Annotated in this window: 59 protein-coding genes and 3 pseudogenes; 35 read left to right on the top strand and 27 right to left on the bottom strand. The window is 70.1% G+C overall.

Annotation, left to right across the window (positions count from 1 at the left end):
- Together ACFQ87_RS24750 and ACFQ87_RS24755 are read left to right on the top strand one after the other, a co-directional pair.
- On the top strand, positions 1–318 hold a 318-nt coding region (locus ACFQ87_RS24750; protein WP_380612983.1), incomplete at its 5' end, for a transposase.
- Positions 311–859: a DUF4389 domain-containing protein gene (locus tag ACFQ87_RS24755; protein ID WP_380612984.1), complete on the top strand. Its 549-nt coding sequence runs from the start codon at positions 311–313 to the stop codon at positions 857–859. The genes ACFQ87_RS24750 and ACFQ87_RS24755, both read left to right, overlap by 8 nt.
- Positions 860–1077: 218 nt before the next feature.
- Here ACFQ87_RS24755 and ACFQ87_RS24760 read toward each other — a convergent pair whose 3' ends face one another.
- Together ACFQ87_RS24760 and ACFQ87_RS24765 are read right to left on the bottom strand one after the other, a co-directional pair.
- Positions 1078–1269, bottom strand: coding sequence for a hypothetical protein (locus ACFQ87_RS24760; RefSeq protein WP_380612985.1), 192 nt, complete (start codon positions 1267–1269; stop codon positions 1078–1080).
- A 523-nt stretch (positions 1270–1792) separates the two neighbouring features.
- A complete protein-coding gene (locus tag ACFQ87_RS24765; protein WP_380612986.1) occupies positions 1793–2863 on the bottom strand; it encodes an IS110 family transposase in 1071 nt (356 codons plus the stop codon).
- 388 nt (positions 2864–3251) lie between these two features.
- Here ACFQ87_RS24765 and ACFQ87_RS24770 point away from each other — a divergent pair, with 388 nt between their 5' ends.
- The 6 genes from ACFQ87_RS24770 to ACFQ87_RS24795 all read left to right on the top strand — a co-directional run bounded on the left by ACFQ87_RS24770 (position 3252) and on the right by ACFQ87_RS24795 (position 8696).
- Positions 3252–4040: a GntR family transcriptional regulator gene (locus tag ACFQ87_RS24770; RefSeq protein ID WP_380612987.1), complete on the top strand. Its 789-nt coding sequence runs from the start codon at positions 3252–3254 to the stop codon at positions 4038–4040.
- A 924-nt stretch (positions 4041–4964) separates the two neighbouring features.
- Positions 4965–5300 carry a hypothetical protein gene (locus ACFQ87_RS24775; protein WP_380612988.1) on the top strand — a complete coding sequence of 112 codons (336 nt, stop codon included), beginning with the start codon at positions 4965–4967 and terminating at the stop codon, positions 5298–5300.
- A gap of 317 nt (positions 5301–5617) precedes the next feature.
- Positions 5618–5956, top strand: coding sequence for a hypothetical protein (locus ACFQ87_RS24780; protein WP_380612989.1), 339 nt, complete (start codon positions 5618–5620; stop codon positions 5954–5956).
- Between the two features lie 88 nt (positions 5957–6044).
- Positions 6045–6788, top strand: a complete 744-nt coding sequence (locus ACFQ87_RS24785) for an ATP-binding cassette domain-containing protein (RefSeq protein ID WP_380612990.1) — start codon at positions 6045–6047, stop codon at positions 6786–6788.
- Entirely contained in the window at positions 6785–8053 is a 1269-nt protein-coding gene (locus tag ACFQ87_RS24790; RefSeq protein ID WP_380612991.1) for a hypothetical protein, read from the top strand. The genes ACFQ87_RS24785 and ACFQ87_RS24790 overlap by 4 nt, the downstream gene beginning before the upstream one ends.
- A 193-nt stretch (positions 8054–8246) precedes the next feature.
- Positions 8247–8696, top strand: coding sequence for a hypothetical protein (locus ACFQ87_RS24795; RefSeq protein WP_380612992.1), 450 nt, complete (start codon positions 8247–8249; stop codon positions 8694–8696).
- A gap of 815 nt (positions 8697–9511) precedes the next feature.
- Here ACFQ87_RS24795 and ACFQ87_RS24800 read toward each other — a convergent pair.
- Positions 9512–10042 carry a group II intron maturase-specific domain-containing protein gene (locus ACFQ87_RS24800; RefSeq protein ID WP_380612993.1) on the bottom strand — a complete coding sequence of 177 codons (531 nt, stop codon included), beginning with the start codon at positions 10040–10042 and terminating at the stop codon, positions 9512–9514.
- A gap of 159 nt (positions 10043–10201) precedes the next feature.
- On the opposite strand from ACFQ87_RS24800, the gene ACFQ87_RS24805 reads away from it, so the two are divergent.
- A complete protein-coding gene (locus ACFQ87_RS24805; RefSeq protein WP_380612994.1) occupies positions 10202–10639 on the top strand; it encodes an ATP-binding protein in 438 nt (145 codons plus the stop codon).
- Here ACFQ87_RS24805 and ACFQ87_RS24810 read toward each other — a convergent pair.
- From ACFQ87_RS24810 to ACFQ87_RS24840, 7 genes are all read right to left on the bottom strand, one after another.
- Entirely contained in the window at positions 10599–11027 is a 429-nt protein-coding gene (locus tag ACFQ87_RS24810; RefSeq protein WP_380612995.1) for an HAAS signaling domain-containing protein, read from the bottom strand. The two genes, ACFQ87_RS24805 and ACFQ87_RS24810, sit on opposite strands and share 41 nt — an antisense overlap.
- Entirely contained in the window at positions 11024–11377 is a 354-nt protein-coding gene (locus ACFQ87_RS24815; protein ID WP_380612996.1) for a PadR family transcriptional regulator, read from the bottom strand. Before ACFQ87_RS24815 ends, ACFQ87_RS24810 begins: the two co-directional genes overlap by 4 nt.
- Positions 11378–11845: 468 nt before the next feature.
- Positions 11846–12163, bottom strand: a complete 318-nt coding sequence (locus ACFQ87_RS24820; protein ID WP_380612997.1) for a hypothetical protein — start codon at positions 12161–12163, stop codon at positions 11846–11848.
- A gap of 137 nt (positions 12164–12300) precedes the next feature.
- Positions 12301–12588, bottom strand: coding sequence for a hypothetical protein (locus tag ACFQ87_RS24825; protein ID WP_380612998.1), 288 nt, complete (start codon positions 12586–12588; stop codon positions 12301–12303).
- Entirely contained in the window at positions 12585–12899 is a 315-nt protein-coding gene (locus ACFQ87_RS24830) for a hypothetical protein (RefSeq protein WP_380612999.1), read from the bottom strand. The genes ACFQ87_RS24825 and ACFQ87_RS24830 overlap by 4 nt, the downstream gene beginning before the upstream one ends.
- A complete protein-coding gene (locus ACFQ87_RS24835; protein ID WP_380613000.1) occupies positions 12896–13351 on the bottom strand; it encodes a hypothetical protein in 456 nt (151 codons plus the stop codon). Before ACFQ87_RS24835 ends, ACFQ87_RS24830 begins: the two co-directional genes overlap by 4 nt.
- Before the next feature lie 160 nt (positions 13352–13511).
- On the bottom strand, positions 13512–13976 hold the full coding sequence (locus tag ACFQ87_RS24840) for an ATP-binding protein (protein WP_380613001.1): 465 nt from the start codon (positions 13974–13976) through the stop codon (positions 13512–13514).
- Between the two features lie 173 nt (positions 13977–14149).
- Here ACFQ87_RS24840 and ACFQ87_RS24845 point away from each other — a divergent pair, with 173 nt between their 5' ends.
- Both ACFQ87_RS24845 and ACFQ87_RS24850 read left to right on the top strand, forming a co-directional pair.
- Positions 14150–15433, top strand: coding sequence for a hypothetical protein (locus ACFQ87_RS24845; RefSeq protein WP_380613002.1), 1284 nt, complete (start codon positions 14150–14152; stop codon positions 15431–15433).
- A 14-nt stretch (positions 15434–15447) separates the two neighbouring features.
- Positions 15448–16161 (top strand): creatininase family protein, encoded by a 714-nt coding sequence (locus ACFQ87_RS24850; protein WP_380613003.1) that lies wholly within the window; start codon positions 15448–15450, stop codon positions 16159–16161.
- Between the two features lie 70 nt (positions 16162–16231).
- On the opposite strand, the gene ACFQ87_RS24855 is transcribed toward ACFQ87_RS24850, so the two are convergent.
- Positions 16232–16546, bottom strand: coding sequence for an antibiotic biosynthesis monooxygenase family protein (locus ACFQ87_RS24855; RefSeq protein ID WP_380613004.1), 315 nt, complete (start codon positions 16544–16546; stop codon positions 16232–16234).
- 211 nt (positions 16547–16757) lie between these two features.
- Here ACFQ87_RS24855 and ACFQ87_RS24860 point away from each other — a divergent pair, with 211 nt between their 5' ends.
- Positions 16758–16994 carry a hypothetical protein gene (locus ACFQ87_RS24860; protein WP_380613005.1) on the top strand — a complete coding sequence of 79 codons (237 nt, stop codon included), beginning with the start codon at positions 16758–16760 and terminating at the stop codon, positions 16992–16994.
- A gap of 106 nt (positions 16995–17100) precedes the next feature.
- Here ACFQ87_RS24860 and ACFQ87_RS24865 read toward each other — a convergent pair whose 3' ends face one another.
- The 5 genes from ACFQ87_RS24865 to ACFQ87_RS24885 form a co-directional block, all read right to left on the bottom strand.
- Complete coding sequence (locus ACFQ87_RS24865; protein WP_380613006.1) at positions 17101–18129, bottom strand: S66 peptidase family protein; 1029 nt, start codon at positions 18127–18129, stop codon at positions 17101–17103.
- Positions 18130–18419: 290 nt separating this feature from the next.
- Complete coding sequence (locus tag ACFQ87_RS24870) at positions 18420–18881, bottom strand: hypothetical protein (RefSeq protein ID WP_380613007.1); 462 nt, start codon at positions 18879–18881, stop codon at positions 18420–18422.
- A gap of 533 nt (positions 18882–19414) precedes the next feature.
- Positions 19415–21046 (bottom strand): serine/threonine-protein kinase, encoded by a 1632-nt coding sequence (locus tag ACFQ87_RS24875; protein WP_380613008.1) that lies wholly within the window; start codon positions 21044–21046, stop codon positions 19415–19417.
- A gap of 257 nt (positions 21047–21303) precedes the next feature.
- On the bottom strand, positions 21304–21663 hold the full coding sequence (locus tag ACFQ87_RS24880) for an alpha/beta hydrolase (protein ID WP_380613009.1): 360 nt from the start codon (positions 21661–21663) through the stop codon (positions 21304–21306).
- Between the two features lie 37 nt (positions 21664–21700).
- Positions 21701–21946: a hypothetical protein gene (locus ACFQ87_RS24885; protein ID WP_380613010.1), complete on the bottom strand. Its 246-nt coding sequence runs from the start codon at positions 21944–21946 to the stop codon at positions 21701–21703.
- Positions 21947–21977: 31 nt separating this feature from the next.
- On the opposite strand from ACFQ87_RS24885, the gene ACFQ87_RS24890 reads away from it, so the two are divergent.
- Complete coding sequence (locus ACFQ87_RS24890) at positions 21978–22355, top strand: hypothetical protein (protein WP_380613011.1); 378 nt, start codon at positions 21978–21980, stop codon at positions 22353–22355.
- Positions 22356–23189: 834 nt separating this feature from the next.
- Here the strand turns inward: ACFQ87_RS24890 and ACFQ87_RS24895 are convergent.
- On the bottom strand, positions 23190–24314 hold the full coding sequence (locus ACFQ87_RS24895; RefSeq protein ID WP_380613012.1) for an FAD-dependent oxidoreductase: 1125 nt from the start codon (positions 24312–24314) through the stop codon (positions 23190–23192).
- 95 nt (positions 24315–24409) lie between these two features.
- Between ACFQ87_RS24895 and ACFQ87_RS24900 the strand changes: the two genes are divergently transcribed.
- The 4 genes and pseudogenes from ACFQ87_RS24900 to ACFQ87_RS24915 form a co-directional block, all read left to right on the top strand.
- A complete protein-coding gene (locus ACFQ87_RS24900; RefSeq protein ID WP_380613013.1) occupies positions 24410–25135 on the top strand; it encodes a TetR/AcrR family transcriptional regulator in 726 nt (241 codons plus the stop codon).
- Between the two features lie 104 nt (positions 25136–25239).
- Positions 25240–27351: a HEAT repeat domain-containing protein gene (locus tag ACFQ87_RS24905; RefSeq protein WP_380613014.1), complete on the top strand. Its 2112-nt coding sequence runs from the start codon at positions 25240–25242 to the stop codon at positions 27349–27351.
- Between the two features lie 645 nt (positions 27352–27996).
- On the top strand, positions 27997–28515 hold the full coding sequence (locus ACFQ87_RS24910) for a hypothetical protein (RefSeq protein WP_380613015.1): 519 nt from the start codon (positions 27997–27999) through the stop codon (positions 28513–28515).
- Between the two features lie 150 nt (positions 28516–28665).
- Positions 28666–28881, top strand: a pseudogene (locus tag ACFQ87_RS24915) (undecaprenyl diphosphate synthase family protein); the annotation flags it as partial.
- Here ACFQ87_RS24915 and ACFQ87_RS24920 read toward each other — a convergent pair.
- A complete protein-coding gene (locus tag ACFQ87_RS24920) occupies positions 28847–28969 on the bottom strand; it encodes a hypothetical protein (protein WP_380613065.1) in 123 nt (40 codons plus the stop codon). The pseudogene ACFQ87_RS24915 and the gene ACFQ87_RS24920 overlap by 35 nt on opposite strands.
- A gap of 486 nt (positions 28970–29455) precedes the next feature.
- Here ACFQ87_RS24920 and ACFQ87_RS24925 point away from each other — a divergent pair, with 486 nt between their 5' ends.
- Entirely contained in the window at positions 29456–32128 is a 2673-nt protein-coding gene (locus ACFQ87_RS24925; protein ID WP_380613016.1) for a hypothetical protein, read from the top strand.
- Between the two features lie 114 nt (positions 32129–32242).
- Here the strand turns inward: ACFQ87_RS24925 and ACFQ87_RS24930 are convergent, their stop codons facing one another.
- A complete protein-coding gene (locus tag ACFQ87_RS24930) occupies positions 32243–32425 on the bottom strand; it encodes a hypothetical protein (RefSeq protein WP_380613017.1) in 183 nt (60 codons plus the stop codon).
- A gap of 203 nt (positions 32426–32628) precedes the next feature.
- Here ACFQ87_RS24930 and ACFQ87_RS24935 point away from each other — a divergent pair, with 203 nt between their 5' ends.
- The 4 genes and pseudogenes from ACFQ87_RS24935 (at position 32629) to ACFQ87_RS24950 (ending at position 35932) form a co-directional block, all read left to right on the top strand.
- On the top strand, positions 32629–33543 hold the full coding sequence (locus tag ACFQ87_RS24935; RefSeq protein ID WP_380613018.1) for a hypothetical protein: 915 nt from the start codon (positions 32629–32631) through the stop codon (positions 33541–33543).
- Between the two features lie 668 nt (positions 33544–34211).
- Positions 34212–34367 (top strand): annotated as a pseudogene (locus ACFQ87_RS24940) (Tn3 family transposase); the annotation flags it as partial.
- Positions 34368–34488: 121 nt separating this feature from the next.
- Positions 34489–35610 (top strand): serine hydrolase domain-containing protein, encoded by a 1122-nt coding sequence (locus ACFQ87_RS24945; RefSeq protein WP_380613019.1) that lies wholly within the window; start codon positions 34489–34491, stop codon positions 35608–35610.
- 118 nt (positions 35611–35728) lie between these two features.
- Entirely contained in the window at positions 35729–35932 is a 204-nt protein-coding gene (locus tag ACFQ87_RS24950) for a hypothetical protein (RefSeq protein WP_380613059.1), read from the top strand.
- A gap of 84 nt (positions 35933–36016) precedes the next feature.
- Here the strand turns inward: ACFQ87_RS24950 and ACFQ87_RS24955 are convergent, their stop codons facing one another.
- Together ACFQ87_RS24955 and ACFQ87_RS24960 are read right to left on the bottom strand one after the other, a co-directional pair.
- Complete coding sequence (locus ACFQ87_RS24955) at positions 36017–37318, bottom strand: MFS transporter (RefSeq protein WP_380613020.1); 1302 nt, start codon at positions 37316–37318, stop codon at positions 36017–36019.
- Positions 37315–37854 (bottom strand): ArsR/SmtB family transcription factor, encoded by a 540-nt coding sequence (locus ACFQ87_RS24960; RefSeq protein ID WP_380613021.1) that lies wholly within the window; start codon positions 37852–37854, stop codon positions 37315–37317. The genes ACFQ87_RS24955 and ACFQ87_RS24960 overlap by 4 nt, the downstream gene beginning before the upstream one ends.
- Before the next feature lie 475 nt (positions 37855–38329).
- Here ACFQ87_RS24960 and ACFQ87_RS24965 point away from each other — a divergent pair, with 475 nt between their 5' ends.
- The 9 genes and pseudogenes from ACFQ87_RS24965 (at position 38330) to ACFQ87_RS25005 (ending at position 45681) form a co-directional block, all read left to right on the top strand.
- Positions 38330–39292 carry an IPT/TIG domain-containing protein gene (locus ACFQ87_RS24965; protein ID WP_380613022.1) on the top strand — a complete coding sequence of 321 codons (963 nt, stop codon included), beginning with the start codon at positions 38330–38332 and terminating at the stop codon, positions 39290–39292.
- Positions 39293–40187: 895 nt separating this feature from the next.
- Entirely contained in the window at positions 40188–40700 is a 513-nt protein-coding gene (locus tag ACFQ87_RS24970) for a SigE family RNA polymerase sigma factor (protein ID WP_380613060.1), read from the top strand.
- 55 nt (positions 40701–40755) lie between these two features.
- Complete coding sequence (locus tag ACFQ87_RS24975) at positions 40756–41928, top strand: LCP family protein (protein ID WP_380613023.1); 1173 nt, start codon at positions 40756–40758, stop codon at positions 41926–41928.
- Positions 41929–41940: 12 nt separating this feature from the next.
- Positions 41941–42354 carry a MarR family winged helix-turn-helix transcriptional regulator gene (locus tag ACFQ87_RS24980; protein ID WP_380613024.1) on the top strand — a complete coding sequence of 138 codons (414 nt, stop codon included), beginning with the start codon at positions 41941–41943 and terminating at the stop codon, positions 42352–42354.
- A gap of 232 nt (positions 42355–42586) precedes the next feature.
- Positions 42587–42745 carry a hypothetical protein gene (locus ACFQ87_RS24985; RefSeq protein WP_380613025.1) on the top strand — a complete coding sequence of 53 codons (159 nt, stop codon included), beginning with the start codon at positions 42587–42589 and terminating at the stop codon, positions 42743–42745.
- A 426-nt stretch (positions 42746–43171) separates the two neighbouring features.
- Positions 43172–43534: a hypothetical protein gene (locus ACFQ87_RS24990; protein ID WP_380613026.1), complete on the top strand. Its 363-nt coding sequence runs from the start codon at positions 43172–43174 to the stop codon at positions 43532–43534.
- Between the two features lie 53 nt (positions 43535–43587).
- Positions 43588–43698: pseudogene (locus tag ACFQ87_RS24995) on the top strand (hypothetical protein); the annotation flags it as partial.
- 335 nt (positions 43699–44033) lie between these two features.
- Positions 44034–44906: a hypothetical protein gene (locus ACFQ87_RS25000; protein ID WP_380613066.1), complete on the top strand. Its 873-nt coding sequence runs from the start codon at positions 44034–44036 to the stop codon at positions 44904–44906.
- Positions 44907–45012: 106 nt separating this feature from the next.
- A complete protein-coding gene (locus ACFQ87_RS25005; RefSeq protein ID WP_380613027.1) occupies positions 45013–45681 on the top strand; it encodes a hypothetical protein in 669 nt (222 codons plus the stop codon).
- A 302-nt stretch (positions 45682–45983) separates the two neighbouring features.
- Here ACFQ87_RS25005 and ACFQ87_RS25010 read toward each other — a convergent pair whose 3' ends face one another.
- Entirely contained in the window at positions 45984–46574 is a 591-nt protein-coding gene (locus tag ACFQ87_RS25010) for a DUF6939 family protein (RefSeq protein ID WP_380613028.1), read from the bottom strand.
- Between the two features lie 299 nt (positions 46575–46873).
- On the opposite strand from ACFQ87_RS25010, the gene ACFQ87_RS25015 reads away from it, so the two are divergent.
- Positions 46874–47488, top strand: a complete 615-nt coding sequence (locus ACFQ87_RS25015) for a hypothetical protein (RefSeq protein ID WP_380613029.1) — start codon at positions 46874–46876, stop codon at positions 47486–47488.
- 526 nt (positions 47489–48014) lie between these two features.
- On the opposite strand, the gene ACFQ87_RS25020 is transcribed toward ACFQ87_RS25015, so the two are convergent.
- Positions 48015–48641 carry a hypothetical protein gene (locus ACFQ87_RS25020; RefSeq protein ID WP_380613030.1) on the bottom strand — a complete coding sequence of 209 codons (627 nt, stop codon included), beginning with the start codon at positions 48639–48641 and terminating at the stop codon, positions 48015–48017.
- A 207-nt stretch (positions 48642–48848) separates the two neighbouring features.
- Complete coding sequence (locus ACFQ87_RS25025) at positions 48849–49223, bottom strand: DUF6210 family protein (protein WP_380613031.1); 375 nt, start codon at positions 49221–49223, stop codon at positions 48849–48851.
- 313 nt (positions 49224–49536) lie between these two features.
- Between ACFQ87_RS25025 and ACFQ87_RS25030 the strand changes: the two genes are divergently transcribed.
- Complete coding sequence (locus tag ACFQ87_RS25030; RefSeq protein WP_380613032.1) at positions 49537–51039, top strand: hypothetical protein; 1503 nt, start codon at positions 49537–49539, stop codon at positions 51037–51039.
- A gap of 1 nt (position 51040) precedes the next feature.
- Positions 51041–51298, top strand: a complete 258-nt coding sequence (locus tag ACFQ87_RS25035) for an Imm7 family immunity protein (RefSeq protein ID WP_380613033.1) — start codon at positions 51041–51043, stop codon at positions 51296–51298.
- Between the two features lie 41 nt (positions 51299–51339).
- Here ACFQ87_RS25035 and ACFQ87_RS25040 read toward each other — a convergent pair whose 3' ends face one another.
- The 3 genes from ACFQ87_RS25040 to ACFQ87_RS25050 all read right to left on the bottom strand — a co-directional run bounded on the left by ACFQ87_RS25040 (position 51340) and on the right by ACFQ87_RS25050 (position 53666).
- Positions 51340–51519, bottom strand: a complete 180-nt coding sequence (locus ACFQ87_RS25040) for a hypothetical protein (protein ID WP_380613034.1) — start codon at positions 51517–51519, stop codon at positions 51340–51342.
- Positions 51520–51625: 106 nt separating this feature from the next.
- Positions 51626–52366 carry an alpha/beta hydrolase gene (locus ACFQ87_RS25045; protein WP_380613035.1) on the bottom strand — a complete coding sequence of 247 codons (741 nt, stop codon included), beginning with the start codon at positions 52364–52366 and terminating at the stop codon, positions 51626–51628.
- Between the two features lie 349 nt (positions 52367–52715).
- Positions 52716–53666 carry an SDR family NAD(P)-dependent oxidoreductase gene (locus ACFQ87_RS25050; protein ID WP_380613036.1) on the bottom strand — a complete coding sequence of 317 codons (951 nt, stop codon included), beginning with the start codon at positions 53664–53666 and terminating at the stop codon, positions 52716–52718.
- A 118-nt stretch (positions 53667–53784) separates the two neighbouring features.
- Here ACFQ87_RS25050 and ACFQ87_RS25055 point away from each other — a divergent pair, with 118 nt between their 5' ends.
- A complete protein-coding gene (locus ACFQ87_RS25055) occupies positions 53785–54000 on the top strand; it encodes a hypothetical protein (RefSeq protein ID WP_380613037.1) in 216 nt (71 codons plus the stop codon).
- The last annotated feature ends 119 nt before the right edge of the window (positions 54001–54119 follow it).

Genomic DNA, 54119 nt, shown 5'->3' on the forward strand with positions numbered 1-54119 from the left:
GTCCGGGCCCGCATCCAGCTCGGCGGCCCGGTCGTGCTCGTCTGGGACAATCTCTCGGTGCACCTCGTGCCGCAGATGAAGGACTTCATCGCTGCAAACGAGGACTGGCTGACGGTCTTCCAACTGCCCTCGTACGCGCCGGACCTCAACCCGCAGGAAGGCATCTGGTCGCTGGTCAAGCGGACCATCGGCAACCTTGCCGTGGCCAATCTCGACCACCTGACCAAAACCGTCAAGCGGAGCCTGAAGAAAATCCAGTACCGCCCGGATCTGATCGACGGATGCCTCACCCAAGCCGGACTGATCATGGATGGCTGACCCCGGCCAGCCCCCGACACCACTCATTCAATTTCAGTATCCGCGCAGGCTGTTCCACTTCGCCACCGGCGTGCTGCGCTGGACCTGGCGGGTCGCCTACTACTCCTACGGGGCGCTCGCCACCGACCGCTATCCGCCGTTCAGCCTGGGCGCCGAGTCCGGTTACCCGGCCCGGCTGTACATCCGCTACCCGGGACGCCTGCCGCGCGGGGCGGCGCTGCTGAAGTGGTGGCTGCGCGCGACCCCGCAGTACCTCCTCATCGTGCTCTCACTGGGCAGCTTCCAGGTGCTGTGGTGGATCGGCGGCTTCCTCCCCGTCCTCGCCCTGGCCGCCCTCGTGGCCATGGTGTTCACCAGCCCCGGGGTGGTCCTGCTGTGCACCGGCCGCTATCCGAAGCGCCAGTTCGACACGCTCGTCGGGTTCGACCGCTGGCTGATCAGGGTCCTCGCCTACGCCTTCCTGCTGACGGACGAGTATCCGCCGCTCAGGATGGACCGGGGCGGCACAGAGCCGGATCCACCCGCGCCCGCCGGGGCCTGACATCGCCGCACCGTCACCCGGCAGGGGTGGCCGCGGCCGTGCACAGCGACGGGACCGGCGAGGCGGCGGGCGGGACGGCGACCGCGACGTCATAGGTCAAGGATGAACAACGCGATGGGACGACGACCGCCGCGCGCGGCACGGCGGGACGGCGGGACGGCGGGACGACGAAGCCGCCGACCACCCAGCGGTGGCCGGCGCCTCATCGGGCAGCGACGTCAGGCCGGCAGGTGGCGGCGGCCGGGCAGGTCGCGGAAGAGGAGGTGCTCGGCGGTCGCCAGGGCCTTGAGGACGGCCGCGAGCTGTTCCCCGGTGTGCTCGCCGGCCCGCGCGCTCTGCCACCGAGAGGGCGAGGTCGACGTGCTCGGCGACCTCGGGCCGGCCCCCGCATTCGAGGAGGGCGTTCTCATTGGCCTTGGAACGGAATTGCAGCTCTTGAAACACTCCAGGTCAGATGCCACACGTGAGGCACCCACCGACATGCCGTCCCTCAAATAGCCAGGTCAGCGCCCTCTTGCAGTACGCCAGCCTGCTCTCTCATTTCGTGAAACAGAGCACCCATGAGGGTCGGGCCTGTCAATGGCAGGCTGAGATGCCCGGGGCTTGATTCCGGGGTCTCTTTCTTCGGGGGTGTCCTCGCGGTTGTCCGGTGTGGCCTGGCGCGTGGGAGGAGTCCAGTTGGAGCGCCCGGAGCCTGTGAGGGATCGAGCGGGCGAGGACGAACGAGCTGGACGCCGACGAGCGGCGGCCGATTATGGTTCGGCGAGGATGCTCCGGAGTGCTTGTGGGGATGGCGTGTTGGTGTTCCCTGGGCGTTCGGTCGGGCGTGTGGTGTCACATGCACCCATCCGGCGTCCGGCCGTGGCTGGCGCCATGACCGTGGTGCGGGGAACCGGGCTGCTCAGTCAGGTCATCGAGCGCGGCGGTGCCGTCTCATGCAATGTTGCGAGCTCGCCCGGAGTGTGTGACTGCTCTTGTCGGCCGGCGGGTGGAAGGGCCGCGAGGGGCGGCCGGCCGCTGGTCGCGGAGTTCGCGCAGGACGTGGTAGGCGCGGGCGAGGAGCTTGCGGGCCACCGCGGTGGTCGCGATCTTCTTGCCCCGGCGGCGGGCCATCTCCTGGTAGCCGGGGGCGAAGGCCGGATGGCGTTTGGCGGTCTGGGCGGCCTCGCACATGATCCAGCGCAGCCATGGCGAGCCCTGCTTGGAGATGTGCCCATGGCGGACGGTTCGGTCGGAGTTGTGAACGGTGGGGGTGAGTCCGGCCCAGGAGGCGAGCTTGCGCGCGGAGGGGAAGCGGTCGATGTCGCCTGTCTCGGCCACGATCGCCAGCGTGGTGAGGGTGCCGACGCCGGGCAGTTCCATCAGTGCGGCGGCGCGGGGGTCGCCGCGAGCGAGTGCGGCAAGCTCCTTGTCGAGGACGTTGATGGGAGGCTGCAGGGCGTCCATGACCGCGAGGAGGTCGTCGACGACGTGGCGGGAGGCGTCCGGCAGGGACAGTTCGGCCAGCCAGGCGCGGCCCGGTCCGGTGAAGCACCCGCCAGCCGGACGGGTGTGGCCGAGATCGGCGAGGACGGCGTGGATCCGGTTCCTGAGCAGGGCGCGCAGGCGTACCAGCTGGAAGCGATGGCGGAGCAGGGCGCGCTGCTGGCGCACGTCCAGCGGGGCGATCCACGCCTCGGGCAGGAGATCGGCTCGTAGGAGTTGTCCGAGGGTGGCGGCGTCGACCTTGTCGTTCTTCAGCCTGGCGGAGGCGATTGCCTTGCACTGCAGCGGGTGGACGAGGTGGGGCTCGTAGCCGTAGTCCTCCAGGAGTTCGACCAGCCAGCCCCAGCCGTAGGCGGCCTCGAACGCGACCGGGGTGCCGATCGGCAGGTCCCCGATCACCCCGAGCACCGTCTCGACGCCGTTGGGGACGTTGCGGTTGACCTCGACCTCGCCGTCCTGGCCGATCAGCGCGATCTGGGACCGCTTGCGATGCACGTCGATTCCGACGTAGACAGACATTGCCGGGCCTCCTTCCCGAGATCGTGTGTACCCGGACGATAGGCATCGCCGGGCTGAGTACGGAAGGGGGCCCGGCCCTCATAGGGTCAGGTCATCGTGCCCAGCCGGGTTCCGTCAACGGGAATGGACTGCATGAGCGCACACTCCTTTGGCATCAAAGGCCGCATGACGTCAGTCGTCAAACGTCCTTACCTTTGATGGCGAGATGATGCCCTTCCTTGACGCCCCGACGCAAGCGATTCATGCTTACGTTTAACGGCTAGCAACTGACGACAAACCTAGACACGTGGCCCGACCAGGGCAAACGACCACACACGAATCCTCGAAAACGACACGGCACACGCGAAGCGGGCCTCTCCCCCGGCGCCCGCACCAAGGGGTCAACACCATGGCGATCATCCGGAACGAGGCACTGCACAAGCAGGTGGCGGCAGCGATGCGACAGGCGATCGCCACCGGCGAGTGGCCCCCCGGCACGCAGCTGCCCACGGAGACCGATCTCGCCCAGGCATACGGCGTCTCACGACCGACCGTCAGGCTGGCCGTCGCCGCTCTGCGCAGTGAAGGTCAGTTGGACGTGAAGCAGGGTCGCGGCACCTTCGTGCGCACTACCGTCCACGGCCCCACCAACGCCATGGAGCGCACCGTCACCCTCCGGGGCAGCCAGTACGAGACGCCCACCGATACGTGGTTCGGTCACGGCGAGGAGCCGACCGTCTACCGCACCCGCACGGACGCCATCACCGCGCCACTGCTGGACCTGGACGAAGGCGAGGCGATGTTCGCCTGTGACCGCCTGATCACCGACACGTCCGGCGACGGTCGCGCCCTGCACCGCCTGTTGCTCCCCATGGAGCGCATCGTGGACACCCCTCTGGCGAAGGAGCCGGGTGTGACGCCGGCCGAGGTCTACACGACACTGGCAGCTGCCGGGCACGATGTGGCCTGGCGCGAGCGAGTCAACGCCCGCGTCCCCCAGCCCGACGAACGGGAGGCCCTTCGCCTGTCCGAGGCCGCCGCCCTGTTGGTCGTCCACCGCGTCACATACGACCGGCCCTCAGGCCTGCCCCTGATCCTCGAAGAGACCAGGCTCGGCGCCGAGACCACCGCCGTGACCTACAACATCGAGGCCACCAAGCCCCGGCGCGCCAACCGAGCGGCCAAGTCGGCCCGCTGACTGGCCTGTTCAGCAATGAAGTCTCGCCATCCTCGAACATACTGGTCAGCCCAGCTGGCGTGACGGTCCTTGACCGTGCTCGTGCTTGTGGTGGGCGGGACTGCGGCCTCGATCGCCTGACGGGGCGGTCTCCCCAATTCCCCCGCTTGTGCCGCTTAGCATCCGGTTCATGGGGGAGTCCGACATTGCAGAGCGGATCGTCGCGCGGCGCGCGGAACTGGACGAACTTGGGGAGCAGCCGGCCAAGCAGCTCGGGAGGTGCGGGCCGAGCGTGACGAGCTCGCCGCCGCCGAGCCGTTCTGGCAGCGGCGGATGGCCGCACAGCTCGTAGCCGAAGCGGCGGCGGCCGAGTCGGTGACCGAGCAGGGCGCGGGTTAACTTCGTGGTCTTGAAACTACTCGGGCAAGCACCACCGCCACGGCCTGCACTTCCTCACCCTGACCGACGAGGACGACAACCTGATCCTGGATCTCCGCCGCCCGGCTTGAACGCACCCACGACGCACCGTCGCCCGCCACGACGACATCGCGAGCACCTGAAGACAGCTGCCCTGGCACGCTCGCCGATTCAGACCGGGCGCATCGCCAGAAGGACGTCGCTCCGGGATCTCCTCGACTCGATGGCATGGGCGAAGTGGGACCTGCTCCCGGGGCCGGCCATGCTGCTGCGACGCCAGGGCGAAACGACCAGACCTACAGGACAGCAGTGCCCCGAAAGCCCTTTGCGCAACTGACTCTATGCCAGATCACGTCTACTCAACTTGCTTTAAAATTAGGGTGGTTCACAAAACTCGGACAAATGCCGCAGAAATTTGGACTTCCACACAGGCCCTCGATCCACTAGGTTCAACGACGCGAAGGATGGCTCCGCACTGCACCACGGAGGCCTCTCTCGCTACCTCAACCAAACATCAGGGGGGATCTAGTGACGAAGTCACGCGCGCGCGCACGCATAGCCAAGGTGTCCGCGGTCGGAGTCCTTGCGGCTGCGGCAACTGTCGGCCTTGCGCCGCTGGCCTTCGCGGGCGCGAGTTCGACCACCAATGGCTGCTACTCGACCTGGGGCAACACCGGCTCGGACGCGCACTGTAACAACCCGAACGCGACCCAAGACGGGAACTACGGGAACTACGAGAGCTGCAGCGCCGAGTCGGACAATCAGACCTGGGTTTGGTTCGGAGCCGGATCGGTATCGAACGACTGGGGCCAGGAGGACTGCACCTGGTCCGCCAACTGGTCCGCCGTTCGTTTCACCAGCTGATCAGCAGGGATACTTAAGCCTGCACGCCGGGGACGACTTTCGCGGGTGCGCGACCTGCCCCGCATGAAAGGTAAACCGGAGTAGCTGTTCCGATCTGCTCCGGACAGAAGGGCACGTTGCAGGCAGACCGTAGCCCGCATCTCAACAACCCGCGATCACGTAAAGATTACGGCGGATATGGGTAAGCCGGTATTTCACCGAGAGGCCCATCTTCTACGTCAACCACGTGATCGACTGGATTCCGGCTTCCAGGGAGCGCCCACTCTGTGCAGTTGGGCCCCCTTCGACGCCTCAACCATAAGATCAGGGAGCATCTAGTGACGAAGTCGCGAGTGCGCGCAAGCATAACCAAGGTATCCGCTATCGGCATCCTTGCGGCAGCCGCAACAATAAGCCTTTCACCGGTGGCCTTCGCGGGTCAGAGTTCGACCACCAACGGCTGCTACTCGACCTGGGGCAACACCGGCTCGAACGCCCACTGCGTCGACCCGCACGTGACCGTAACCGGGAACTACGAGAACTACGAGAACTGCTCCGCCGAATCAGACAATTACTCCGGCTGGAATAGTTTCGACAGCGGCGCGTATGTCAACGGCTGGGGCCAGGTGGACTGCACTTGGTCGGCGAATTACTCTCAGGTCTGGTTCAGTTCCTGACCTTTAGGTTCGCCTAAGCTGTGTGCCGTGGATAGCTTTTCACGGCACACAGCTTGTTCTGCATGAAAGGCATATTGTGAGTGCGGTAGTGCACGTCTCTGGGCTCACTCAGGGATACGGCAAGAAGACGATCATCTCGGACCTGGATCTCGACATCGATACGGGTGTCTTGGGGCTCGTCGGCCCCAATGGTGCCGGAAAGACGACTCTGCTGCGGACCCTTGCGACCATCACCCCGCCGCGTGTTGGGACTATCGATATCCTCGGCCGGCGGGTGGAATCGGCGAAATCCGCGCGTTTGGCTCGTCGTCAGATCGGCTTCCTGCCCCAGGACTTCGGTTACCCTCCGTCTTTCACGGTGTACGATTTCGTCCGCTACTGCGCCTGGTTGCGCGAGGTCCCCTCGGGACCGGCTCACAATGAAACACTTCGGATCATTGACCGGGTCGGTCTCGGAGACCGGATGAAGTCTCAGATGAAGTCACTTTCGGGTGGCATGCTGCGCCGCGCCGGGATCGCCGCTGCGCTCGTCGGCTCGCCTCCGCTGGTGTTGCTCGACGAGCCGACCGTAGGCCTCGACCCGGCACAGCGCCTTGAGTTCCGGGAACTGCTCCGATCACTGGACAACACAGCGGTCGTGCTCAGCACCCACCTCGTGGAGGATGTCGCAGCGATCTGTAATGAGGTGGCGGTGATGACAGCGGGCGACTTTACGTTTCGTGGAAGCCCCGATCAGTTGAGCGCGCTGGCAGCACCTGATGCTGTCGGGGATTCGCCCCTTGAACGCGGCTACATGACGGCGCTGAGTCGGCGAGCGGCAGGCATGCGATGAAGCTGTACTGGATGGAACTGCGGCGTTCCCCGCTGCGATGGTGGTTTCCGCTGTTCGTCGCGCTCGATCTCGCCGCACTCTTCGGCCGATCCCGATGGTGGATCGGCGATTGGCCGCAGACCAGCGTGCAAACGCAGATTCCGGCGTTCTACTTCGCGCCGCTACTCGCCGCGGGAGCGGCATGGGCCGCGGGGCGCACCAGCCGCAACAATCTCGACGCTCAGCTTGGCGTCGCAGCACGCCCCGCATGGCGCATCGAGCTGACCCAGCTCTTCGCCACACTCACCTACGGCGTGGCTGCCTACGGCGTAGGCGTCGTCGCTGCAGCAGTCGTCAGCGCCCCGACAGCAGGCCCTGGTTTCCTGTGGCCCAGCTATGTTCTGCTCGGTGTGGCACTGGTGGTGGCATTCGCCAGTGCGGGACATCTCGTCGGCCACTGGTCGAGGTCGCAGTTCGTCGGACCGGTGATCTGCGGTCTCGGATCTTTCGTGGTCATCGGCTGGGCCGGTGCTCCAAAGGCGCTCGGTCTCTTCGTGCTATCCGGAGACCCGTTCAAGCAGGTCGCACTGCCAGCATTGATCGCCCGCTGCCTTCTCGCCGTGCTGCTGGTGGCCGCCGCGGGGTTCGTCAGGCGGTCCCTACTCCCGGCCCATCGCGCGTGGAACGGCACCGCAAGCCGCGTCGGCGCCGTCACGATATGCGTCTCGTTGTGCGTCGCTGTCGTCGGACTGCTTGCGACGGCGCCGGTACAGGTGGAACGCTCCGCACCACGCCAACCGTTGTGCACGACCGGCAGCCCTGCGGTGTGCCTGTGGCCGGATGATCGCAAGTACCTACCGCAGGCTCAGGGGATGACGGAGCGCCTCCGACAGCTGCCGAGCGGAATGTTCTCTGTTCCACCGGTGTTCTATGAGCGCGGCGTGCGCGGACCGCAGCACGCATTCGAGGATTTCTACATCCTTGAGGGCTCCATGTGGGACGCATCCGAGACAGTGGCGGGCTCGATCTTGCATGCCTCCCGGCCCCAAGGTTGTCCGCTCCCTCTCGGTGACAAAATTACCCCGCAATTCGTGTTGGCCACTGGAGAGCTGAATATGTGGCTGGCGATGCGGATCTACGGTGGCGGTCGGCCGGCTGACATGCACGGTGGGCCGCCCGGCGTAGATATGGACGCAATCGCTCGGGTGATTACGCAGCCCGAGGGCGAACAACTCGCCTGGGTGACGCAACGAACTGAGACGATCCACCATGCCTACTGCGGATGATGCCCCATCACCTATGCGATATGACACCGTCCTGCGCTACGCACGGGCACATCACGTACTCGGCCTGACTGTGGGACTTCTGATCCTCACTGGTTGCGACGCAGTGTTTGGATCGGTATCCCTGGCGTTCCCGGGTCAGCAAGGCGGACGTGCGAGTGGGATCCCGCTGTACCGGGAGCTGCCGATTGGGTTCGTGGCACTCGCTGCAGGCAGCCTGCACAGCCGGGCGCAGCAGATGGAAGACGCCGCCAGCAGTGCACTGCGGAAGTATGAGACACGGCACCTCCTTGCTGTCTCGGTCGTCACTGTGCTGCTTGTCGGCGGTACGCAACTGGCCGTGAAGGGTACGGATCTGGCGATCGTGGCCAGCCGTGCTGTGTTGGTCTGGCTTGGTCTCGCCCTGCTGTCTGGCCGGATTTTCGGGCGATGGCTGTCCTGGATTCTGCCGGTCGCCACGATCTTCCCGCTGACCTACCTCGGCCAGGATCACACGGGCCAGGATTACTGGTGGGACTGGACTGGGCAACAACCATCGAGCATTGCCTGCTGGGTGATTGCTGCCCTGAGCATGGCTGCTGGCCTCGCGGCGTTCTACCTGACTTCTTGGCATGTCCACGGATGGCGATCGCGCGCACGGAGATAGCACAGCCGTGAGACAGGCAGCATGAGCTCTGCTCCGGATCGGCTGCACCGGTCGGAGCTTCCCCGAGTGCGAGGGAAGCTTCGACCCGTGCAGAGGGTGGTCGCGGCGTCTGCACACTGAGCCTTAGCTGTCTTCGAACGTGCGCGTCGGGGGCGCTGGCGTGATGCTCGGTCGGAGTGCTCGTGCTGGTTGTGGGTGGGTGTCGGCGGTCTTGATCGTCTGACGGGTAGGTCGGAGTGGATGTGCGGGTTCCTCCGCGCCGCTACCCCCGGCGCCGCCTATGATCCGCTTCATGGTGGAGTCCGAGATCGCGAAACGGGTCGCCGCGCGGCGTGCGGAGTTGGTCGGACTCGAAGAACAGCTGGCCGGGTAGCTGGATCAGGTGCGGGCCGAGCGTGACGAGCTTGCCGTCGCCGAGCGGGTCTGGCGCCGGATAGCCGAGCAGCTCGCCACCGAACAGGTGATGGTCGAATCGCCAACCCCGCCGACCCGCACGTTCGAAGATGGCGGATCTTCAGTCATCCCCACATCCGAGTCAGGGCACGGGGCTGTCGCAACTTGCCTTTACTTACTCAAGCGGCGGCGCATCCGCGCCGCCGGCGGCCCCAGCCGCCCCGGCCGGGCATGCGGCCTTTCGGCCGTTCCGGGCCGGGCGGCTGGCCCGCCCACGAAGACGCGGCCACCATGAGCGAAGGCGTTCGCGCCTGTTCGCTGCCGCGCGGCGTCTGGGGTGTGTCGGTCGGGTCGCCCGGGGGAATCGCACCCCCGGGCTCCCACAGATCGGAGCGTGACAGTCTCCCGTCACTCCGCTCTTGTCATCCTGATCGCCAGGCTCGGGGCGTCCATGCCCAGTGGGCGAAGAGCCTTGGGTACTGGTGCGTCGCCCGCAGCCAGCATGCGTGGGCCTTCTTGAACGTCCGCAGCCGCTTGTACTTTTGGCGGATCCACCGCATTAGGTAGGCGTTGATGCGGCGGAGAAGGGGATGCAGTGCGGAGCGGTAGAACGCGCCGTAGTACTGCATCCAGCCGCGCACCATCGGGTTGATCCGACGGGCGAGGTCGAAGAAGGTGAGGCGGATCTGCTGGTGGAGCCGCCATGAGCGGACCTCCGCGCTGATCTTCTTCAGGGCGTCCTTGCTGATCGCCGGCAAGAAGGCGGTGAAGTTCTTCCCCTTCCTGCTGCTGCTGTGCACCCGGGTCGAGACAGCTCCACACGACGGACAACCCGCCTCGTCGCCGGTCGTGGCGGCGTGGACGGTGACGCGGTCGGCGCGGATGGTCAGGGTGTTGACCGCGATGTCAGCGGCCTGGTGGAGCCAGAGGTCTTGGAGGAGATCGTCAGCCACGGCCGTTCATGATCGCGGTTCCGGTGACGCTCTGTGGCTCTGGCACGGAAAGTGATCCAGAACCTGAAAACTTGACCGCTGATCGGCGGATCAAAGGGGACCCACTTCCAGCAGCTCGCCCATCTGGGCACACTGGATTTCATAGCGGCCAAGGAGAACGTGGTCTTCGTCGGCCCGCCGGGCACCGGCAAGACCCACATCGCCACCGGCCTCGCGATCCGGGCCTGCCAGGCCGGGCACCGGGTCGCGTTCGCCACCGCCGCCCAGTGGGTCGACCGCCTCGCCGCCGCCCACCAGGCCGGCCGACTCCAGGACGAACTGATCAGACTCGGCCGCTACCCGCTGATCGTGATCGACGAGGTCGGCTACATCCCCTTCGAATCGGAGGCCGCGAACCTGTTCGTCCAACTCGTCTCGAACAGATACGAAAGAGCCAGCGTGATCGTCACCTCGAACAAGCCCTTTGGAAAACGCACATGTTCCGGCGAACTTGTGCCAGGCAGCGCCGAAACATCACGGGTTCCGGGAGGACTGGGTCGGACTCATAGCGGCGCCCTCATTGAGGAGTCGCCACGCTGGTGGTCGAGGACCAGGTAGGTGACGGCCACGGACGCGTGCCCGGCGAATCACCCTGCGATGAGTTGAAGGCCAGGAGGGCGAGCGCGGCGAGGAGGAGCAGTCCCAGCCCGGCGATCTTCCATCTGTCTATACGCGGACGGGGACGGTCGGGCACGGGTGAGGCGGGTTGCGGAGCGGCACTGCCCAGCGGGGCCTCCGCGGCGATGATGTCGGCTGGTGATCCAAGCTTCTCGAGAACGTTGCGGACCACGCTCTCGTACTGAGCGTTGGCGTCGCTCAAGGCGTCACCGATGTGCTGGCGGATCTCCTCCAGTAGCTCCGTTCGGCGATCCGCTGGAAGTGCTGTGGCAGCTGCCTCGAGGCGAGCCAGGTAGTCGTCGACGATACCGTTCTGCGGGGTAATCATCCGTTGTTCTCCTCGTGCGTCAGAAGGCGGTCGACAGCATCCCGAAACAGCGTCCATTCGGCGGTGAACTCCTTCAGCGCGCGATGTCCGGCCGGGGTCAAGGTGTAATACCGTCGCGGCGGTCCTGAGGTTGATTCCCGCCATGAGGGAGTGACCAGTTCCTCACGTCGCAGCCGGGAGAGCAGCGGGTAGATCGTTCCTTCACTGGTCACCATCGCCTGCGCGGCACCCAGGTCACGCACCAGCTCGAACCCGTACCTCTCACCGTCCCGCAGCAAAGCGAGGACACAGAATTCGAGGACACCCCGCCGCAGTTGGCTGACTCCCGATCGGCCTCCGTCAGTTACCATGCGCTGCAAGGTACCATGCCTAACCACTCACCAGGAAGGCCAGGTGAACTCGCTCCTCGCACCGCCCGGAAGTCTCCCCGCATCTACGGTGTGAGCTACTGCTGCGGCTGTGTGATGGTGAGGGTGAGTCGGCTCGATGTCATGCCGGACGGCTTCGAGCCGCTGCCAGCGGTGCGTTCCGCAACGGGGGATGGCAGTTCGAGAGCTGCTGAACTCGGTGAGAACGTCCGGGAGCGGACCGGAGGCATGGCCGGCCGAGGGAGGCTTTACGCACCTTGCCGGGCCGGGGCCCGCGTCGGGCAAGGACGGGGGCCACTCGGCCACATTGCGGTCAGGCCCAAAAGCCCTGACCGAGTCGCAGCAGCTTACGGCCCCCCCGACCATGCCCGACCCCAACCCCACAAGGACACCGCCCAAAGCCTCCCCCAACCGGCCACGCGCGCACCTCCCCCGCCGACCGGGATCCGGTCAGGCCAGCTCGCGGCGCACGTACGCGGCCAGACAGAGCAGTTCCTTCAGGCTCAGCCAGCCCTCCGCGACACCCTCCAGCCGAACCACCGGGCCGCCGAGGGCATGGGTATCGGCGACCGCCCGCAGCTGCGTGCGCTTCACACCGCACGCCGCAAGCAGCGCGTTCAGCTCGTCCGCTTCCCGGCGCGCCACCCGCCACCCGGCCGCGTAGTCCACGCCCGGCAGCCACACCCACGAGTCCGGGTCGAGGCTCGCCGCCAACTCCGCACCGAAGTCGTCGTCCCCGTCCAACTGCGCTTCAACTCCCCTGCTCAAGAACCGAACCGGCCATCCGTGCACAGACATGCCGAGGAGCCCGATACCATCGGCACCGGGTTCCAACCCACCGGACCACCCCTTCCCCGCCAAGGTCATGGGGTGGTCCGGCACGTCTTCAGTTGTCCCTGATCAGGTCAGGTGCGCTCCTGCGTCGACTCCTCACAGCCGAAGATCCGCCGGAACAGCTCCGCCTCGCTCAGGCCGATCAGCGGGTCATCAACTCCGGTCTCCTCGCGCCAGATGCGCCGCATCAGCTGCGATCGCTGGTCGTCGGCGAAACCGGGTTCGTCGCACCACGCCATCACGTCGCGGTGTGCGGCTCGGCGCCCCAGCGAGACAGCCCGCACCGGCCAGGAGAACTGGCCGTCCAGCAGCCACCAGGTCCAGGCCCGGTCCCACCAGATCCCCAGGTGTCGGATCACTGGGGTGCCCCGGGGCCAGCGGGGTACAGGCGGACCACGGTCGGGGTCAGGTCTAGGAAAGCCAGGGCCCGCACCTCCCCGTGCGTCGCGAGTCGGTGGCCGATCGACTGCACCTCCGACGGCCCGAACAGTTCGGCGAAGTACCCCTGCTGGTCCGGGCCGAGCGGAAGAGCATCGAGCGTTTTCAGGAGCGCGGCCATCGCATCCGGGAGCTTGCTGAACCGCGCGGGCACCGCCACATCTCGGACTTCCACGATCACCGGAAACGGGTACGGCACGTTCAACGAGGCCGTGCGCATGATGCCGGTCATGACTTCTCCTTCCTCCACGCCCGGCGCCAGAGCACCGACCCACTCTGCTTTCGTTCCACGACTTCCAGTTCCACCCGCACCCGCACCGAGGGCCGACCGAACCGGGCTACCTCGCCGACGAACGCCGCCGAGCCCGCGAACGGCGTGTCCGCATCCAACGTCCACTTCAGGTAGGCGCGGATCGGCGCGATCACCTGCGCCAGCGTCTCCGGCCGATCGACGGGGATCGCGCACTCCACTGCCTCCAGCAGCGATTCCGGCGACTCCACATGCCTCAGAGCGCTCTCAGCTGTGGACAGCAACTCGCTGTGGTCCATCTCCGCCAAGGGCCTCCCGGCACGAACCCGCTGCACGGCCCAGTACGCCTCATCGACCCGCCACCGCCCCAGGCTGATGGCAATGTGCGGAAACCGATCGGCCGGACGCGGACGAGCGCCGAAGCTCGCAGCCACGGGAACAGTCCTCACGCCGACACCTCCCCCGCACGGCGCGGGTGCCGGCTGTGGACACCGACCGTCCGACCGTTGACGACGATGTATCGGGTCGCCGCCTTCAGTAGCCCCGCCCCGCAGTAGAAGCATCGAGTCGCCGCCGACCCAGACACCCGCTTGTTCACGCCGCACCACCTCCCGGGCCCACCAGCGCCCAAACGATCTTCCCGATGCCCTCCGGGCGAGGCATGAAGCCCCACTCCACGGACAAGGCCTCCACCAGGCACAACCCCCGCCCCGACTCGGCATCCACACCCATGGACCGCCGGATCGCGGGCTTCTCGCTACTCGCGTCGCGCACCTCCAAGCGGAGGTGATCGAGCACCATCTCGAAGCGGACACCGATTCGCCGCCCCTGCGGCACCCGGGCGTGCGCCACGGCGTTGGTCACCAGCTCGTCGAGCACGACCTGAGCCTCATCCACGAGGGCATCCCCGCCGGGCACGCCTGCAAAGAAGTCACGAAGGTGAAGCCGGGCCACTCCGGCGGACTTTCGGTGGCGGGTGAGCGTCGCCTCGAACGCGACTATCGCGCCGTCCGATTCAGGCGACTCAGCAACGCCCCGGGGTTCTTCCAAGCTGATCAAGTGCACCACCCTCCCGGTGCCCAAAGGGAGGGCCGAACTGGACGTTCCGGCCCTTGACACCAGGTTGCCGAGAGGGAATGTGGACTTCGCACCCAAGCTGATTACCCACTGTGGGTAAACTCACAGGTAATCAACTTCCTTGCAGTGGCTGCCGATCAACAGCGGGGGCAGTGGTGACCGAGGCACGCGTTCCGGACCGGCTCCCGCCGAGCCTGCTGTCCAACCCGGAGATGATCACCGCCTGCCGAAGACGAGACTTCGCCACCGTGTTCCGCCTGCTCAAGCTGGCCGGGATCTACCCCTCGCTCATCGCTCGGGCCTGCGACATGACACCAAGCCGGGTCGGCGAGGTCATGGCGGGAAAGCCCAAGATCGAGAAGATCGATCTCATCGAGCGAATCGCAGACGGGCTGCACATCCCAGGGCGCATGCTCGGGTTGGCCTCCCGGGAATGGGAGCAGGAAGCAGCAGCCCCACAGCTCCGGCACCGGGCACCCGAGCCGTCCGCCGGTAGGCAGAGCCTCAGCGCGCCGATCGACCCCGAGTTCTTCGTCAGCCATCTGCGCGGCGTCATGCCCGGTCACTACAAGGCTGCCAACCTGCTCGGTTCTCGCCACGCGCTCGACGCGGTGACACGGCACGTCCAGTTGCTCGACCGCCTCCAGCAGAACGCCGGCGGCCGCGCACGAGACGAGCTCCTCACCATCGGCGCCCGCACAGCGGAGTTCTTGGGCTGGTTGAACCAGGATCTCGGGGACTTCGGCCAGGCCCTGTACTGGTCGGACCGCGCCATGGAGTGGGCGCAGGAGGCCGGGGATGACGTCATGGCGGCCTACGTGCTCTTTCGGAAGAGCAACCAGGCCACCGCTCAGCGCAGCGCACAAAAGGCCGTCAGCCTTGCCCGCGCTGCTCAGCGGTCGGCCAGCGCCACCCTGCGCATCCGTGCTCTGGCCGCCCAGCAGGAGGCCCAGGGCCACGCGCTCATGGGCAACCCTCGCTTCGCGCAAGCCAAGTTCGACGAGGCCCACGAACTCGCCGCCGAACCGGACGACTCGCACGCAGACGATGCGCTTGATCTCGCGTACTGCACACCGACCTACATCGAGATGCAGCGCGCGAACTGTCTGATCGAACTCGGCGATCCGCGAACGGCCGTCGACATGTTCGAGGCCGAGCTTCAAATCCTGCCGCCGATCTACCGCAACGACCAGGGCGTGTACCTCTCACGGCTGGCGCGCGCCTACGCGGTGTCCGGTGAACCGGAGCAGGCGGCCGCCGCGGCTGACCGGGCGCTGTCGATCGCCATCGACACCGAGTCCGCCCGGGCCATGTCCGAACTGTCCGCAGCAGGCAACGCCCTCCAGCGGTGGAGGGCTGTACCCGAAGTAGCCGTGTTCACCAGCCGCTTGAAGCTGATGAGCGGCACGACTCCCTCTCGACCTTCGACAAGCTCATGAGAGAGGGTGGGGCAATGGATGCACTGATCACGGCCGCCACCTCCGCAGACGAACGCCGACGCGGCGCCAAGATCGCCGTACTGCCAGTCGGCAGCTTCGAGCAGCACGGCGATCATCTGCCGCTCACGACTGACACCATCGTCGCAAGCCTGATCGCCCAGCGGATCGCCACCGACTACGACCTGTTCCTCCTGCCGCCCATCACGGTGTCCTGCTCGCACGAGCACGCCCACATGCCGGGCACCGTCAGCATCAGCGCTGCCACGCTCTACGCCGTCGTCAACGACATCTGGAAGTCGCTCCAGGCATCCGGCGTTTCAGGCCTGCTCATCGTGAACGGCCACGGCGGTAACTACGTCCTCTCGAACGTCGTGCAGGAGGCCAACACCTCTGGCCCAGGAGTCGCCCTCTTCCCCGTACGCGAGGACTGGCACCGGGCCCGCGAGGCAGCAGGCTTGGAGAGCAGCAGTGCCGAGGACATGCACGGCGGCGAACTTGAGGTTTCGCTCCTCCTCCACGGCGCTCCGGAGCTCATCCGCGAGGGCATCGACCAGGACGACCACTCAGCCCCCGAGCGCCCGCACCTGCTCACGCTCGGCATGGCCGGCTACACGAGGACCGGCATCATCGGACAGCCTTCCCTCGGAACGGCGGAGAAGGGCCAAGCCCTCCTCGACAGTCTGTCCAAGTCTGCCGCCGCGCACCTCTCAATCATCGCGGGCAGCTGAGAAACACTTCGGGCCCTGCCCCGTCAGAGGAAGGGCCCGAAGCACGAAAGGGAGCAGCAGCGGGAGTGACTTAGGCGTTCTTGGGACCGGCCGACTGGACGACGTCGAAGGACCAGAGGGTGGAGCCGGAGGCGGCGGGGCGCTTGGGAGCCTCGCCCTCACCACCGTCCTGGTGGGCCGACTTCATGGGGCCCTCCATCCAGGCCTGGAAGGACTCCTCGTCGCGCCAGCGCGTGTAGACGAGGTAGTTGTCGGTACCCTCGACCGGGCGGAGCAGTTCGAACCACTCGAAACCGTCGGAGCTTTCGACGGCGTGCGCACGATGGGCGAAGCGCTGCTCCAGCACCTCACGCTGCTCGGCGGGAACAGTCTTGACTACGCTCATGGCTCCATCCTGCCCCACCGAACAGCACGAGCAACGGAGCGGTACCTCAAACGGAGCAGTGCCTCAGAGGTACATCAGCAAACCTGTTGCGGACACAACGTGACCGACCACGTCGACCGTGGCGTCGCGGACGCTCGTGACCTGCGATCGATCCGGCCGGTCGGCCGTACGAGCAGGTGCGTCACGGCCGCGGTACGCCGAGGCTGGAACGGTGAACGTGATCGTCGTCCTGGAGAACCCCGGCTCGCCCGACCTGGTGGTCGTACACGCGGCCACGTCCGATCCGGACCTGCCGAGCAGCCCCGGCCCCGTCACCGCCTGTGGCCTCGACACCGCCGAGATGGTCAGGAATTCGTGGCAGCCGACCGAACCCGGCCAACACTGGTGGCCACCCGAACTGCGCAGCCGGACCTGCCCACGCTGCGACCAGGCCATCCGAACCGCCTAGGCGGTGGACAGGGCCTCCAGAAGTGCGGCCCGCTGCCCGCCGAGCTTGCCGTCAGCACGGGGCCCAGGCCGGGCAGCCGCCGCATCCCACCGACCGGCCTGCCGGGTCAGTCCAGGATCTGGATCAGCTCCTGACACTGCGTGCTGTGCATGACGCGGGCCCGTGCACCGTTCACCAGAGGCAGGTACGGCGGCACGTGCCCGCACTCGACGTCGGCGATGATCGGGACGCCCAGCGGACCGAGAGCGTCGAGCACGGCCTGCTGCTGGGTGAGCGAGCTGGTGTCCCGGGCGGAGGTGCGGCCGACCAGGACGGCGTTCGCAGCGTCGAAGAAGCCGGCCAGCCGCATGCCGTGCAGGTTGCGCCAGATGGTGAATGCGTCGTCGCCCGCTGCCTCGACGTAGACCAGCAGACCCTCGGGGGCCTCGGCGCGGGCGAAGGCCGAGACGTCGCCGTACGGGGTGCCCGCGACATTGCACAGCGTCTCGATGCAGCCGCCGATGAGGCGGCCCTCGACCTCGACGTCACCGTCGTCGTCCAGCCTGGTCCAGCCGCCTATCCCGTCCAGCGGGTACTCGTCCACTTCCGGGGACGTCCGGTAGTCAGCCCAGCCGCTTGCCCGGTACCGGCCCGGCGAGGTCTGGGCGACCCGGCTGCCAGTCGGCAGAGTGACCAGGTCGAGCCAGGAGAGCAGGCCCTCGGGCACCCGGTACGGGGTGTCCATCAGGTTGTTGCCGTGCACGGTGGCCCGGCCCGTCAGCAGGGTCAGCGGGGTGAGGACGGTCGACATGTCGGAGAAGCCCACCAGCCACGTCGGCTCGGCCGCGCGCAGCCCGGCCCAGTCGAGCAGCGGCAGCAGGTCGATGGCGGTCTCTCCGCCCCACGGCGGCACCACGGCCTTGATCGCCGGGTCGGTCAGCATCGCGGTCAGCTCGGCCGCGCGCTCCGCCGCGGGGGCACTGAGGTGTCCGGAGCCGTCCATGCACGCGCCGACCACTACCTCGTAGCCACGCGCCTCCACCGCACGAATCGCCACTTTGAGCCGCTCCTGCATGTCCGGGGCGACGCCGCTGGAGGGCGAGGTGACAGCGACGCGGTCACCGGGGCGCAGGGGGCTCGGGTATCGGATCGACATGGACGGGAGCTGACATGCCGGCAGGTGCGTATGCTGCCAGATTTTCGCAGGCCGGCGGGTGCCGCCTCGACGGGGCTCTGAGCGGCGGCAGGATCGGGCCGCTTTTCTCCCCGAGGCGAAATGGTGGCCTCCCGGGCGGCATCGCCGGGCGCGGTCTGCTGGGCGGGGTGGGCTGCGAGTATCCGCTCTGCGAGTTCGCGGTGGCGGATGGTCAGGGCGTGGGCAGCGTGGAGGACGTCGTCCAGGCCCCGGCACATACAGAGCTCTCATCCAAACTGCGGAAAATCCCACTACTTCTCATGCCATCCGTCCAGCGGTGAGCCCGCCTTCCCGCCGATCGAGCCCCGGCACGTCCAGCACGGGCGCAGCGCGGCGTTCGCCGCACCGGCGGCCACCAGCTGCTCCTCCGCCTCCCGCTCCAGCCGCTCCATCCGCTCCTGGTGGCAGGACCAGCAGCGGCCACCGGGACGGCGGGTCCGCTTGTGGTTGCCGTGGAGGCCGTACTCCCAGGTGCTCTCCTCCTCGGGGACGTCGCCGCAGTCGATGCAGGCCAGGGAGTCCATCAGCTCCTGGTGGGCCTTGTGCTGCTCGTCCTCCCGGGCGGCCTGGCGCCGGTCGTAGGCGGCGCGGTTGTTCGGGTTCTCCAGCGCCTCGGTCAGGGAGTGCTGTCCGGGGCGGCCGAACCGCCACCACGCCGGCCCGAGCGGGCCGTGCTCAGCGAGGAGCTCCAGCGTGGTCGCGACGATGGGCACAGCGTCGTCGCAGACCCGCCAGCCGTCCTCGCCCGGGTGGGAGGGGACGGTCCACCATGAGCCCCGCCAGCAGTCGGCGGACAGGTCCGCGACGGCCTGCTACCGGTTGGCCAAGCCGGTGGGTCCGGCGTCGGTGACCACCAGGGCCACCGACGGGTACCCGGCGCGGGAGTGGCCGGGGTAGACGCGGTGGCCGGCGGTCGAGCCGGCGACCAGGGCACACGGCGACCTCCCCCGCCGAGTGCAGCGCGGAGAAGCTGCCGCCGACCTCAACACGGGAGGCTGTCACCCGGCGCTGTCACGCCCCGGCCACACACGGGGATCCAGCCCATCCCCGCACATCACAACACGCGACGGCGCCGCTCGCGACAGCAGGACGCGACAGACGGCGCGACAACCCTGCGGCCCCACCAACCGCCACCAGGAGACAGCGACCGGCCCGCGCCTGCCCGCCACCGGCACAGGCCGCCCGACGCCGGGCGCAGCAGGGCCGGGCCATCCGGACGGAGCACAGCAAGGCCCTGGCCCGGGCGTCAGCGGCTGCGGCGGTAGTAGTCGACCGACACCTTGACCGGCCCGCCTCCCCGGGCGGCTGAGAGCAGCCGGACGATGGCCAGGTCGCGCCCGTCGTCCCCGCGGACGCAGAAGGCCCGGCCGGTGATGGTGGGGAAGTCGAGTCGGGTGGCGGGCCCGTTGGCCAGGCCTTCGAGGCAGTCGGCGGTTCCCAGCCGGTCGTTCGGGCCGACGTAGGCGTCGTTGGCGTCGGCGAGGACGAACTCGTCCGAGGTCCGGGTGAGGAACCAGGACGCCGTGTCCACCGGGACGACCTTTCCCTCCTTGAGGTCGAACTCGTGGCTGTTGTCGGGCGAGACGAGGGTGGTGCCGGTGTACACGGCGGAGTAGTCGGCAGCGGCGGCCGGCGGGGAGGCGGACGGGGCTTCCGGTTCGGCGGCGGTCGACGTCGTGCCGTCGGCGGCTGGCAGGCCCCGGTCCGGTTCGTGGAGAAGGAGGAAGGTGCCGGCCGCACCGAGGAGGAGCGCGACGGCGGCGATCAGAGCCGTCCGGCGACGGGAACCACGGCGGAAGGCGCCGCTGACCGCGCGGTCCTCGTCGGCCGGGACCGGGGCGGCTTCGGGGACCGGCGGGCCGGGGTCCAGCATGGTCGCGGCGGGTTCCGTCACCGTGCTGCCCTGCGGTGGGGGCCAGGGGATGCGGACCGTCTGCGCCTCGGAGGGGGTCTGCGGGAGGTTGCTGCGCTGTGCGATCTCGGCGCGCACCCGCGGGGGCAGCCAGCCGCCGGTGAAGCGGAGCTCCCCGAGGAGCGCCGGGTGGGCGTGGACGGCCTCGATCACCTGGGCGGCGGTCGGGCGGTCCTCGGGCCGCTTCGCGAGGCACCGGGCGATGAGGGCGCGCAGGGAGTCGGGCACCAGGGTCAGGTCGGCCTCCTCGTGGATCACGCGGTACAGGGCGCCGGGGCCCGAACCGTCCCCGAAGGCGGGCGCGCCGCCAGCGGCGTAGGCGGCCAGGGCGCCGAGGGCGAACAGGTCGGTGGCGGGCGTGGCCGGCCGGCCCCGGGCCTGCTCCGGTGCCATGAACCCGGGGGAGCCGATCCGCAGACCGGTGTCGGTGAGGGCGACGTCGTCGGCGGCGCGGGCGATGCCGAAGTCGATCACCCGCGGGCCGTCGGCGGCGAGCAGGACGTTGGCGGGCTTGAGGTCGCGATGGACGACGCCGGCGGCGTGGATCGCCTGGAGGGCCTCGGCGACGCCGGCGATCAGGAGCAGGACGGTCTGTTCGGCGAGCGGTCCGTCGCGCCGGACCACCTGGTGGAGCGAGGGCCCGGGGACATAGGCGACGGCGAGCCAGGGCACGGTGTCGTCCACGCCGGCGTCGACGACCTGGGCGGTGTAGAGCCCGTGGATCAGGCGCGCGCTGGCGACCTCCCGCGCGAACCGCTGCCGGAATTCGGGGTCCTCCACGAGCTCCGGCCGGACCACCTTGAGGGCCACCGGCCGACCGCCGCGGGTGTACGAGAGGTAGACCCGTCCCATGCCGCCGGCCCCCAGCCGCGCGAACAGCCGGTAGCCGCCCACCTCGCAAGGGTCGTCGGCGGTCAGCGGCTGGAAGACCGCGGGCGGCTGCGGGTCGGCTCGGTGTACGGACATCTGGGCTCTCTCGGAGGGCTGCGGAGGACACATGACGGACCGCTCCGGGGACGGCCCACCGGGGAGGAGCGTCCTGCCGGGCCCTCCACGCGCGGCGGCCGGGGCGGAAGCGGCGCGCGACCCCCGGGGGGACGGGCTCGCGCGCCACGGCAGGTGAGTCTTCCGCAGCGATCATGAGGTTTTGATGAGGCGGCCAGGACCCGGGGGCCTCGGTCGGTCGCGGCGGCCGCTTCGGCCGCTCCGGAATGGACCGGCGCTCAGCAACTCGCCCCGGGCTGCACCGGTTTGAGCTCGCCGAGGTAGGCGTCCACGGCATCGGTGACGCACGTGTCGCTGCGCCCGTAGGCGGTGTGGCCCAGGCCCCGGTAGGTGAGCAGCATCCCGCCGGGCAGTTGCGAGGCGAGGCTCTTCGCGTCCTCGTGCGGGGTCGCCGCGTCGCCGGTGGTGCTCACCACCAGGACCGGCGGCAGGCCGTCGGCCTTGACCCGGTGGGGCTTCAGCGGGCCCGACGGCCAGTTCCGGCAGTCCGGTTGGGACAGGACACTGGAGGAGCCGAAGACGTCCGACTCCCGGTGGGCGCGGTCCAGCACCTCCGCGTCGATGCAGGAGGAGGCCACCGTCCTGACCGACGTACGCGGCAGCGACGGGCATCCGCTACGCCTCGTCGCCGAGCTCTTCACCAGGCCCGGCGGCCGAGGCCCCGGCGGTGCGATCGTGGTGGCCGGCGACCTGGCCGCGGACCAGGCCGCGCACCGAGATCTGACCGCCCTGCTCGTCGCCGGCTGCACCGTCCTGCTGTCCCTGTCGGCCGTCGCGGGCCACCTGCTCTCCGGCCGCGCCATCCGACCCGCGCTGACCGCACTCCAACAGCAGGAGGCCTTCCTCACCGACGCCGCCCACGACCTGCGCACCCCCCGCCGCGTCCCTGCGCGTGCTCGCCGAGACCGCGCTGCGCGACGACGCCGCACGCACCGCCGCACTGGAGCGCACCCTCAAAACCCCCGGCTACCGGGTGCCCGCAGGCCCCAGAGCGGAGGCGGCCCTCACGGAAACCTCATGCTGCCCCCGGAAGGCTGGCGGAAACGCCGACCCTCCGGAGCCACTCGTGATGTTCACCGCCCGCAAGCGCGCCGCACTCGCCCTGACCCTGGCCGTCCTCGGCGGCGCCGCCCTCACGGGGTGCGGCCCCGACGGGCCTCCGGGCAGGTCGGCACCGGCCAGGGGGATACCGGTCGGGGGGATGTACGTCCGCCCCGGGCACGCCCGGCACCTGCTGCACACGGTCGCCCGGCTGGACCGCCTGCGGTGACCGGCAGGGCGAGCCCTTCCTCGGCACGGGGCCGATGGGGACAGGCTCGTCGGCGCAGCTGGTTCGTCCCCGTCCCTTGAGCGATGGCGTCGTAGCCGGCGCCGAGCACCGCGAGCAGCCACGGCCCCAGCAGCCCGATCAGCACCTCGCACCGCATCAAGCGTGTACCACGGGCGGGCCCGTCCCGGGCCGCCCAGCCAGGGATTCTCAATCGATCTGCCAAACGTCTCAACCAACTCGCAAAACCACGAGCGCACTTCGACTACCTGCACCAAAGCACCGCCGCTCAGCGACCATGCCGTGATCGACCCAGAATCGGCGCCTCAGCCGATCTGCAAACCCACAGCTCACAGCTGCCGCAAAGCTGCATGTTTTTTGAGACTGCGCACCTTCGTGCAGCGCGACCGCCAGCACCCGCCCTTCGGCATCGGGCGTCAGCCTGACCCGGCGGGTCGGCCAGGTCCACCGGTCCAGTCGACCCTCGGGCATCCGCCGGACGTGAGAGGCCGTCGGGCTGGGCCCGGCCTCTGATAGGGAGGCCAGGCCAGCAGCAGCGTGTCCTTCAGCGGACCGCCGGTCTCGACGTGAAGATGCGTGGTCAGCCACAACGGGCGCTTCTGGCTGCCGAAGACCTTCCCGCCGCGGGCGGCGGGGTCGCCGGGGGCCGTCGGCTTGATCCCGGAGGTGTCGACCGCCAGGCGCATCAGCAGTTCCCGGGCCGCCTCGGCGGGCTCCCACCGCAGGTGCTTCAGAGGCACCGGCGCGGACACGGCGGCCCGCACGGCGGCCCGGACCGGGGCCTCATCGGTCGATCGCGCACGGCGGGTTCCGGCCTCAGGACAGCTTCGCTCCAGGGGCGAAGGCGGGCAGCTTGTCGAGACTGCTGCGCACGGCCTCGGCGCCGTACTCGAACATCTTCCGCTCGTAGTCGTCGACCGAACCGAGCAGGCCCTGGCGGCCTTCATCGGCCTCGATCAGGCAGCGGCGCAGCAGGTCGGCGTCGCGCAGCGCGGTGTTCGCGCCGTTGCCGCCGGTCGGGGAGGTGGCGTGGATCGCGTCGCCGAGCAGCGTGACCGGGCCGGATGCCCAGCGCTCACCGGGCTTGACCACCCGGATGGACAGCAGCGTGCTGTTGTCCGGGTCGGCCTGCTCGATCAGCGCGCGCAGCTGCGGGTGCCAGCCTTCCATCCTGGACAGCACGGCGTCCTGCGCGGTCAGGTCTCGCAGCGAGCCGTTCGGCGGCAGGATCATGGCCCAGCGCACGTAGTCAACGATGTCGGGCAGCGTGACGTCGGGGGCCAGTTGCTCGGCGGCCTGCTTCGGCGGGGTGCGGAAGCGCATCGCGCCGAGCAGCAGGCTGACGCCGTCGCCCGTGATCTTCGAGCCGTAGGCCTTGGACAGACCGGCGAACTCGTCGGTCAGCGGGGTGCGGCCGATGACGAACCGGACGCCGGTGTCGGTCGGGGTGGTCTGCGGCGACAGCACCCCGCGGACCGCGGAGGTGACGCCGTCCGCGCCGACGAGCAGGTCTGCGGTGGCCGGGTCGCGGCGGGCGAACCGGGCTCGGACCTTGCCGTCGGCCAGCACGTCGTAGCCGGTCAGCGCGGCATCGGTGTGCACGGTGAGGCCGGTCAGCAACAGGTGTCGCAGCACCTGCCGGTCGACCACGATGCCGGTCCGGCCCGCGCCGAGCCGGCCGATCTCGTTCAGCTGCGGGTCCAGGATCAGCTGCTCGGCGGAGGCGTCCATGACGATCTCGTCCAGCAGCGCGTGCCAGCGAGTCGGCAGGCAGTCGCGCACCGCGCGGAAACCGATCGGGTTCAGCACGAGCCGGTAGCCCTGGAACCGGGCGGCGATCCCCGGGTCACGCTCGAACACGTCGGCCTCGATCCCGGCACCACGCAGACCCTGCGCGAGTGCCAGACCTCCCAGGCCGGCTCCGACGACGGAAACTCGCATCGCACACCTCCGGAACATCGATACGAACTTAGTTCGTTCTATCGATCTAAGTTCTACTTAACGAACTTAGATCGCGTCAAGCTATAGTGGTCGGCATGCCCGCCGATCCCCGCCAGCGCCGCGCAGCTCGCCACGCCCAACCCGCAGCGGCGGTCGCCTCGCCGACGCCGCGCAAGAAGCCGATCACCGTCGAACGGATCACCGACGCAGCCCTGCAGGTCGTCGCCACCGAGGGGTACGACGCGCTGACCATCCGCCGGGTCGCCGCCGTACTCGGCACCGGTCCGTCGTCGCTGTACGCACACATCGTCAACAAGGACGACATCGACGACCTGCTGATCGGCAGGCTCTGCTCCGAGGTCGTTCTCCCCGAACCGGATCCGGCCGTCTGGCGCGAGCAGCTGGTCGGGGTGTACACACAGATCCGCGACCTGTACCTGGAATACCCCGGGGTCTCGCGCGCCGCGCTGGCCATGGTGCCGACCAACCTGGAAACCCTGCGGGTCGGCGAAGGAATCCTGGCGATCCTGCTCGCGGGCGGCATCGAACCGATGACGGCCGGATGGGCCCGCGACGCGCTGTCCCTCTACGTCAGCGCCTACGCACTGGAGCAGTCACTGGTCCGGCAACGCCGCCGGCACCAGGATCAGGAATGGGTGCTCAGCCACGAGGAGCTGTTGGACCGCTTCACCGCACTGCCTGCTGAGAAGTTCCCGCAGACCCGACGCCATGCCGCCGAGCTGATCTCCGGCACCGGACACGACCGCTTCGAGTTCGCCCTCGGCCTGCTCCTGAACAATCTGCGGCCCGCGTCCGACTGACCTGCGGCGTGCACGGACCCACGCCGGTCGGGCACTCAGGACGATGACCAGCGACCGACTGTGCCCTGGTGGCGGTGTCAGTGCCCCGTGTCATCGTGCAACCCGTGATCAACAATCTTGAGGGCCTCGACCGCGTCGACTGGTCGTCGATGGGCCACGCCTACGGCCCGGCCGACGAAGTCCCGCTGTGGCTGGAGCAGATGGCCTCGCCCGACCCCGACGTCCGGGAGAGGGCCTTCAGCAGCTTCTACAACTCGGCCCACCACCAGGGCGGCGTCTACTCGTGCACGGCAGCGAGCCTGCCGTTCCTGTTCGCGCTCGCCGACGATCCGCAGGCGCCCGACCGCGCGGCTGTCATCCGCCTCGTGCTCAGCATCGGCGGCGCGGCGCTGGACTGCGACCCCGACGGCGTCTACTACAGTCCGTCCGGCCACGAGTCGAGGCCCCATGCGGATGTCGTGCCTCAGATGCGTGAGCGCGTCGAGGACTTCGTCCGGCACGCGGCGGACCCGGACCCGCAGGTGCGGCAGGCCGCCGTCCCAGCCCTGGGGCTGTTCCTCGACGACGCCGACCGGGCGTTCGCGCTGCTGCGCGAGCGGCTGGCGGCCGAGAGCGGCACCGTGGAGCGGCTGCTGGTCATCAAGGCGGCCGCGACACTGGCCCGGCGACTGCCGGCCGCGCTCGGCCCGGTGACGACCTGGCTTGCCGCCCTGGACGCCGACATCCGGCTCGCCGCCCTCGTCCACCGGGCCGCCTGCACACCGGAGTCGATCGACGCCGGCCTCGTCCCGACGGCGACCGGCCTGCTCCAGCAGCTCACCCCCGAACCGGCACCGGAACCCGAGCCCGAGGACGAGGCCGGACCGGCGGACTGCGGGCAGTGCGCCTGCGCGGACACCTCCGCCAAGCCGGCACCGGACCAGAACGTCCCTCCGCAGATCGCCGCCGTCTTCGCCGACCTCGACCGCCACGGCCGCGTCCATGCCCCCACCACCGACCTGCTGACCACGCTCCACCGGGTACTGGACGCGCGGCTGCCCGAGCGCACCGCCCTGCTCACCGCCCAACTCCGCAGCCCCGATGCGGCCACCCGCTACGACGCCATCGCCATGACCTGGGACCTGATCCGCTCCTGGCGCGGCAACCACACCGGCCTCGTCCTCCAGCTCGCCGGCTGCCTGCTCCCGGGCGACCCGTACACCGCCGCCGAAGCCGCCGAAACCCTCGGCAAGCTCCCCGCCGCCCTCGCCGAACCCGCACGCGAAGCCCTTGCCGCCCTCGTCGAAGCGCACCGCACCACCCACGGCCCCAACGTCTGGGCCGCACGGCACCCGCTGCTGCGCCGGGCCCACCAGCAGGCGGTCACGACGCTGGCCGGCCTCGGCGACGAGCGGGCCCTGCCAGGCCTGCTGACGGCGCTCGACACCGGCACCGACGACTGGCGTGCCCTGCAGGTCGCCGGCCACCTCCCGCAGGCCGCCGGGGAACTGCTGCCGAGGTTGACCCGGCGTCTGGCCGACGCAGACTTCTCCTGGCCCTGGGGATCCGCCACGGCGCTGATGGCCGCCCTCAACCGGCTCGGCGACCCGGCGGCCGTCCCCGCACTCACCACGGCCCTCACCACCGCCGTCGAGCAGGAGCAGTGGCGCACCGCCGCCGTGGCCCTCCACGCGCTCAGCTCCATCGGCAGCGGCGCCGCATCCGCGCTGGAGACGGTCCGGGCGCTCGCCGACGCCGACGACCCGAACGTGCGCTTCGCAGCGGCCAAGGCCCTGTGGCACATCGAGAGCGACCCTGCCGATGCCGTGCCGCGGCTGACCGCCCTGCTCGACACCGACAAGGACCGCGACGCCGCCGACGTCCTCGGCCGGATCGGAGCGCCGGCGGCCGAGGCACTGCCCCGCCTGCGGCAGATGCTCGAAGCCGGCCACGTCCGGACCCGCACGCACGCCGCCGCCGCGATCTACGACATCGGCGGCCGGGCCGAGGCCGAGGTCGTCCTGCCCGTGCTGCTGGAAGGGTGGGAGGAGAACGTCTCGACCGCCGGCCATGTCCTGGACTGCCTGCAGCGGATGGGCCCCGCCGCCGCGCACGCCCTTCCCCGGATCCACGCCGAACTCGCCCTCGCCCGCCGAAGCGGCGGTTTCTTCGAAGGCATCGAGGACGACGAGGCACTGCAGCGCGCCGGCCGGGCCGTCGTCAACCAGCTGGCCTGAACGGATGAGGTGCCCGCCTGGCCCTTTCACTCCTATTCCACGTGGCCGGCCGGGCGGAATCGGACTACCGAGACCGCCTTCCGCTGGAGGGTGTCACGGACTGAGCACTCGGCCCGTCCACTCGCACCGGAGGCGGTCTTGTGGCCGGCGTCGGTGTGCCGGTCGGCGGTGCGCTCGTCGTCCCGGGCCGGTGCAGGGCCTGTCTGGATGTTCTCCAGGGCCGCGGCGGACCCGGCTGCGGCGTGTTGGGGCTGGGCGAGGTGGTGGATGCGTTCGACGGCCTCGAGGAGAAGGCCGTCGGGCGGGGTGTGGCCGTGGTGAGTGGCCGGGGCGGGGATGCCTTGGCAGGGGGTTCGAAGATGTCCGACAGGGCGAGGCGAGCCGGGGGCCGGGATGGGCCGGGCCCGCCGCCGCATCAGGATGTCGGCCGTCACCGTGGAGTGAAGGATGCCCTGGCGCACCCGTCGAGGACGAAGCCGTTGTCCAACCGGACCTGGACCCGTGGCTGTCCGTTACCGGAAAACCGATATCCCAAGCGGCTCATGAGCGCACGTCAGGGGCCGTGACTGGGGCTGGTGGTGCTGGTGGTGTACTGACGTCATGGACCTTCCTTCATCTCCGGAGCCCGCCGACTCCAATGGTGCCGTGCGCTTCTCGATGTCCGCGCGGCAGCGCCGGGGCATCCTGGTGCCGGCGGCGATGTTCGCCGTACTGGCAGTGCTGGCGCCGCTGATCCCGTCGGACATGAACGGCAACCGGCAGATCATCCAGATCTGTTCATGGTGCATCGCCCCCCTCCTGGCTCTCTGCTATTTCGTCTTCGGCGGTGACTACACAGAGCTGAGCCCCGGCGGCATACGAATCCGCCGGGTGGGAATCTTCCGGAAGTCCTGGACCTGGGAGCAGATCGATCACCTCTATGTGGAGACATCCCACATACAGGGCTCGGTCATCAGCAAGGTGGTGATCAGCGACACCTCCGGCCGGCTGAGCCGCCTCACCGCGCCTTGCTCGAACAGCACGTCGATGGCGAGCACGACCTTCGACGAGGACGCTGCCCAGGTCATCTCCTACTGGCAGCGACACACCGGACAACCCGTGACACCTCCCGTCGAGATCCATCGACGCTCGACCGTGTTCGGCCGCTGGAAGAGGATCAACTGAGCAACGGCGGCGGCGAAGAGGTCCTTGCGAACAACCGGATCGAGCACGTCCTGCGGACTCGTACAGCGAGAGCAGAGCACGATGCGCTCGAAGACCATCCGGCCGGCGAGCGGTGCGGAGACAACGGGGGCTACCCGCACCTGCACGGCCGGAGCCCACGTCACCCTCGCCGTTGGTTACGGAGGCCGACAGGAGGTCGTCGACGCCCTGCGCGAGCTGATGTACACGCGGGCCGAAGCCGGTGAGTCACTGACCGATGTCGCCGACACCCTGACCGTCGACGACATAGCGCCGCATCTCTACACCGCCGGCCGGCCCGACCCTGACCTGGTCATCCGCACCAGCGGCGAACAGTGTCTGCCCGGGCCTCGGCCTCGCCCTCGGCGGGCTTGGCCGCGGTGGTGTGCGCGGTGCCCTGGGACCGCTTGCCGCGCAGCTCGGTGATCCGGCCCACCCCCGGGCGTCATGCGCCAGAGCGCGCACGACCCGCCGGATCGTCCGAGACGAGCCGACCCCGCCTGGTCGCGGTCGCCGACCATGGCGTTCAGGACGCCGGGCGCAGGTCGTCCTGATCCTTAGGACACCGGCCCCTCTGTCAGGTACGTGAGGCAAAGCAGGAGATGAGGCGGCCAGGCTACAAATCCCCCACGACAGCCCGTCTCGGGGTGCCCCTTCCGGCGGTGGGAGTCCGCCCGGTTCTGCGCCCCGGCCGTCTCGAGCGCCGCGAGGCCCCTCCGCGCCCATAAGGCTTTCCACTCGGCAGGCGACGTTCTGTAGCCTGTCCCAGCTTTCGTCAGATCGTCACATAATCCGAACTGGAGGGTCGGTGTTTCACCGCCGTCTTGTCGCGTCGGCCGCGGTTCTCGCGGCCGGTATAGCGCTCGTTCCAGGTCTGGCCCATGCGGCCGGGCCGGCGAACGGTTCCACCTCCGCCCACCCCGTGACCACGGCTCAGCTGCCGGGCATCGGGGGCGCGGGCTTCGATGCCTTCTCCAGCCCCGCGAGCAAGTCGGTCCGGGGGCAGAAGCCGGCGCTCTCCGGAGCGCGGCCGACGTTCTCGAGCGCGCGGCCGGCGCTCTCCGGCACACGGACGTCCGCAGCGACGCCGGCCACCGGAAAGACCATCTACGCCTACGTGTTCAACGGAAAGTGTGCCGCCGACACGGGCACCGGCGCGCAGAACGCTCCCTTCTGCCTGCTCCAGGACGCGGTGAACGCCGCGCAGCCGGGCGACACCATCGACCTCCAGGGTTCCCTCGGGAGTTCGGACTGGGAGTCGGTGACCGTCAAGACCTCGGGGATCTCGATCGTCGGCATCGGCGACCAGGCGTGGGTCAACGGCGGGGCCGGACCCGCTCTGATCTTCGACCACGTCTCCAACGTGACGGTCAGCAACCTGATGCTGTATTCGAACGACCTGACGCCTGCCGTCGAGGTGGTCGGCTCCTCGGGGGTCACGCTGGACTCCAGCTACCTGAGCGCGTACACCAAGAACACCACGAGCACCGTCACCATCGACGGCGCATCCAGCGGGGTGGCGATCACCCGGTCGTACCTCGACACGGGTTCCCAGGGCGGCAACACCACCGCGGTCTCGGTCGCGTCGGGAGCAGGCACCGTCACGCTCGCCGGCGACGTCCTCGCCGGTGGCGGCATCGTCGCGACCGGGGTGAAGGGCCTGAACGTCGCGGGTGACACCGTCCAGCGCGGCTGCAAGGCCGCGATCGACATCGAGGGCGGGTCCTCAGCCGTCAATCTGGAGAACAACGTCCTGGAGGACGCCAACCCGACCACCGACCAGGTGCTGGGCGGCTACCAGTCCCAGTGCACGTCGAACAGCCAGGGCTGGGCGCCGGACGTGACCGTGTCGGCCGACTCGACCACGGTGACGGCCGACTACAACGACTTCTACGTCCACGGTACCGACGCCACCGCGCCCTACAGCTGGGCGGGCACCACGTACCCGACCCTGGACGGCTTCAAGGCGGCGACCTCGCAGGGCGCGCACGACCTGACCGAGACCAAGGCGCCCACCTCGGTGCTCTTCCGCCCGAACACCTCGGTCGACGTGGACGCCCGGCCGCAGCCCGGCTCGGCCGCGATCGGCTCGGCCAACCCGGCCGCCCCCGGCGAGCTCGGCTCGGACTTCTACGGGACCACGCCCTACACCGACCGGGGCGCCATCGAGTACGCCCCCGACCTGACGGTGGCGGTGACCGGTAAGCACACCAGCGCGTTCGGTGTCTCGCTGAGCGCCGACGTGACCTCCGCCAGCGGTGCGCTGAGCGTGCACGTCGACTGGGGGGACGGTTCCTCCAGCGACGCGAACGCCGCGGCGACCAACCCCGCTGCGCTGTCCCACTCGTACGCGAAGCTCGGCTCGTACCCGATCGTCGTCACCGCGACCGACCGGGCGGGCTACTCGGTGTCGAACTCCCTCACCGCGGTGACGGCCGGTTCGGAGTACGTGGCGTTCGGTCCGACGCGTCTGCTGGACAGCAGGGACGGCAGTGGGACGCCGAAGCTCGGGGGGTACTCGACGACCCGGGTGCAGGTGGCGGGTGCGAACGGCATTCCGGCGGGTGCGACGGCCGCGGTGCTGAACGTCACGGTGACGGACACCACCGGTGCCGGGCACGTGACGGTGTACGCGGACGGCTCGTCCTCGGTGCCGACCACGTCGAACGTCAACTACGTGGCGGGGCAGACGGTTCCGAACATGGTGGTGGCTCCGGTCGGGGCCGGTGGGTACGTGGATCTGGGGAACTACGGTGCTCCGCTGGACCTGGTGGTGGACATCACCGGGTACTTCGTGCGGTCGTCGGCCGCCGGGTACACGCCGCTGTCGCCCTCGCGTCTGGTGGACACCCGCTACGGCACGGGTGCGCCGCAGTCGCCGGTCGGCTCCGGGCAGTCGCTGCCGGTGCAGATCGCCGGTGCGGCGGGCGGTCAGCTGCCCGCCTCGGGCATCACGGCGGTGGCGCTGAACGTGACCGTGACCAACCCGGGTTCCGCCGGTCACCTGACGGTGTACCCGGGTGGCCAGCAGGCGCCGAACGCGTCGAACCTGAACTTCACGGACGGGCAGACGGTCGCCAACTCGGTGGTGGTTCCGGTCGGTCCGGACGGTACGGTCCGGGTGCTGAACGCGGCCTGGGGTTCGTCGGACGTGATCGTGGACGTGGTGGGCTACTACAGCCCCACCGGCAAGAGCGCCTATCTGCCGGTCGAGCCGACGCGCCTGCTGGACACCCGTGACACCACCAAGTGGCAGTACGGCCCGGTCAACCCCTGGAACTACGTCTACATGCCGGTGTCGTCGGGCCAGCCCGACATCACCGCGTTCGCGCTGAACGCGACGATGACCGACACCACGTCGGACGGTCACCTGAGCGTCGCCCCCGACCCGAACACACTGGCCGCCTACCAGGGGAACTACGCCTCGAAGCTGTCGCCGCCGTCGGTGTCCTCGCTGAACTGGACGGCCGGCGGGACGGTTCCCAACCTGGTCCAGGCGCCGACGGGTGCCAATGGCATCATCGATTTCTGGAACGCGGCCGGCGGTACCAGCGACTTGATCGTCGACATGTTCGGCTTCTACCAGAACGACTGAGTAGGGGCGGGGACTGGCGCGGTGGCTGCCGCTCCGTTTCCAGTCCCCGCCTTCCAGTCCCCGCCGCTTCAAACCGGGCATGCAGTTCTCCCGCACCCGGCTCTCCGACATCGTTCACCGGCTGGCATGCGCCGTCGCCCGGTGCACGTTCCCGGTCAGGCGGTAGACCCCGGGCCGGCTGATCCACTCGTAGGTGTAGCAGGTGGCCCAGTTCCGGCCCGCCAGGCCGTGTTCTCGGCTGGCGAGAACCTCCGACGGCGCCGGGTCGAACGCGTCCTTGGGCCGGGAGCCCTTCACCGGGCCCGCGACGTCACCGCCCCTTCTGGTGGGGCCCGGCGTGGAGACAGCCCGGGCCGGCAGCCGTCCGAGATCCTGCGGGGTACCGGGTCGCGGCCGGTGAACACCCGTGGCGCTGCGGCCTCGCGGCGCTCTGCCCTGCCATCGTTGATCCGTGAAGGGAGGTGGTCCGGATGGCTCGTACGGAAGGACCCGCTACGGCCGTGTCGGTGCCGTTGTGTCTGATCGGTACCGACACGGGGGTGCTCTCGCCCGAACGCTCCACGGCCTGGCGCCGGATCAGGGAGGCGGCTGTCGGCGGTGAGCTCGCCGAGGCCGGACGGCTCGCTGCCGAGCTGCATCAGGCGGTGCTGGACACCGAGGGTGCCGACCACTTCGGCGCTCCGGCCGTTCAGGAGGTCCGGGCCTATCTGGCCCACCGCGCCGGGGACCACCGGGGTGCCGCCGACCTCTACGAGCGGACGGCTGCGGCGTGGGCCTTCACCGGCGCCGGCGCTGTTCGGCCGGCGATCATCAACGCCCGCGCGTGCTGGGTGCTCGCCGGGCACGCCGCCGCCGGCCGACCCACCGCGCGATCACGGGCCGTCGCCCTGCTGACCGGCCGGGCCGCGCGTCGGTGCGCGGTGGTGGCGGTCGCAGGGGTGCTGTCCTGCGGCGCGGTGGAGCCGACGGCCGAGGACCGGCCCCGGCCCGCGCCCGCCGCCGAGCGGGTGGAGCTCGCCGCTGCCCCGGTGCTCCAGCTCCTGGTCGAGACACCGAGCGCCGCGCCCGTCCGTCCTTCCGCCGCCCGGGCCCCGGAGCCCTCCCCGGCCCAGCCGTCCGGCCGGCCGCCGGAGCAGGACCGGGAGCCCGATGGCGCGGCCGCCGACGAGCCCCTTGTGCACCCGCCCGGACGGCCGACAGTCCCAGCCGTCCCGTCCCGGCCGGGGCCTGCACGGACCCCGGCCGGCGTGTCCCCTCGGCCGCCGGTCCGGCCCGCGCGGCCTGCGCGGCCCGCCGAGCAGCCGCCGCCCGCCGGCCCGCAGCCGGCGGTGCCGGTCGACGTCTGCGCGGAGAGCGGCAAGGTCGGCCTGCCGCCGAGCCTGGTCGAGATCTGCCGCAAGGCGTACGGGCGCTGAACCAGCAGAACACCTGTGGCCGGGTGTGGAGCCTGTGCGTGCCGAAAACCTGTGTCGCCCTATGCGACCTGTGAGTAGGGCGTCAGTGGTGCTACCAGAGCACGTCCTACTTTCAGTAGGGAGAGTCCGTGCAACCCGGGCCTGGCGCTCCACTGTCGGCGAGGTCCGGTACCCACCTGGGTGCCGGACCTCGCCCGCGTTTGCGGGCCTGACTGGTGTCAGCCTGGGGCTTCAACGTGCCCCGGAGGCTCGGATCGCCCGCAGCAGCTCCGCGTCAGGGCCTCGCAGCGAGATGCCCTTGAGGATGTTCGAGTCGAGGATGATCAATTCGGACGCCCGCCCCTGTGCTTCGAGCGTGCAACGACGGCATTTCAGATCACAGGTGCGCCGAACCTGCCGATTTAGACGGCCGGTTGGCAGCCCGGAGCGAGACCTGGCGGCCTGCGCGCGCGTAGGCCGCCAGGGCCGGAGACGGTGGCCACCGAGTGCGGGTCGACCTCGGCGCTTTCCATGGGCACTGGCGTCGACCACGACCACCGTCCCCGGAAGCGGCAGCACGGCGGCCGGGGCGGGCCGGTCGCGGCCTGCTCTACGCGGCGCGGCCGGCCCGTCCACACTGCCGGGATGAAGATGCGGCCGGCCCGGTTGGTGGCGTCGGTGCGGGAGGCGGCCGGGCCGGGCAGCTCTACCAGGACTACCAGGACGGCATGGGGGACCAGATCGGCGCGCTCGGCCTGGTCCTCAACGCTTTGGTGCTCCTCAACACCCGGTACACGAACGCCGCCGTCACCCAGCTCCGCGCCGACGGCTTCGACGTCCGCGACCATTCGCGGCCGCCGTCACACTGTGAGCCGGAACACAGTTGAGGTTGACCTTGGGTCAGGCCGGAAGCTCGTCGCAACGGCCCGACGCCGATGCGGGCGCAGCGGATCCGAAGGAGCACACATGTCCATCTCCCTTCCCGGTCAGGGGCAGGATCGCCCGGAGCTGCAGAAGGCGATCGAGGAGATCGTCGAGTCCGGTGTTCTCGGGGTGCAGCTGCAGGTGAACGACGCGCAGGGCGAGTGGGTCGGCAGTGCCGGGGCACGCGAGCTCGGCCGGAGCGCCGAGCCGCTGACCGACGGACACTTCCGCATCGGCAGCAGCACCAAGAACTTCATCGCGACCGCGGTGCTCACGCTGGTGGCCGAGGGCATGCTCGGCCTGGACGCCCCGGTCGACGACTACCTGCCCGGGTTCGGGCTGGACCGGCGGATCACGGTGCGGATGCTGCTGCAGCACACCAGCGGGATCTTCAGCCACACCGGCGAGCTCTACGAGGACGGGACGGTCGCGCCCGGGGTCCCCTGGCGGGGCAAGGAGTGGGTGGACAGGCGATTCCACACCTACCTGCCCGAAGAGCTGGTGCGGCTGTCGCTGTCCAAGCCGGCGCGGTTCGCACCGGGGGCGGGCTGGAGCTACTCCAACACCAACTACGTGCTGGCCCGGCTGGTGATCGAGAGCGTCACCGGCCGGTCGTTCGCCGAGGAGCTGCAGCGGCTGATCCTGCGGCCGCTGGGGATGACCGGAACCGTGGCGCCGGGCACCTCGCCGGAGGTCCCCGCGCCCCACAACCACGGCTACTACCGCTACGAGGACACCGGGCAGGAGAAGACGGTCGACGTCACCCGCCACAACCCTTCCTGGGTCTCGGCCGGCGGCGACATGATCTCGACCACCAAGGACTTGCACACGTACTTCTCCGCACTGATGGGCGGCAGGCTCCTGCCGGCCGGACTGCTGGCCGAGATGCGTACACCGGAGGCCACGATCGGCTACGGCCTGGGGGTGTTCGCCCAGGACCTGGGCCCCGGCGGCGGCACCGTCTTCCACCACAACGGCGCCACCATCGGCTCGGCGGCGCTGATGTACAGCACGCCCGACGGCCGCACGACCATGACCGCCGGGCTGAACTACGTGGACGACGCCGACATGTCCATAGCACCGGCCTTCCAGGCAGCCCAACAGCGGCTCGTCAGCGAGGTGTTCGGCGGCGGGCAGGCCGACCCGGCGCGGCCGACGGGCTGAACGCCCGGGACCCGTGCGCTTCGAGGGCCGGCCCCATCCGGTCGTGCGTCGGACAGAACGCGAACCCGGGCCGTGCCTTCCTCTCCAGCAGGCCGGAGAACCGCGCCGGCGCGTCTCGGTGCGGCACTACCACCGGCACGGGCTGGTCGACGAGCCGCAGCGCGACGCCTCCGGCTACCGGCGGTACGGGTCGGAGGAGTTGCTGCGACCGGTGCAGGTCCGGACGCCAGCCAGTTCGCCGACGCCCGCGCCGACCCCGCGCTGCTGGGGAGTCCCACCAGCCGGCGAGCCTGGACCAAGGCCTCCGCCCAGTACCGGCTGATCAACAACCACCGCGAGGACCAGGCACCGGTCTCATCCCGCCTGACCGCGCTCACCGAGGCCAGACTCCGCTCCGCAGGCGTACTCATCCCACGCCGATGACGGAGGCACCCTGCTGAACGAGGTCCCCGGATTCCTGGCGATCTGGATCATCGGCCGGGGCGGCGGCACGCAACGCCGCCTCGACCCGGCGGTTGCTGGTCATGGTCGACGTGACGGCGGTCATGGCGAGGAGGAGGCCGGCGGCGGTGTAGAGCGGGGTGCGTACGTCGTAGGCGGTCGCCAGCCAGCCGCCGAGGAAAGCGCCGAACGGGGCGGCGCACATGCCGAGCATGCGGGAGGTGGAGGCGACCCGGCCCATCAGGTGGGCGGGGACGATCGCCTGTCGGAGGGAGGGGCCGAGCACCATCGTGGCGCCCATGCCCGCACCGCAGACGGCGAGCGCGAGGCCGGCGACGTACGGGTTCGGGGCGGCGGCAAGGCCCAGGATGGCAAGCCCCTCGGCGGCGGCCGTGCAGGTCAGTGCTGTGCCGGTGCCGAGTCGTCGGCGGAGGGAGGAGGCGATGCCCGCGCCGAGCAGACCGCCGGTGGCCTCCGCCGTGAGGAGCAGGCCGAAGCCGAAGGTGCCGATGCCGAGCCGGTCGCGCGCGAAGAGGGCGAGTACGGTCTCCACGGCGAGGAAGGCGATGTTCCCGACCGCCGGACGCAGCGCGAGCCCGAGCAGCAAGCGATCCCGGAATACGTACGAGGCACCGGCCCGCGCCTGCCGCAGCAGCGACTCACGGGCCTGCGGTACGGGCCGGGGTGCGGCGGGCAGCGACCGTACGAGCAGCGCGGAGAGCACGAACGACACCGCGTCGGCGAGCAGCGGAACCGACCGCCCGAGCGCGAGCAGGGCACTGCCCGCAGGCGGCCCGGCGAAGCCGGACGCGGCGGTCTGGGCGCCGCGCAGGCGGGAGTTGGCGCGCTCCAGGAGCGCGGGGTCGCGGCCGAGCAGATCCGGCAGATAGGCCGTGGCGGCCGTGTCGAAGAAGAGTCCGCCGAGGCCGAGCAGGAAGGCGACGGCCGCGAGCAGTGGAATGCTCAGCACGTCGAGCGCGGCCGCTGTCGCCGGTATCGCGAGCAGCACCGCACGCGCCGCGTCCGTGACCCACATCGTGCGCCGACGGTCCCAGCGGTCCACCAGCGCACCGCCGAGCACCCCGAAGAGCAGCCACGGCAGCGTTCCGGCGGCCGTGACGACGGCGAGCGCCATCGGATCCCGCGTCAACGTCAACGCGACCAGCGGCAACGCAGCATGAGTCACCCCGTCACCGAGCGAGGACACCGTCTGCGCGGTCCACAGCCGTCCGAACCCGGTCGGCAACTTCCGAACGTCTGAGGTCACTTGGCGTCCCCTTCGGCCTGCGCGCGCGATGCCGGGTGGAACAGTGCGAAGACGAGCGACGCGTCCGGCAGCGACGGATCGGACAGCTCCCGGTACTCGTCCGCCAGCGCCTGCAGCCGCGCCCCCAGCTCCGAGAACTGCTCCTCGGTGAGCCGCAGATGCGCCATCCGTACGTGCCGCTCACCATCCACCGGCGCGGCCTCCAGGTCCGCCACCGCATGCCGCATCAGCACATCCGGCCCGCCCTCGCCCGGATCCGGCAGCACGATCGCCCGCGCGGCCATCGCGTAGTACCGCTCGGTGACTCCCCGGACCTTCCGCGTTCGCACCACCTTCACCAGGCCGGCCCGTTCGAGCAGCCGTACGTGGTAGCTGGAACTCCCCTTCGCGAGGCCCACTCGCTCGGCGATCTGCGTGATCGTCGCGGGCTCGAAGCGGAGCACGGCCATGATCCGGTGACGCGTGAGGTTGGAGACGGCGCGTAGCTGCTCGTCAGTGGTGACGTGGAACGTCTCGGGAAGATCATCGGTAGGCATGCACCCAATGGTCAATACTTCTTGACCATTTGGCAAGAGGGTTTTGTTCGGGCTTCCGGAATCGGCCGTCCAACGCGTGAGGCCTTCGCTCCCGCACCCTCCTTCTCGACCTCGCCCAACCCGCACCAGGGCGACTTCGCTCGGGCCGTCGCGGAAGCTCATCCGCATCGCCCAGGCTCCCGAGTCGTCAAGAAACCTCGGCGGGCTCAAAGGGTCGCTGCATCACCGCATGGATGACCACGTTCGGGTGGAGATGCACGTGCATGACCTCGGATTCTCGGCGGCCCAGCAGGATGAGATCTGGCGGCGGTGGCGGGAGGGCGAGTCCTTCAGACTGACGGGCAGGGCTCCCGGCGTTCCGATGCAGCACGTCCGGCGCTTTCCGGCCCAGACCGGTGGCATCCGTCAGACGCCTCAGTGCCGGGCCCGAAGACATCTGACGGCTGCCGATACCGTGGTCGGCTCCCCCATCCCGGTGGGCACCAATCCGGCTGGCGCGGCGAGCAGCCCGGACGGCTCCCAGATCTGGGTGGTCAACTTCGGCTCGAACTCGGTGAGCGTGATCAACACGGCCACCAACACCGTGACGGACACCCTCGCTGTGGGCGCCTCCCCCTCCCGGGTGGCCGTCACTCCCAACGGGCTGTCCAGTTATGCGACCGACAACGGCGCGAACGCCGTCACCGTGATCGAGAAGCTCCGTGCCATCAGCCCTCATGCCGGCCCCATCGAAGGCGGCACCGCGGTCACCATCACCGGGGTCAACCTGACGGGCGCCGCCGCAGTGAACTTCGGTCCCCGTCAGGCGTCCGTCAGCGCTGACACGGCCAACCAGCTCACTGTCATCAGCCCACCTGGTTCCGGTACGGTCCCGGTCACGGTCGTGGCGCCCGGGGGTACCAGCAACCAGGCGCTGTTCCAGTACGTCCCCCCTCCGACGGTGACGGGCATCGACCCGATATCCGGGCCCATCGCCGGCGGCACCAGCGTGACCATCTCCGGCATCGGCCTGCGGACCGCCCACTCGGTCACCTTCGGGGCAACCCCGGTGCGTCCCACCGTGGTCTCTGACACCCAGCTGACCGTCACCGCCCCGCCCGGCACCACCGCAGGGTCCGTCCCCGTCAGCGTCACCTCCGCCGGCGGGACGGCCCGCAACCTCACCTACACCTATCTGGACGCCCCCACCGTGACGGCCCTCAGCCCCGGCTCCGGACCGGTCGCCGGCGGTACACCGATCACCCTCACCGGTACCGGCCTCACCACAGCCAACCAGGTGGCCCTGGGCGGTGTGCCGATGGCGTTCAACGTCATCTCGGACACCACCCTCACTCTCCAGTCCCCGCCTGGGACGGCAGGTGCCGCGAACCTGACCGTCATCACCTCCGCCGGCGCCGCCACCGTCACCTACACCTGCCTGCCCGCGCCCACCAGTTAGGCGACGGCACCGCTTCGCCCCTGTCTCGAAGGAGCAGTCACGCGACTCAACCACCTGGCCGTCCGCTGCGGCTTTACCTGGACGGCCGGGACGTGCCCGGCCCGTGGGAGCAGCCGGAGGAGGCGTTCACCGCCTGCCTGACGGCCGTCGAGGGCGGTGCCCGGGAGCACCTGGTCACCGTGTAGCCCCGCCGTACGCCGAAGGGCGGCACCGGCCTTGATGGTCTGATGTCGCCCTTCGGCGTACGCGTGGTCCTCGCCGCTGCCCTGCCTACTCGGCGTCAGGCTCTGCGGTGCCCGCTGCGACCGGTTCGAGGGCGGTCCCGCCGCAGCCGGGCCCCGGCACCCGGGGTGCGGGTGGGTACGCTGCACGCCCTTGTGGACACCGCGGGCCCGCCGCGCTCGACCCCGAGGAACCGGCCGCCTGACGGCGGCTGACCGAGATCAAGCTGCTGGACGAGCTTCCGGAACGCCTGCACCTGAGCGGGTCCTGGTACGCGGCACCGACCGACGACCAGACGGCCGTGCTGGAGGCCTTCGGGCTCGGCCTCCAGCACCGCCTCACCCCTGGTAGGACGTCCAGGGCCCGGGCACGGCGAACCGCCCTGCCCCGGCCCTCGGCGCGCCCGACGACGGCCCACCGCCACCACGGACCGGGCCGCCGCGCGGGCCGCCCACGTCCTCGCCTCCCGCACCGCCTCCACCCACCGGCCGACGAGGCCTCGCCGCTGAGCTTCGGGCCGGCTGCTGTTCCGGCGCGCCCCGGGTGCCGGTCGGGGGGACTTCACGGTCCGTCGAAAATTCTCTGAAACATCCTGGTGCCCTCGGGACGTCATAGGGCGGATATCGCGAGGGGACGGGAGAGAGCAGTGGGCAAAGCTCGACGGCGGGCGGCCATGGAGGAGGAGTTCGTCGCGTTCGCGACGGCCCGCTCCGGGCCGCTCTACCGGTCGGCGTACTTCCTGACCGGAGGCGACGCACACCTGGCCGAGGACCTGGTGCAGGAGACCCTGGGCCAGATGTACGCGCAGTGGCACCGGCTGTACCGGCCGAGTTGGGCCGGCAAGATCGACAACGCTGCGGGGTACGCACAGACGGTGCTGGTCCGGGCGTTCCTGACGCACCGGCGCAGGCGCAGCAGTACCGAGCGGCCCAGCCGGGTGCTGCCGGAGGTGTCGGCGCACGAGCGGGACGCGGCGCTGCGGCTGGCGCTGGTCGATGCGCTGGCCCAGCTACCGCCGCGGGACAGGGCGGTGGTGGTGCTCCGGTACTGGGAGGACCGCAGCGTGGAGGAGACCGCGGCGATCCTCAAGGACAGTTCGTCGGCGGTTCGGACCAGGTGCACCCGGGCGCTGGCCCGGCTGCGGTCCCTGCTGGGGGCGGACCTGGCGGAGTTGGTGGCGCCGTGAGCGAGCAGGACGAGTCGGTTGTCAGGGACGGATCTTCGGTGAGTGGAGTGGTGAAGTGACCGGCGGGGACGAGGAGTTCGAGATGCGGTTGAGCGCGGTGTTCGGACGGGCCGGCGCCGACCTCCAAACGGACGGGGCTGCCCGGCTGGTGGACGGTGGACTTGCGACCGGACGGCGGCGCAGGCGGGGACGGCGGCGCACGGTGCTGCTGGCCGGCGGGCTGACGCTGGCCGTCGCGGCGGGGGCGAGCGTACTGACCGTCCCGTCCGCGGTGCCGGGGCGGACCTCTGGGGCGCTGGCCGCCGCCTCCTCGGCGGGCGCGCCGGCGCCGCTCGACCACGGGGTGACCATTCTCCTGATCGGGCTGTCGTCGACGACCGACGCCCAGGGGCGGCCGGCGCCCGCCGACCTGCGCCGCGGGGAACTCCACGCCGGGGCCGACAACGTGGACGTCGCGGACACCATGGTTCTGGTGCACATCCCGGCCGGTGGGGGGGCGGTGCGTCAGCTGTCGATTCCCCGGGACGTGCTGGTCGACGCGGACGGCAAGCGAATGAGTATCAACCAGGTCTACTCGCAGGCCGAGGCTGCGGAGCTGACTCGGCTGCCGGGCCAAGGGATCTCCGGAGCCGAACTGCGCTGGCGTGGACGGGAGGCCGGGCGGGCCGCACTGATCCGGTCGGTACAGGAGCTGACGGGGGTGCCGGTCGACCACTTCGCGGAGGTCTCGATGACCGGGTTCTACCGGATCGCGCAGGCGGTCGGTGGGGTGCCGGTCTGTCTGAACCACGCGGTGGACGACGTGTGGAGCGGAGCGAGGCTACCCGCCGGGCGGTCGGAGCTCGGGCCCGCGCAGGCGCTGGCCTTCGTCCGGCAACGGCACGGAGTGGGCGACGGATCGGACCTGGGGCGGACCCGGCGCGCGCAGGCGTTCCTCGCGGGAGTGCTGCAGAAGCTGCGTGACGGCGGGGTGATGGGGGACGCCGGGAAGCTGGGGGCACTGTACGACGCGTTGAAGGACGACCTGGTGGTCGACAAGGGGTGGAGCCCGGTGGACTTCGTCCGCCAGGTGCCCGCACTCGCACGGGGGCAGGCGGCGGCCTCGACGCTGCCGGTGCAGTGGAGTGGGGCGGCGCTGGTGGCGGAGCCGGGGAAGGCCAAGGAGATCCTGGCCAGTGAGGGTACGGGCGGAGCCCCGGCCGGGAACGGAGTGCCCTGCGTCGACTGAGAAGGGGACGCCGTGAGCTGGGCGGCGCTCCGCGCAGCGCGGCCCGCCTCGCGCATCACAACCCAGCGTGCGCTCGCCGCCGACGGGTACGTCATCGTCACCTACACGGTGCGGGGCTTCTGGGGCTCTGGCGGGGAGGCCGCCACCCAGCAGGGCCTGGCCAGGCGACTCGGCGTCGCCCCGAGCCTGGTCGTCGCCCTCGCCGACCAGCTCCAGGAACTCGGCGCCCTGGAACGCATCCGAGACCCTCAGGACCGCCGCAGGCAGGTCCTCAACCTCACCCCCGAGGGCCGCACCCTGCTCTCACGCTGCGCCCACGCCGCCCGGACCCTGGACGACGAACTGACGGCGGACCTGAGCGACACCCGGCGCAGCGCACTGGAACAGGGCCTTCGGCTCCTCTGCGGGCAACACCTCCCGCACTGACCCGGCCCCTCGCGCGGGCACCGGGCAGCCCGACACCGGCTCCTTACCGTACCCTGGCGGTCCCGGGAATCCTGCCTGCTCGAAGCCGAAGGCCCCTGGAACCGCCCACCGCGGACACCGGGGTCTGTCGTCAGGCGCACTTGGGTTGGCGACCCGACCGCTGGCGACGTCGATGGTCCTCCCCCGCATCTGTGAGGACCGCTGTAGCAACCTGCGGACCGTCTGATCCGACGTGATCGTCTCGGCGGGCTGTGAATCCGTGGCACCGTCAAATGGTGATGCCACCGTGATGCCACGTCGCCGCTTCGCCATGAGTCAGCCATCCGCGCGGGTGTTGTTTACCATCGATCTACTGGTGTCTTTTGTATTCAAAGCCTCCAGCATGGCGTGATGTGCGGCAGCTGAATTGCGGTCATTGGTGGAGTCTCGACTCCAGAGGGTACAAAGTGGTGCCCCACTCCCAGCCAGGTCGTCCATGTCCGCCATGTCGGGCTCCCCTTCCTGGCATCGGCACCATGACCGGTACTCGTCTCGGCTGGGTCCCGGCTCGGCAGGCTCCATCAGGAACACCTGGTTCGAACGGTGACGGCCAAGGCACGTCAGACCCATGCCGCCGCTTCCCCGGGCGGCCGGTTTCGTCGCGAACTCAGGGGCCGCCGGACGGCACCCCGTGGCCCCTCTCCGTCCAAGGCCGATCCCAGTCGCCAGCGCAGGAATTTTCCGCGGAAAATCGTTGAGCTACGAGGCGGCGGTTGCCCGCACCCCGGCCGATGTCCGTACCGGTGTCTAGAGTGCGCGGGTGAGATCACCTGAAGAGTTGGACACCATCGACTGGTCGTCGCTGAGACACGCCTACGGGAGCGCTGGCGATGTCCCGGGCTGGATGCGCGACCTGTACTCGAGCGACCCCGAGCAGGCACACAAGGCCATGGACGAGTTCTTCGGCAAAGCGCTGCATCAGGGCTCGGTGTCGTCGGCTGCCGTTGCGGCCGTCCCCTTCCTCGCGCATGCCGCGGTGCACGGCGTCTACAAGCGGGCGAGCGTACTCGCGGCCCTGGCCGGCATCGGAGGTCCGGAAGCGGAGCCGGAGTTCGAGGACGAGGTGTGGGGGTGCGCGCGGGTGGCCACGGAGGTGACCGGGCGACCGGCAAGACCCTGCCGACAGCACTGCGCGAGCTGACCGCCTGTTTCGAGTCCGACCCCTCCGCCGTCGTCCGGTCGGAGGCGCTGACCGTGCTGACCCAGCTCGACCCCGGCCCTCGGGCCGTCGAGCCCCGGCTGCGTTCGGCGCTCACGGATCCGGTGCCGGCTGTCCGCGCGGCCGCCGTCATCGGCCTGGTGGAGCGGGCGAAAGCGCCGCACCCGGCCGACGTGGTGGCGGTGCTGGCCGAGGTCGGCGGCGACCCTGAGCTCTCCGTCAACAGCGGCGAGTTCGCCCCCGGGATCGGGACCGTGGACAGCCGTCTGTGGGAGCTGGCCGAGGACGCCGACGCGCTCATGGCCGTGGCCCGTGGCTGGATCGCCCGAGGCGACCACCAGATCCGCGGTTCGCGCCGGGCCCAGCAGCTCTCCGGGGTCTGGCGCGACCGCGGGAACGAGACCATCGGCCTGCTCACCGCCGCCCTGGCGCACGACCACGCCCCCTGGGACCTGTTCACCCTCCTCGGCGCCATCGCCAGGTGGCTGCCGGGCGTCTCCCACCCGACCCGGCACTCGGCGACCGCCTCCTCCCCCACGCACGCACCGAGCGGCAGGCCCAGGAACTCCTCGGCCACCTCGGCGACCGGCGCCTGCTCACCGACGTCCCCGACCCCCGGCCGGGGGCACTGGCCGCCCTCGCCGCCCGCACCCAGTACCCCGAGCACCAGCGCCTCGCCCTGCGCCACCCCGACGGCCACGGCCTCGACGAGCTCTACCCGGCCCTCTCCCCCGAGGCCGCCCGCCCCCACCTGCCCGACCTCATCCACCTGCCGCACCGCCACCCCACGCCGACGCTCCTGCAACGCTTCGGCGACTGGTCCATCCACGACACCGGGCTCCTCGACGCCCTGGAAACCCTCGCGCGCACCGCCGACGACGACACCTTCTCCATCGCCGCAGCCGTGACCGCGGCCCGCCTCGGCGCCGACCCACACCCCGCCCTGCGCCTGCTGAAACAGCGGCTCTCCGACACCGGACGGCATCTGAAGGAGGCCGCCCGGCTGGGCGAGGCGGCCGCACCATTGCTGCCGCTTATCGAGCGCCACCTCGCCAACGGAGACACCCGGTACCGACCGCACGCCGCCCAGGCCCACGTGAACATCACCGGTGACCCGTCCGTCGCCGCCCCGGTCCTGACCGCACTCCTCGACCCCATGGGACCCGTGGGCGTGCACGCCCTCCAGGCACTCCGCCGGATCGAACCGTCCTACCCCCAGCACCTGCGACCGCAGCTCCTGCACTGGGCCACCAGCGAACGCCGCCTGATGAGTGAATACACCACCTGGGTATCCGGTCGGCGACAGCACCTCGACGACCAGCTCCGCGAAACGGCACGCCAGATGCTCACCTGACAACCGCGCCGACAGGCGCGGAACGACGAGTTGAGTAGGCGTACCCACGTGACGGACGGCCGACTACTCATGCGGCAGCCGTCCGGCCCCGGGCACGATCAAAGCCATGGAAAACGGTTCTCAGCACCCCAGTCGCCGCCGCAAGGCGGGCATCCTGCTCACCGGCCTGGCCCTGTCGGCCACGGTGGTGCTCGGCGCGGTGGCGCTCGGCGGGGCCTTCGAGGGGGAGCCGTACCCGGTGGCCGATCCGGCCGCCACCGCTGAACACCTCAACGGCCGGGTACTGGCCGCCTACGACGCCCTCAGCCTGCCGGACGCACCGGTGCTGAACCTGCAGCGCAGCCTCGGGGTCAGGGCCGACGTGTACCGCTGCCACAGGCGCGGGTTCGGGGGCTTCCTTGACAACCTGTCTGACAGCCCTCCGTCCGAGCCCCGCACCGCCGCAATCCACGCGAGCTTCACCGTCACCGGGCTCACCCACCCGCAGGCGGTGGACGCGGCACTGCGAGCGCGCCAGACTTTGACCGGGCAGGGCTGGAAGGTCGTCTCCTATGAGGAGCTCGATGGCCTCCGGCTGAAGCTCGAGCCGCCGAACGTCGGCCCCGGAGCCGTCTCCGGCACCGTCCTCGTCGCGTACTACGACGGGAACGGCTTCCTCGAAGTCAGCGCGCTCGCGGAGTGCGTCCGCTACCCCAGCGACACCCCCGTGGACTCCGACGGGGAGCCGGAGCACCTGCCCTCCCTCTCCCTGCCGGCGCAGGTCCGCCGACCGTGACCGCCACCTCAAGGCGCCCGGGCAGCGGATCCGGTCCGTGGATCGAAGTCGGCGATTTTCCGCGGAAAATCCGGTTCCGTCGAAGAGCTGCCGTCGAGCATCGGAACCGAGGACGAAGCGATGCCTCGGAGAGCCGACGCCGCTGCATCTGCCGGGGCCGGAGAATTTTCCGCAGAAAATCGGCGGGTCTCAGCCGGCTCCGGCAGGGCACGGAGACCGGGTCTTGAGCGCGTCGCTCTGCCTGCCCTGGCATGGCTGTGGCCACCTGACGCCACCACACAACCTACGTGCCCGGCGCCGGATCACTCATGGCATTCGACCGCTGATGCCGTTGGAAGCCCCCTGTCGCTTTCACTGGGCCAGCGCCCTTCTATGTGCAGCTGGATGAGCGCGGCGTGGGACAGCGGGCCGGCGGGGTCGGTGACGTCCCCGTTGGTGGTGTAGTCCAGGAGTACGACGTCGTCCTTTTGCCTGAGCTGCTCGACCAGGTCGGCGACTCGGTGCTCGAGGATCCAGCGGTAGGCCGGCAGGTAGATCCGGCGTCGAGCCGTTTCGTAGGGCAGCAGCCGGTCACCGTCCAGACCGGTCCGGTGGCCTTGGACGGAGCCGTACCGACGGACCGTCCGCTTCAGCCCTCTCATCGTGGTGACTCCGAGCTTCGCGGGGTCGACGTCGGAGTCCTGGAAGACCTTGAGGGCTTGCCAGATCCCTTCCACGGACTGGCTGGTCACTCCGTCGCTGTAGGGGACCGGGATACCGCCGTGCGGGTAGAACGGGCTGAACCGTACCCACGGTTCCGGTCCCTTGGAGGTCACGTCGATGATCTCGGCACCGGGGAACGCGGCGGTCAGTGACGCCATCGCACGGCGACGGCTGGCGATACGGATCGACATCTGGAGGCCCCCTGGTCTGGATGACAGCAGTCATAGAGCATCCCCGATGCCACTGACATCCCACCCGCCCCTGGAACCGAACAGCCCCGGCGAGCAGCCGGCGTGCGCGTTCCTATGGTCGGCGGTGGGGAGGAAGCGATCTCCGCATCAGGGGCCGCGGCACCGGCGGGGGAGTGGGTACGGGATGCGGAGTTGAGTACGGGTACTCATGAAGCGGCCGGATCGCACCGTCCACGATACGAACCATGGGGAATGGCTTTCGGCAACGTAGTCGGGGACGCAGGGCGGCTCGCGCGCTCGTGGTCTTCGCGGTGGCGGGTGCGGTGGTGTTCGGCGGGGTGAAGGTCACCGGGGCCTGGGAGGGGGATCCGTTCCCGGTGGCCGATCCGGCCGCCACCGCCGAGCATCTGAACGACCAGACAATGGCCGTCTACAACGCACTCGGCGTGCCGGACGAGCTGGTGCTCGATCTGGGGGACAGCCTCGGGGTCAAGGCCGACATCTACGACTGCCATGGGCGGGGGCTGGCCCACGTCCTCGACAACCTGGAGGACACCGCTCCGCACGAGCCCCGCACGGCGGCGATCAGCGCGGGCTTCACGCTCACCGGGCTCACGCATCCGCAGGCCGCGGAGGCGATGGAGCGGGCTCGCCGAGCCCTGATCGGGCAGGGGTGGACGGCCAGCTCCCGCGAGCGGCCCGACAACATCCAGCTGAAGCTGACGCCCCCGAGTTCCGGCCCCGGCGGTGTCGCCGACAACGTGTTCGTTGACTTCTACGACCCGAGCGGCTTCCTCACCATCGAGGCTCACGCGGAGTGTGGCCGCTACCTCGACGAGACGCCCGTGGACATCGAAGGGAAGCCCGAGCACCTGGCCTACCTCTCGGTACCGGCCCGGGTTCGCCGGGAGTGACCACGATCCGCTTGGAGGATTTTCCGCGGAAAATCGAAGCCTGCCGGAGACGGCCCATATGGCCGAGTCGCCGTCCTGCGGAGTCGTCGGTGGGGGAGGGCTGACAGAGTCCGGGCGATCGGCAGTCGGCCTGCGTCGAGGTGGCCCGGCCCGTTACGCCCACAGGCCTCGGCTTCCCCGGCTTCGATTTTCCGCGGAAAATCCGGAGCCCGTCGACGGGACCCGACGCATGGAGCCGGCCAGGGTCAACGGTGCGGTACGTCACCTGCCACCAGGCCCTTGCTCCGAAGCCAGGTAGCCCGATCGTGGTGTTGTCCTGCCGGTGTTCCGCCACGGCCCGTGGCTGCCGGCACGACCGAACGGTCGCTGAGGGCATCACTCCACGGTCGGGCCAGGGGTAGCCGGATTGCGTTGCCGGTCCTCCGGTCCGAGGCCCTGGAGACGGATATTGCCAGCCGACCGTGGCCCGAAATTTTCCGCGGAAAATCCGGAACCTCAGAAGGGACCTTCGGTTGTGGGGGAGAGGTCAGTGGTACCGCACGTCCCGTGCCGCCGGGCCGCGCCGGTAGTCCCGGATCAGGAGCTGGCCCGGGCCGGACGGCGCGGAGCGCAGTGGGCCGTGCAGGTTCACGCGCTCGAGCTCTGTGGGGAAGACGACGTCAGGTCCGATGTGCGCCGGATCGAGGGCAAAGCTCACGCGTGTGCCGCTGCCGTCCGGCGGCTGGAACTCCTGGATTCCGCCGAGCGGTCGGAGGCCCGCGCAGTCCTGCCTGAATCCCCGTCCACCGCACCACAGCTCGACAGTCACTTCGGCGGACAGCGCGGCAACGGCTGACAGGGACCACCACTCGTTGCCGAGCAGGGAGCCGGAAGGTCCGAGGGCGGGCGTGCCCGATGCTTGCCACCTGTGGGGCTGGTCTACCGACACGGTGATGCTTCGGTCGCCGGTGATCTCGATGCGGGCGTACGAGGTGTGTGCCGGGGCAACGGAGGTCACCGTGTGAAGCAAGTCCTCACCCAGAACGGAGAGCACGTTCGCACCCAGCTTCGGGTCCCCAGGTCCGGCCCCGAAGAACATGTGCAGGCGCTTGCGCACCAAGGCACCGGAGTCAGGGGCCTCGATCTCGATGTCGTCGTATGGGTGCTCTGCCACGAAGTGACGCTATCTCCAGGACCGGAGACCCGGGGCGGGAACCATGGCGGACGCCCGCGGGTGCGGGCGGCGTCGCCGAGCCCCGGTTCGCGGGACGTGTCTCGGCCGGTTGGTCCACGGGTGGGCCTGGGTGCCGTCGGTGTTCTTCTGCCAAGCCCTCGAAATTTTCCGCGGAAAATCGTTGGCCCAGAGCGGGGCGGTCAGCGGCTAGTCGGAGTTCTCCCAGACCAGTACGCCGGGACCGTCGGGCGTGACGACCGGAAGCCAGGCCTCGGCCGCCTCCGAAAGCCGGGACTCGTCGAGGACCAGCGACGGCGGGTAGGGGTCCTCGTGGCGACCGGAGCCGTACATCCCCAGGGAGCCGACGGCCGCCCGTAGCCGGTCGAGCACCCCGGCCGGCCACGACCGGCCGCGCATGCCCCATCCCTTCAGCCCGCCAACGAAGATCTCGTTCATGTCCTCGTCCAGCTCCGTTCCGTAGAGCGGGACGAGGTAGCCCTCCTGCTCGTACTGCGCGCAGGCGTAGCCGCCGCACTGGTTCTGGTAGACGACGCCGGTGGGGGCCGCCACGATGACGAACATCCAGCCTCCGCCGCACCCGTCCGGGTCGAGGTAGACATGCCGCTTTCTCGCCGTCGCGTCATGGGGCTGGTCCGTCATCAGGGTCGGTCTCCGGCGTGAGTCGGGGTGGTCGGCGGTCTGAAGGAGCTCGCGCGACTGCCGTCCTTGGCGGCAGGGACATCGAACCTCGGCCGAGTCCGCAGGACCACTGCATTTCGGCGGGTGCCCGGCATGCCGCATCCGGCTGCCGGTGGGCTCCGGAATTTTCCGCGGAAAATCCGGGGAACCATGCCCCCGGCCGATGCCGCGTCTTGATCACTGCAACGATGTTCCGATGTCCTCCTCATCTCTCCCCGAGCTGTGGTTGCGCGGCGTCGCCGCCAACCCGGCCGCTCCGTCCGAAGTCCTGCTGCGTCTCCTGGCCCCGCAGGCGCGCGCCGCCTGGACGGTTCTCTGCGGGGAGAGGACGCTTCCCCCGGAGCTCGTCGAGGCGGTACTCGCCCACCCGGAGCGGGCGGTTCGCCTCGCCTTCGCCCGTAACCGGTACGCCTCTCCCGCACAGCGCGGGCGGCTGGTCGACGACCCGGATTCCTTCGCCCGCGCGGCCCTGGCCGCAGGCCCGCGCCCGCGCCTGGAGGTGGCCGAGCCCTTCCCCGACGACGTCCTGGAAACGCTGCTGACCGCGCGGAACGACGACTGGCCGGAGCAGCGGCTCACCGCCGGCGAGATCAAACAGGAGCTGGCGTCTTCCGGGCAGATCCCTCAGTCGTTCCGCCGCACGATGGTCCAGCACCCGAACCCGGGGCTGCGGGCCCAGGCCACCAGTCTCTGGCTGTGGCTCACCCCCGCACAGCGCGAGGCTCTCCTGGCCGACCCGGATCCCGCGGTGTCGGAGGCGGCCCATGAGAGCAACCGGAACCTGGATCCGGCAGCGATGGAAGCGGACCTGCCGGAGCGCGACTGCCACTACCGGGCCCTGCTGCTCGTCAACTACGCCGTCTCCCAGGAGGTGGCCGAGCGGTGCCTCGCACAGGGGCGCGACCTGTGGGCGCTCGCCTCCAACCGCCACACGCCCCGCAACGTCGTCGCCCGGCTGGCGCGCGACCCCGATCCGAAGGTACGCGAGCGGGTGGCCGCCAGGGCCGATCTGGATCCGGCGCTGCTGGCGGTACTCGCCGAGGACCCGGACGAGACCGTACGAACCCGGGCCCGGCTGCAGCCGCTTCCGCGGACCTGGCCGCAGCGCGCCGCCCTCGACCGGGTCGTCGGGCACACGTCCGAGTGCGTCGGTCCGGTCGGCGAGATGTTCCTGGAGCCGGAGGCGAGCTGGTACGAGGCGTGCGCGGTATCCGAGGAACCCCTGTTGCGCCGGGTCGCCGCGACGTGCGCGTGGCTGCCGGGGGAGTTGGTGCGGGACTTGGCGTCCGACCCCGATCCACAGGTACGGCACCTGCTGGCCCTCAACCACCCGCTGGCGCCGTCGACGATCGTCCTCGACGCCTTCATCTCCGTGCCGCGCCGTCGCCCGTACCTGCTGACGCTGACCCGGCTTCCGCGCACCGGGCTGGGGCACCTCCTCGACCACGCCGACGCGGATGTCCGCACCCTGGCCGCCGCCGACAGCAGCCTCGCCGAGCCGCCCGTCCGACTGCTGGCCGACCCCGAGCCCGGTGTCCGCCGGGCCGCGGCCGCCAATCCGCTGCTTCCCCTCGAGCTGGTCTCGTCCCTTCTGGAGGACCCGGAGCTGGCCGAGGGTGCTGCGGCCAATCCGTCGCTGCCCGTAACACGGCTCAACGAGCTGCTCGACCGCGGCGGGCTTCCGGCCACTGCTCCGTAGGGTGCGTGGGAACCGGCGGCGGATCGACGGGATCGCAAGCCCCGGTCTCGTCGATCTGCGCTGGATGAACGGCGCGCTGTTCCTCCACTTCGGGGGCCGGCGCAATCACCGCGATACGGAGGTCCTCGACTTCTTCCGCGAGGTCGGCCGCCGGGCGCCGGGTTCGTACGGCCTGCTGCATGTGCGCAATGACGAGGACCTCGTCCACGAGAACGAAGCCCGCGTCCTCCGGACGGCCCGGGGCGACAAGGACGGTTGAAACGGCCAGATGTGCTGTTCGCTCCCCAGTTGGTCGAGCCGTCACTGAAGGATCGCCGTGGCGATGGTGGTCGAGCCGGTCGCCTGCCCGGCGATCCGCAGGGTCCGGGCCGAGTGCCCCACAGCGAGAGCCCAGCCGATGGAGGCGTCGGTGGCCGAGCGCCGGCCCGACCGGCCAGTACCGCCGATGATCGGACCGCCGCGATCGGGGCGGTTGTGCATCTGCCGGCCACCGCCATCGAGGACGGCCGGGACCTGTCCTCGATGAACGGCGTGCTGGCCGACACCGCCTACCGTCTACTGGCCCGGCGGCGGGGCCGACCCGCGGCTAGCGCAAATGCCGAGCGAAGAACCCGGCTGCGTCCTCCCCTGCGAACTGCGGGACGCCCGTGTGCCCGCCCATATTGGCGTGCAGCGTCTTCTCTTTCGTGCCGAAGGCGTCGAACAGGTCCAGGGACGCCTGCCGGTCGTTCCCTTCGTCGTCCCACTGCAGCAGGACGTGCAGCGGAATGGTGACCCGGCGGGCCTCCTCGAACATGGCACGAGGCACGAGACTCCCGGCGAAGAAGCCGGCGGCCACGATGCGGGGCTCGACCACCGCCAACCGGATGCCGATGGAGATCACTCCCCCCGAGTACCCGACCGGGCCGCCGATCTCGGGCAGCGACAGGAGGGCATCCAGGGCGGCCTGCCATTCCGGGACCGACTTTTCGACGAGCGGGAGGATGAGGGCGTCGATGATCTCGTCGCCGACCGGCTCGCCGGCCTCCATAGCCCGGCGCAGGTCGGCGCGGGCCTGCTCGGCGGCGGCCCAACGGGGCCGGTCACCGCTTCCGGGGAGCTCGATGGTGGCTGCGGCGAAGCCATCCGCCGCGGCGCGCCGGGCCCGCCCCGCCAGCCGGGGGTACACCTTGCGCAGTCCGAGCGGGGGGTGGCCGAGCAGGATCAGCGGCACCGGTGCGGACGCGGACGCGGATTCAGGCGTCCACAGGACGCCGGGGATCTCGCCGAGGGTGAACTCGCGCTCGAGGACATCGCCGTCGAGACGCCGTTCAGAAGTGAATCGCATGGTCGTGCCTTTCGGGAGTGCTCAGAGACGGCGCTCCCGGACGACCTATCGTCCGACCGTGACCCCGGAGGGGAGCACCCATGTCGATACTGCGTTCACGGGTACCACCTCCTCGTTCTCTCGCACGGCCTCCGGAAAAGTAGCAGTGGTCGCCGTGGTCTGCCAACGGGTTTTTGCGGAGGCTCCGTGGCCGGATGCCACGGAGTCGGAACACGACGCAGAGCTACTCGGGGTCTCATCCTCGACACCGACATCGGACAGACTCGCCGGCCACAGACCTGTGACCGAGTGCTGCATCCGGCCGGACCGAGCGTCGTACCCGGCCAATGGCCGCGTGCACGAGCCGCGTCTACAGGAGGGCCAGGTGGGACTCGACGCCGGCCCCGTCGCAGCTGGCGTCCCACAGGCGCGCGGCAAGGGCGGGATCGGTCATGTGGGCGTGAACCGACTCCAGCCGCGGTGTGCCGCGCAGGCCGAAGGCCTTGGGCCCCCACAGCTGCCCTCCCCGCGCCTGCGGGTCCAGGACGGCCCGGACGATCGGCCACGCCCCGCGGTCCTTGCCCTGGAGCAGCAGACCGGCGGGCAGGCCGCGCAACCGCCCGCCGAGGGTTGCCGCGTGTACCCCCGCACGGGGCGGGGTCAGGGAATCCAGGGCGCCGCCGGGATGGGCCACCAGGCTGAGCACGGTGCTGCCGCGGGCGCGCAGCCGGCGGTCGAGCTCGAAGGCGAAGGACATCTGCGCCAGCTTCGACCGGCCGTAGGCGCGCTTGGGGCGGTAGTCCCGGACCGACTGGAGGTCGTCAGGGTCCAGCCGCTCGGAGCGCGCCGCGAAGCTCCCCACCGTCACGATCCGCGCGGCGGGCGCCGCGGACAGCAGGGGCGCCAGGCCTCGGGTCAGCGCGACGTGCCCCAGGTGGTTGACCCCGAACATCAGCTCGTGACCGTCCTTCGTCGTGCGCCGCGGTGGATCGTCGAGCGCGACACCGGCGTTGTGAACCACCGCGTCGAGGCGGTCGAGTCCGAGCCCGTCCGCGACGGTCCGCACGGACGCCAGGTCGGCGAGGTCCAGCTGGAGGTGGCGCAGTTGCGCGCCGGGGACGCGTGAGCGGATCGAGGCCATGGCGGCGGAGGCCCTCTCCCGGTCCCGGCTCCCGACCACCACGACGGCCCCGGTCGCCGCGAGCTGCTCCGCGACGAAGTAGCCGATCCCGGCATTGCCCCCGGTGACCAGGAAGGACTTGCCTGCGGCGGAGGGCAGCCGGTGAACGTCCCACGGTCGGCTCAGATGCGCGGAAGACATGACGAGAGGCTCCTTCGGCTCGGGGCAGTGCGCAGTCGGCGACGCCAACCCGGCCAATGACACGACGTGCTACCCACAGATCGCTGATAGATCGCCTTCACCACCCCGCCGCACCCGCGTGCTGAGCGCGACCATCGAGGAGCAGGCCGGGCAGCCCCAGTCGATGACCCGTATCGCCGATGCCGTCGGTGTCACGGTCTCCGGCCGGATCGATGAGCGGGCCCGGGTCCTGCGGACGCTCACCGAACCCCTGGAGAGCCGGAGCGCGCCGCCCGCCGGGCACGGCCGGTTCCCGGAGAGTCTCCTGTTGTGCCAGCCGGGTCTCCAGACATAGCCACGCCGGTGGCAACCCGGCAGGAACGCGGTGGGGGGGGGGGGGGGAGAAGGGGGGGGAGGCGAAAACCACGCCGCCTCCGGCGCCCGCCACCTTTCCCTCTCTCTCCCCCCCTCTAC

Origin of the sequence: Kitasatospora sp. NPDC056531 (assembly GCF_042794375.1) — a bacterium.
GTDB lineage: Bacteria > Actinomycetota > Actinomycetes > Streptomycetales > Streptomycetaceae > Kitasatospora.

Coding starts and splice junctions, on each gene's coding strand:
- ACFQ87_RS24755 (WP_380612984.1), top strand. CDS start 311: ATGGCTGACCCCGGCCAGCCCCCGACACCACTCATTCAATTTCAGTAT.
- ACFQ87_RS24760 (WP_380612985.1), bottom strand. CDS start 1,269: ATGAGAACGCCCTCCTCGAATGCGGGGGCCGGCCCGAGGTCGCCGAGC.
- ACFQ87_RS24765 (WP_380612986.1), bottom strand. CDS start 2,863: ATGTCTGTCTACGTCGGAATCGACGTGCATCGCAAGCGGTCCCAGATC.
- ACFQ87_RS24770 (WP_380612987.1), top strand. CDS start 3,252: ATGGCGATCATCCGGAACGAGGCACTGCACAAGCAGGTGGCGGCAGCG.
- ACFQ87_RS24790 (WP_380612991.1), top strand. CDS start 6,785: ATGAAGCTGTACTGGATGGAACTGCGGCGTTCCCCGCTGCGATGGTGG.
- ACFQ87_RS24810 (WP_380612995.1), bottom strand. CDS start 11,027: ATGATTACCCCGCAGAACGGTATCGTCGACGACTACCTGGCTCGCCTC.
- ACFQ87_RS24815 (WP_380612996.1), bottom strand. CDS start 11,377: ATGGTAACTGACGGAGGCCGATCGGGAGTCAGCCAACTGCGGCGGGGT.
- ACFQ87_RS24830 (WP_380612999.1), bottom strand. CDS start 12,899: ATGACCGGCATCATGCGCACGGCCTCGTTGAACGTGCCGTACCCGTTT.
- ACFQ87_RS24850 (WP_380613003.1), top strand. CDS start 15,448: ATGGATGCACTGATCACGGCCGCCACCTCCGCAGACGAACGCCGACGC.
- ACFQ87_RS24855 (WP_380613004.1), bottom strand. CDS start 16,546: ATGAGCGTAGTCAAGACTGTTCCCGCCGAGCAGCGTGAGGTGCTGGAG.
- ACFQ87_RS24865 (WP_380613006.1), bottom strand. CDS start 18,129: ATGTCGATCCGATACCCGAGCCCCCTGCGCCCCGGTGACCGCGTCGCT.
- ACFQ87_RS24875 (WP_380613008.1), bottom strand. CDS start 21,046: ATGTCCGTACACCGAGCCGACCCGCAGCCGCCCGCGGTCTTCCAGCCG.
- ACFQ87_RS24895 (WP_380613012.1), bottom strand. CDS start 24,314: ATGCGAGTTTCCGTCGTCGGAGCCGGCCTGGGAGGTCTGGCACTCGCG.
- ACFQ87_RS24900 (WP_380613013.1), top strand. CDS start 24,410: ATGCCCGCCGATCCCCGCCAGCGCCGCGCAGCTCGCCACGCCCAACCC.
- ACFQ87_RS24945 (WP_380613019.1), top strand. CDS start 34,489: ATGTCCATCTCCCTTCCCGGTCAGGGGCAGGATCGCCCGGAGCTGCAG.
- ACFQ87_RS24960 (WP_380613021.1), bottom strand. CDS start 37,854: ATGCCTACCGATGATCTTCCCGAGACGTTCCACGTCACCACTGACGAG.
- ACFQ87_RS24970 (WP_380613060.1), top strand. CDS start 40,188: ATGGAGGAGGAGTTCGTCGCGTTCGCGACGGCCCGCTCCGGGCCGCTC.
- ACFQ87_RS25005 (WP_380613027.1), top strand. CDS start 45,013: ATGGAAAACGGTTCTCAGCACCCCAGTCGCCGCCGCAAGGCGGGCATC.
- ACFQ87_RS25010 (WP_380613028.1), bottom strand. CDS start 46,574: ATGTCGATCCGTATCGCCAGCCGTCGCCGTGCGATGGCGTCACTGACC.
- ACFQ87_RS25025 (WP_380613031.1), bottom strand. CDS start 49,223: ATGTTCGTCATCGTGGCGGCCCCCACCGGCGTCGTCTACCAGAACCAG.
- ACFQ87_RS25030 (WP_380613032.1), top strand. CDS start 49,537: ATGTCCTCCTCATCTCTCCCCGAGCTGTGGTTGCGCGGCGTCGCCGCC.
- ACFQ87_RS25040 (WP_380613034.1), bottom strand. CDS start 51,519: ATGCACAACCGCCCCGATCGCGGCGGTCCGATCATCGGCGGTACTGGC.
- ACFQ87_RS25045 (WP_380613035.1), bottom strand. CDS start 52,366: ATGCGATTCACTTCTGAACGGCGTCTCGACGGCGATGTCCTCGAGCGC.
- ACFQ87_RS25050 (WP_380613036.1), bottom strand. CDS start 53,666: ATGTCTTCCGCGCATCTGAGCCGACCGTGGGACGTTCACCGGCTGCCC.